52 protein-coding genes and 2 pseudogenes (2 of these 54 cut by a window edge) are annotated in these 57,671 nt (G+C 28.6%); 46 read left to right on the forward strand and 8 right to left on the reverse strand.

Translation table 11 applies throughout. From position 1 onward, the window contains the following. The 6 genes from ASHG_RS00880 to ASHG_RS00905 form a co-directional block, all read left to right on the forward strand. Window positions 1-1,553 carry the 3' portion of a sulfatase-like hydrolase/transferase gene (locus tag ASHG_RS00880; RefSeq protein ID WP_244264216.1) on the forward strand. The gene continues 943 nt to the left of window position 1, outside the view, so only the last 1,553 of its 2,496 coding nucleotides appear in the window; its start codon lies beyond the left edge, outside the window; it ends in the stop codon at window positions 1,551-1,553. Between the two features lie 95 nt (window positions 1,554-1,648). Then, window positions 1,649-2,122, forward strand: a complete 474-nt coding sequence (locus ASHG_RS00885) for a COG2426 family protein (protein WP_040396885.1) — start codon at window positions 1,649-1,651, stop codon at window positions 2,120-2,122. A 9-nt stretch (window positions 2,123-2,131) separates the two neighbouring features. Next, the gene (locus ASHG_RS00890; RefSeq protein WP_040396887.1) at window positions 2,132-3,037 is read left to right on the forward strand and encodes an LCP family protein; all 906 of its coding nucleotides are present in this window, start codon (window positions 2,132-2,134) and stop codon (window positions 3,035-3,037) included. Between the two features lie 10 nt (window positions 3,038-3,047). Next, window positions 3,048-3,566: an adenine phosphoribosyltransferase gene (locus ASHG_RS00895; protein WP_040396888.1), complete on the forward strand. Its 519-nt coding sequence runs from the start codon at window positions 3,048-3,050 to the stop codon at window positions 3,564-3,566. 66 nt (window positions 3,567-3,632) lie between these two features. Beyond that, a complete protein-coding gene (locus ASHG_RS00900) occupies window positions 3,633-5,153 on the forward strand; it encodes an oligosaccharide flippase family protein (RefSeq protein WP_040396889.1) in 1,521 nt (506 codons plus the stop codon). Beyond that, window positions 5,154-6,080, forward strand: coding sequence for a glycosyltransferase family 2 protein (locus ASHG_RS00905; RefSeq protein ID WP_040396891.1), 927 nt, complete (start codon window positions 5,154-5,156; stop codon window positions 6,078-6,080). A 38-nt stretch (window positions 6,081-6,118) separates the two neighbouring features. Here the strand turns inward: ASHG_RS00905 and ASHG_RS00910 are convergent, their stop codons facing one another. Further along, entirely contained in the window at window positions 6,119-7,207 is a 1,089-nt protein-coding gene (locus ASHG_RS00910) for a glycosyltransferase (protein WP_040396893.1), read from the reverse strand. A gap of 144 nt (window positions 7,208-7,351) precedes the next feature. On the opposite strand from ASHG_RS00910, the gene ASHG_RS00915 reads away from it, so the two are divergent. The 16 genes and pseudogenes from ASHG_RS00915 to ASHG_RS00985 all read left to right on the forward strand — a co-directional run bounded on the left by ASHG_RS00915 (window position 7,352) and on the right by ASHG_RS00985 (window position 25,925). Next, complete coding sequence (locus ASHG_RS00915; protein ID WP_040396895.1) at window positions 7,352-8,305, forward strand: DnaJ C-terminal domain-containing protein; 954 nt, start codon at window positions 7,352-7,354, stop codon at window positions 8,303-8,305. A 12-nt stretch (window positions 8,306-8,317) separates the two neighbouring features. Continuing rightward, a complete protein-coding gene (gene clpB / locus ASHG_RS00920; protein ID WP_040396896.1) occupies window positions 8,318-10,897 on the forward strand; it encodes an ATP-dependent chaperone ClpB in 2,580 nt (859 codons plus the stop codon). A 247-nt stretch (window positions 10,898-11,144) separates the two neighbouring features. Next, the gene (gene nrdD, locus ASHG_RS00925) at window positions 11,145-13,265 is read left to right on the forward strand and encodes an anaerobic ribonucleoside-triphosphate reductase (protein WP_040396897.1); all 2,121 of its coding nucleotides are present in this window, start codon (window positions 11,145-11,147) and stop codon (window positions 13,263-13,265) included. Window positions 13,266-13,304: 39 nt separating this feature from the next. Next, window positions 13,305-13,805: an anaerobic ribonucleoside-triphosphate reductase activating protein gene (nrdG, locus tag ASHG_RS00930; protein ID WP_040396898.1), complete on the forward strand. Its 501-nt coding sequence runs from the start codon at window positions 13,305-13,307 to the stop codon at window positions 13,803-13,805. Window positions 13,806-13,831: 26 nt separating this feature from the next. After that, window positions 13,832-14,419 (forward strand): LemA family protein, encoded by a 588-nt coding sequence (locus tag ASHG_RS00935; RefSeq protein ID WP_040396899.1) that lies wholly within the window; start codon window positions 13,832-13,834, stop codon window positions 14,417-14,419. Between the two features lie 7 nt (window positions 14,420-14,426). Next, window positions 14,427-15,230, forward strand: coding sequence for a TPM domain-containing protein (locus ASHG_RS00940; RefSeq protein WP_040396900.1), 804 nt, complete (start codon window positions 14,427-14,429; stop codon window positions 15,228-15,230). A gap of 178 nt (window positions 15,231-15,408) precedes the next feature. Continuing rightward, window positions 15,409-16,746, forward strand: a complete 1,338-nt coding sequence (locus tag ASHG_RS00945) for an albumin-binding GA domain-containing protein (protein WP_040396901.1) — start codon at window positions 15,409-15,411, stop codon at window positions 16,744-16,746. A 150-nt stretch (window positions 16,747-16,896) separates the two neighbouring features. Beyond that, a complete protein-coding gene (locus ASHG_RS00950) occupies window positions 16,897-19,227 on the forward strand; it encodes an ATP-dependent DNA helicase (RefSeq protein WP_040396902.1) in 2,331 nt (776 codons plus the stop codon). Further along, a complete protein-coding gene (gene rlmD, locus ASHG_RS00955; protein ID WP_040396903.1) occupies window positions 19,228-20,595 on the forward strand; it encodes a 23S rRNA (uracil(1939)-C(5))-methyltransferase RlmD in 1,368 nt (455 codons plus the stop codon). 315 nt (window positions 20,596-20,910) lie between these two features. Next, window positions 20,911-21,498: a type IV toxin-antitoxin system AbiEi family antitoxin domain-containing protein gene (locus ASHG_RS00960; protein WP_040396904.1), complete on the forward strand. Its 588-nt coding sequence runs from the start codon at window positions 20,911-20,913 to the stop codon at window positions 21,496-21,498. Beyond that, a complete protein-coding gene (locus tag ASHG_RS00965; protein WP_040396905.1) occupies window positions 21,495-22,337 on the forward strand; it encodes a nucleotidyl transferase AbiEii/AbiGii toxin family protein in 843 nt (280 codons plus the stop codon). The genes ASHG_RS00960 and ASHG_RS00965 overlap by 4 nt, the downstream gene beginning before the upstream one ends. A 105-nt stretch (window positions 22,338-22,442) precedes the next feature. After that, window positions 22,443-22,697: pseudogene (locus ASHG_RS09250) on the forward strand (DNA-binding protein); the annotation flags it as partial. A 135-nt stretch (window positions 22,698-22,832) separates the two neighbouring features. Continuing rightward, entirely contained in the window at window positions 22,833-23,042 is a 210-nt protein-coding gene (locus ASHG_RS00970; RefSeq protein ID WP_036739084.1) for a helix-turn-helix domain-containing protein, read from the forward strand. Further along, entirely contained in the window at window positions 23,039-24,502 is a 1,464-nt protein-coding gene (locus ASHG_RS00975; RefSeq protein ID WP_040396907.1) for an SIR2 family protein, read from the forward strand. The genes ASHG_RS00970 and ASHG_RS00975 overlap by 4 nt, the downstream gene beginning before the upstream one ends. Window position 24,503: 1 nt before the next feature. Then, complete coding sequence (locus ASHG_RS00980; RefSeq protein ID WP_040396909.1) at window positions 24,504-24,995, forward strand: TIR domain-containing protein; 492 nt, start codon at window positions 24,504-24,506, stop codon at window positions 24,993-24,995. Between the two features lie 195 nt (window positions 24,996-25,190). Next, window positions 25,191-25,925: a hypothetical protein gene (locus ASHG_RS00985; protein ID WP_051145856.1), complete on the forward strand. Its 735-nt coding sequence runs from the start codon at window positions 25,191-25,193 to the stop codon at window positions 25,923-25,925. Window positions 25,926-26,467: 542 nt separating this feature from the next. Here ASHG_RS00985 and ASHG_RS00990 read toward each other — a convergent pair. Both ASHG_RS00990 and ASHG_RS00995 read right to left on the reverse strand, forming a co-directional pair. Further along, window positions 26,468-27,799 carry a relaxase/mobilization nuclease domain-containing protein gene (locus tag ASHG_RS00990; RefSeq protein ID WP_040396910.1) on the reverse strand — a complete coding sequence of 444 codons (1,332 nt, stop codon included), beginning with the start codon at window positions 27,797-27,799 and terminating at the stop codon, window positions 26,468-26,470. Between the two features lies 1 nt (window position 27,800). After that, the gene (locus ASHG_RS00995; RefSeq protein ID WP_036755837.1) at window positions 27,801-28,157 is read right to left on the reverse strand and encodes a plasmid mobilization protein; all 357 of its coding nucleotides are present in this window, start codon (window positions 28,155-28,157) and stop codon (window positions 27,801-27,803) included. 292 nt (window positions 28,158-28,449) lie between these two features. Here ASHG_RS00995 and ASHG_RS01000 point away from each other — a divergent pair, with 292 nt between their 5' ends. The 10 genes from ASHG_RS01000 (at window position 28,450) to ASHG_RS01040 (ending at window position 40,063) form a co-directional block, all read left to right on the forward strand. After that, window positions 28,450-29,046: a TetR/AcrR family transcriptional regulator gene (locus ASHG_RS01000; RefSeq protein WP_040396911.1), complete on the forward strand. Its 597-nt coding sequence runs from the start codon at window positions 28,450-28,452 to the stop codon at window positions 29,044-29,046. Window positions 29,047-29,050: 4 nt separating this feature from the next. After that, complete coding sequence (locus tag ASHG_RS01005; RefSeq protein WP_005399329.1) at window positions 29,051-30,769, forward strand: ABC transporter ATP-binding protein; 1,719 nt, start codon at window positions 29,051-29,053, stop codon at window positions 30,767-30,769. After that, a complete protein-coding gene (locus ASHG_RS01010) occupies window positions 30,762-32,498 on the forward strand; it encodes an ABC transporter ATP-binding protein (protein WP_040396913.1) in 1,737 nt (578 codons plus the stop codon). The genes ASHG_RS01005 and ASHG_RS01010 overlap by 8 nt, the downstream gene beginning before the upstream one ends. Before the next feature lie 307 nt (window positions 32,499-32,805). Further along, window positions 32,806-32,943 (forward strand): hypothetical protein, encoded by a 138-nt coding sequence (locus ASHG_RS09095; protein WP_004822239.1) that lies wholly within the window; start codon window positions 32,806-32,808, stop codon window positions 32,941-32,943. Window positions 32,944-32,998: 55 nt separating this feature from the next. Continuing rightward, window positions 32,999-34,753: a recombinase family protein gene (locus ASHG_RS01015; protein WP_040396915.1), complete on the forward strand. Its 1,755-nt coding sequence runs from the start codon at window positions 32,999-33,001 to the stop codon at window positions 34,751-34,753. 235 nt (window positions 34,754-34,988) lie between these two features. After that, window positions 34,989-35,456: a GNAT family N-acetyltransferase gene (locus ASHG_RS01020; RefSeq protein WP_040396917.1), complete on the forward strand. Its 468-nt coding sequence runs from the start codon at window positions 34,989-34,991 to the stop codon at window positions 35,454-35,456. 505 nt (window positions 35,457-35,961) lie between these two features. Continuing rightward, window positions 35,962-37,446: a hypothetical protein gene (locus tag ASHG_RS01025; RefSeq protein ID WP_040396919.1), complete on the forward strand. Its 1,485-nt coding sequence runs from the start codon at window positions 35,962-35,964 to the stop codon at window positions 37,444-37,446. Then, window positions 37,421-38,527, forward strand: coding sequence for a hypothetical protein (locus tag ASHG_RS01030; protein WP_040396921.1), 1,107 nt, complete (start codon window positions 37,421-37,423; stop codon window positions 38,525-38,527). The genes ASHG_RS01025 and ASHG_RS01030 overlap by 26 nt, the downstream gene beginning before the upstream one ends. A 184-nt stretch (window positions 38,528-38,711) precedes the next feature. Next, window positions 38,712-38,939, forward strand: coding sequence for a hypothetical protein (locus ASHG_RS01035; RefSeq protein WP_040396923.1), 228 nt, complete (start codon window positions 38,712-38,714; stop codon window positions 38,937-38,939). Window positions 38,940-39,457: 518 nt separating this feature from the next. Further along, entirely contained in the window at window positions 39,458-40,063 is a 606-nt protein-coding gene (locus ASHG_RS01040; RefSeq protein WP_040396925.1) for a CPBP family intramembrane glutamic endopeptidase, read from the forward strand. A 49-nt stretch (window positions 40,064-40,112) separates the two neighbouring features. Here ASHG_RS01040 and ASHG_RS01045 read toward each other — a convergent pair whose 3' ends face one another. Further along, window positions 40,113-40,865: a nitroreductase family protein gene (locus ASHG_RS01045; protein ID WP_040396926.1), complete on the reverse strand. Its 753-nt coding sequence runs from the start codon at window positions 40,863-40,865 to the stop codon at window positions 40,113-40,115. 376 nt (window positions 40,866-41,241) lie between these two features. On the opposite strand from ASHG_RS01045, the gene ASHG_RS09180 reads away from it, so the two are divergent. From ASHG_RS09180 to ASHG_RS01070, 6 genes and pseudogenes are all read left to right on the forward strand, one after another. Beyond that, complete coding sequence (locus ASHG_RS09180; RefSeq protein ID WP_208853621.1) at window positions 41,242-41,646, forward strand: TetR/AcrR family transcriptional regulator; 405 nt, start codon at window positions 41,242-41,244, stop codon at window positions 41,644-41,646. Window positions 41,647-41,707: 61 nt separating this feature from the next. Next, a complete protein-coding gene (locus ASHG_RS09185; RefSeq protein WP_208853622.1) occupies window positions 41,708-41,872 on the forward strand; it encodes a hypothetical protein in 165 nt (54 codons plus the stop codon). Then, complete coding sequence (locus ASHG_RS01055) at window positions 41,873-42,877, forward strand: MFS transporter (RefSeq protein ID WP_051145857.1); 1,005 nt, start codon at window positions 41,873-41,875, stop codon at window positions 42,875-42,877. 284 nt (window positions 42,878-43,161) lie between these two features. Beyond that, on the forward strand, window positions 43,162-44,223 hold the full coding sequence (locus ASHG_RS01060; RefSeq protein ID WP_040398337.1) for an ABC transporter permease family protein: 1,062 nt from the start codon (window positions 43,162-43,164) through the stop codon (window positions 44,221-44,223). A gap of 534 nt (window positions 44,224-44,757) precedes the next feature. Beyond that, on the forward strand, window positions 44,758-44,922 hold the full coding sequence (locus ASHG_RS01065) for a cobalt ABC transporter (protein WP_425277223.1): 165 nt from the start codon (window positions 44,758-44,760) through the stop codon (window positions 44,920-44,922). Window positions 44,923-45,009: 87 nt separating this feature from the next. Beyond that, a pseudogene (locus tag ASHG_RS01070) lies at window positions 45,010-46,680 on the forward strand (recombinase family protein). A 204-nt stretch (window positions 46,681-46,884) separates the two neighbouring features. On the opposite strand, the gene ASHG_RS01075 reads toward ASHG_RS01070, so the two are convergent. After that, window positions 46,885-48,987, reverse strand: coding sequence for a heavy metal translocating P-type ATPase (locus tag ASHG_RS01075; protein WP_040396928.1), 2,103 nt, complete (start codon window positions 48,985-48,987; stop codon window positions 46,885-46,887). A gap of 19 nt (window positions 48,988-49,006) precedes the next feature. After that, window positions 49,007-49,456, reverse strand: coding sequence for a CopY/TcrY family copper transport repressor (locus ASHG_RS01080; protein ID WP_040396929.1), 450 nt, complete (start codon window positions 49,454-49,456; stop codon window positions 49,007-49,009). An 836-nt stretch (window positions 49,457-50,292) separates the two neighbouring features. Between ASHG_RS01080 and ASHG_RS01090 the strand changes: the two genes are divergently transcribed. Then, on the forward strand, window positions 50,293-50,607 hold the full coding sequence (locus ASHG_RS01090; RefSeq protein ID WP_040396931.1) for a DEAD/DEAH box helicase family protein: 315 nt from the start codon (window positions 50,293-50,295) through the stop codon (window positions 50,605-50,607). Window positions 50,608-50,721: 114 nt separating this feature from the next. Here ASHG_RS01090 and ASHG_RS01095 read toward each other — a convergent pair whose 3' ends face one another. Next, entirely contained in the window at window positions 50,722-51,729 is a 1,008-nt protein-coding gene (locus ASHG_RS01095) for a potassium channel family protein (protein WP_040396933.1), read from the reverse strand. 179 nt (window positions 51,730-51,908) lie between these two features. Between ASHG_RS01095 and ASHG_RS09255 the strand changes: the two genes are divergently transcribed. The 3 genes from ASHG_RS09255 (at window position 51,909) to ASHG_RS01105 (ending at window position 54,012) form a co-directional block, all read left to right on the forward strand. Next, on the forward strand, window positions 51,909-52,181 hold the full coding sequence (locus ASHG_RS09255; protein ID WP_244264217.1) for a hypothetical protein: 273 nt from the start codon (window positions 51,909-51,911) through the stop codon (window positions 52,179-52,181). After that, window positions 52,147-52,947 (forward strand): serine hydrolase, encoded by an 801-nt coding sequence (locus tag ASHG_RS01100; RefSeq protein ID WP_244264218.1) that lies wholly within the window; start codon window positions 52,147-52,149, stop codon window positions 52,945-52,947. Before ASHG_RS09255 ends, ASHG_RS01100 begins: the two co-directional genes overlap by 35 nt. Before the next feature lie 75 nt (window positions 52,948-53,022). After that, window positions 53,023-54,012: a serine hydrolase gene (locus tag ASHG_RS01105; RefSeq protein ID WP_084689268.1), complete on the forward strand. Its 990-nt coding sequence runs from the start codon at window positions 53,023-53,025 to the stop codon at window positions 54,010-54,012. Between the two features lie 46 nt (window positions 54,013-54,058). Here the strand turns inward: ASHG_RS01105 and ASHG_RS01110 are convergent, their stop codons facing one another. Next, window positions 54,059-54,616 carry a hypothetical protein gene (locus tag ASHG_RS01110; protein WP_040396934.1) on the reverse strand — a complete coding sequence of 186 codons (558 nt, stop codon included), beginning with the start codon at window positions 54,614-54,616 and terminating at the stop codon, window positions 54,059-54,061. 129 nt (window positions 54,617-54,745) lie between these two features. Here ASHG_RS01110 and ASHG_RS01115 point away from each other — a divergent pair, with 129 nt between their 5' ends. From ASHG_RS01115 to gloB, 4 genes are all read left to right on the forward strand, one after another. Continuing rightward, window positions 54,746-55,477: a YwaF family protein gene (locus ASHG_RS01115; RefSeq protein ID WP_040396935.1), complete on the forward strand. Its 732-nt coding sequence runs from the start codon at window positions 54,746-54,748 to the stop codon at window positions 55,475-55,477. A gap of 136 nt (window positions 55,478-55,613) precedes the next feature. Then, window positions 55,614-56,279: an L-serine ammonia-lyase, iron-sulfur-dependent subunit beta gene (gene sdaAB, locus ASHG_RS01120; RefSeq protein ID WP_040396936.1), complete on the forward strand. Its 666-nt coding sequence runs from the start codon at window positions 55,614-55,616 to the stop codon at window positions 56,277-56,279. Then, entirely contained in the window at window positions 56,279-57,178 is a 900-nt protein-coding gene (gene sdaAA, locus ASHG_RS01125; protein WP_040396938.1) for an L-serine ammonia-lyase, iron-sulfur-dependent, subunit alpha, read from the forward strand. The genes sdaAB and sdaAA overlap by 1 nt, the downstream gene beginning before the upstream one ends. Before the next feature lie 66 nt (window positions 57,179-57,244). Continuing rightward, a protein-coding gene (gene gloB / locus ASHG_RS01130; protein ID WP_040396940.1) for a hydroxyacylglutathione hydrolase crosses the window boundary here: on the forward strand, window positions 57,245-57,671 show its 5' portion. Its footprint extends 260 nt past the window's final position; the window shows 427 of its 687 coding nt (coding positions 1-427); it begins with the start codon at window positions 57,245-57,247; the stop codon falls past the right edge of the window.

Here is a 57,671-nt window from a genome sequence, read left to right on the forward strand (position 1 = left end):
TTGCTAATGATGCTTTATATATTTTGAGAGATTCTCCACTAATTCCTGCATTTTTAGGATCATTAGGAGTTGCGGCAGACGTAGCTAAAGATACTGTTATTCAATTAAATGGTCAATCAATGATGGCATTTTCTTTGGCAAGCTTGTGGTTATTGGTAATCTCATCAATAAATGAAGGAAAAATAAAAATTTCTAAAAAATCTTACGCGAAACAATTAGTAGGTTATGCAAGTTTATTCGCTCTAATAACTGTTGTTAGTGTAAATTATTTTATAAAACAAAATGGTGTTGGAGTAAATTTATGGAGACCATCAAGAACATATTATGTAGAAGGTTCACCTTATAGTTTTTATAGAATTTTTGCAAACCAAATTCTTACAGCACCAAAAGGCTATGATGAAAAAGAAGTAGAAGATACTCTAGAAGAATATTACAACAAAGATATAGGAACCAAAGAAAACAAAAAACCAAATATAGTAATAATTCAATCAGAAGCATTAGCAGATTATTACGGACAAGGAAATTTAAAATTAAGTGAAAATCCTATTGCTTTCCAAAGGTCTTTAGATGAAAATGCAATCCAAGGTCGTTCATATGTTTCAGTTTTGGGTGGAGGAACAGTAAATTCAGAATATGAAGCGCTAACATCAGTTCCTTTAACATTTTTCCCATTAGGAGCATATCCTTTCCAACAATATGTAAAAGAAGGACACACATCAGTAGCTAGAGTTTTAGAAAATCAAGGCTACAAAACATTTATAACCCATCCTAATAAACCAACAAATTATTCTAGACAAGAAGTTTGGCCAAATTTAGGATTTAAAAATATTGCCTTTTTGGGTGATTATGATAATAATCCAGATAATTTTGAACCAACAAATAGTTTTATGAAAGATTCAGTTGCTTTTGATAAAATTAAAGAACAATTTGAAAAAAAATCATCTGATAAACCATTATTCACATATCTTGTAACTATGCAAAACCATGGTGGATATACTTCAAATATTCCTGGAGATATAAAAGTATTAAATGAAAATAACGGTGATGATCAAGGTACAAGTCATTATGTTAATTTATTAAAAAAATCAGATGAAGATTTGAAAAATCTTGTAGAATATTTTAAATCTTACGATGAACCAACAATAATTTGTATATTTGGTGACCATCAACCACAAAATTATGATGTATTTATGAAACTTATAAAATCTAGTGATAATTACACAAATAAAGATGTATTCTATACACCATTTACTATTTGGGCAAATTATGATATAGAAGAAGAAAAAGATGTAAATATGTCATTGAATTATCTAACACCTTATTTATTAGAAAAAGCTGGTGGAGTAAAATTATCAGCTTATGAAAAATACATGTTAGATATGAGAAAAGATTATCCAATACTTACAACAAAACAAATTTTTGATAAAAATAATGAGGAAGTAAGCAAGGATGAAGAGTTCCAAAAAAGAAATAATAAATTAAATTCATTAATTTATTATGAAATGAAGCAAGATACAAAATCAGATAAATATTTTAATAAAGCTTCAAAATAAATTTTTCCGAAACCAAGTAAAACTTGGTTTCGGTTTTTTAATGTTTAAAATAATATGATATAATAGTTAAGATAAAAGAATTACAAGGAGAAAAAATGCAAAGTCTAATAGAATTAATTAGATCTAATTTTTCAAATAATATAGCTCTAATTATCATTAGTATGTTTCCTTTAATAGAATTAAAAGGTTCTATTCCAGTTGGTCTTGCTATGGGATTTAAACCAATGCATGCTTATTTATATTCGTTACTAGGATCAACAATTCCTGCAATTTTTATTTTGTTATGGATTATGCCAATTTTTGATTATATGAAAAAAAAAGATTCGTTAAAAAAATTAGTTGTATGGGCTGAGAGTAAAGCTAAAAAGAAAGAAGGAAATATAAAAAAATATGAATATATTGGCTTATTTTTATTTGTAGCTATTCCTTTACCAGGTACAGGCGTTTGGATGGGTTCTTTGATAGCATCAATTCTTGGTTTAAAGAAATTAAAATCATTTGTTACTATTGCTATAGGAAATATAATAGCTGGTATAATTATATATACATTTTCAAGTTTTTTCTTTTAAGGGGTTTATATGAAAATAAAAAAAATAGTAATAAAAGCTATACTAATTATACTTATGATTATTACGGTAGCTTTTGCTTTTGTATTTATAAAAGGATTTATTTCATCTACAATAGTTAAAGATGAAAATAAATTTACTGGAAAAGATTTAGGAAGTGGAAATAAGATTGAGCAAAAAAATGAAGATGAATTATTATTTTTATTTGCAGGTGTTGATTCTACTGGAGAAAAATATAATACTAGAACTGACACTTTAATGTTAGTTTTGATGAATAAAGATACTAAAAGTATAGAGATATTATCTATTCCTAGGGATACAAGAGTATATGTACAAGGTAATTTAGATAAAATAAATGCAGCACATTCTTATGGTGGTATGGATGAAACAATAAAAACAATTAGAAACTTTTTAGAAATTGACCTAGATTATTATGCAGAAGTTAGTTTTCAAGCTGTAGAAGATGGTGTAAATGCTTTGGGAGGAGTAGATATTGAAGTCCCAGAACAAATTGCGAGTGCTCAAGAAATTGAGCCAGGACTACATCATTTTGATGGAAAACAAGCCCTTGATTATTGTAGATTTAGAAAAGGCTATGCCAATGCAGATTTGGGAAGGATAGATTGTCAGCAGGATTTTGTAATACAATTTATAAAAAATATGACAAAACCAAAAAATATATTAAAAATTCCAGGAGTTATTTCTAAAGTAAATTCAAATATGGATTCGAATATAAAAATGTCAACAATTTTATCATTTGCCTGGGCGTTTAGAAATATCGAAGATGCAGAAATTAACACGCAAACTATACCAGGTCATCCTGATATGATAGATGGAATTTCTTATTATGTTCCTGATAATGAAGCATCAATAGATATTAGAAATAAAATATTATATAATTATTTATTAGAAGAATAAAGGAGAAAATATGGACATTAAGTCAAAAATTAGAGTTATTAAAGATTATCCTCAAGAAGGAATATCATTTAAAGATATTACAACCCTTCTAAAAGACAATAAAGCTTATGAGGAAACATTGGATCTTATGGCTGAAAAATTAAATCAATTAGATTTTGATTATATTATAGGAATAGAATCAAGGGGATTTATTTTTGGAGCTGCCCTTGCTGATAGATTAAATGTAGGTTTTATTCCAGTAAGAAAACCAGGTAAACTTCCTGGAGAAATAAAATCTATATCTTATGATTTAGAATACGGACAAAGCAAAATAGAAATCCACGAAGATTCTCTAAATAAAGGTGACAAAGTAGTAATCGTTGATGATTTAATAGCAACAGGAGGATCTGCAAAAGCTTGTGCATCTTTAGTAGAATCATTAGGTGGAGAAGTTGTTTGTTTAGAGTTTTTGATAGAATTAACAGATCTTAAAGGACGCGATGAATTAAAAGATTACGAAGTTATATCTTTAATTGAATATGATCATTAAAAAATAAGCCTCCAGCAATGGAGGTTTTGATTATGTTTAAAGATATTAATTTAAAATAGGTGAAATATGAATTTGAATCAGAGAAAAACAGGTGCCTTATTATCTTATGTATCAATAATATTGAATACATTACTTACACTTTTTTATACGCCAATTATTTTAAGATATTTGGGTGACGCTGAGTATGGAGTATATGAACTCACAGCATCACTTGTTGCTTATTTGGGATTATTATCATTAGGTTTTGGATCAGCCTACGTTAGATTTTATTACAGATATAAAATTAAAAATGATGATTTAGGAATAAGTAAACTTAATGGTTTGTTTATGATAGTATTTCTAACTATGTCGATAATATCAATAATTTTAGGATTTATTTTAATAATAAACTTAGATGTAATTTTAAGAGGGAAATTGACCAGTAATGAGATTGAACTTTCAAAAAAATTAATGTCGATTTTAGTAATTAATGTAGCTCTAACTTTTCCAACTAGTGTTTTTGAATCATTTATTTCAGCAAATGAAAAATTCATTTTCCAAAGAATATTAATGTTGATTAGATTAATTCTATCACCAGTTTTGGGTATTCCATTGTTGATGGTTGGATTTAAGTCAGTAGGTCTTGTAATTGTTACAACTTTTATAAGCTTATTTGCTTTTATATCTAATGGTTATTTTGCTATAAAAAAACTATCAATGAAATTTGATTTTTTAAATTTAGACAAAAAATTATTAAAAGCAATAAGTGTATTTTCAGGATTTATTTTTTTATCAATGATAACAGAACAAATAAATTGGTCTGTAGATAAATTTGTTTTGGGTAAATTTGTAGGAAGTGTTTCAGTTACTATATATGCTATGGGATCAATTATTTATAGAGCTTATCAGCAACTTGCATCTTCTGTAGTTACAGTTTTTGTACCACAAGTAAATAAAATGGTCGCTCAAGGTTATAATGATTTTGAAATTACTAAACTTTTTGCAAAAATATCTAGAATTCAGTTATATATATTAATGCTTATTTTACTAGGATTTTTTGCTTTTGGTAAGTACTTTGTTTCTAAAATTTGGCTTGATGATACATACATAGAAAGTTATTATGTTGCAATAATATTAATGGCATCATCTCTATTATCATTAATACAAGCAATAGGGGTTGACATACAAAGAGCAAAAAATTTACACAAATTTATGTCTGTAGTATTTTTTATTGTGGCTTTATCAAATTTTTTCATATCAATCCCATTAGCAATAAAATTTGGACCAATAGGTTCTGCATTAGGAACAGCTTTTACTGTGACCATTGGAAACGGAATCATCATGAACATATATTATCATAAAAAGATTGGAATAGATATAAGATATTATTTTAAGGAAATTTTTAATGTTATAAAAGGAATGTTACCTTCAATGATATTAGCATATATACTTTTTAAGATAGAAATTTCTAGTATATTTTATTTTATAATCTTAATAATTATTTTTGTGATATTTTATGGAGTAAGTTTGTGGATATTTTCGATGAATGATTTTGAGAAAAATTTATTTTTAAAACCAATAAATAAGATAATAAGAGGGAGTAATTAAATGAGTATAGGTGTTATAATACCTGTTTATAATAATGAGAAATTTATTAAGCAATGTATTGAGTCAGTTTTAAATCAGTCATACATTGATATAAATATTTATGTTGTAGACGATGGATCTAAAGATAATAGTAAAAATATTATTAAAAACTTAGAAGAAAAAAATAAAAATATAAAATATATATATCAAGAAAATTCAGGAGTATCTGCTGCTAGAAATAATGGTTTAGATTATTCAAATGATGATTATATATGTTTTTTAGATTCTGATGATTTTTTAGACAAAGATTATTCCATAAAAATGTTGCAAAAAGCAAAAAAAGAAAATTCAGATATAGTATCTTGCGGTACTAAGGTTGTTTCAGGCAAAAATATTTCTCAACTTGAAACAGCTTTTAGTGAAAAAAATTTCTTATATAATTACTTAATAGGTCGTAATAAAGGACAAATTGCATCTTTTTTAATTAAAAAATCTTTAATAGAAGAACATAAATTGAGATTCGAATTGGGTAGAAATTGGTCAGAAGATACAGATTTTTTAGTAAAAGCTTTTTCTAAAGCTAATAAAATATGCGTATTGGAAGAATATTTAACAAATTATAGGGTATTTCATAAAGATAGTAATTTATCTAGTTTTAATATAAATCAAATTGAAAAAGATTTGTCATCTTCAATAGGACTTTTAAATGATAAAAGTATAGAACTAAGTGATTTAGAAATTAGAGCTATAAAGGAATATAGAATACCATCAACTATAGTTTTTAGGCTTGTTATAGCATTTAAAAAAGGTATAGAAAAAAAAGAAATAGAAAAATTATACGAAAAATACAAAGAGTATATTGATCAATTTAAATTAAGACATGGGAAGCGAAGCCTTTTACTACTTGTACAAATAATAAAATTAAAATATTTATTAAGATTTAAATAAATAAAAATGGTTTAGAATGAAAATATTCTAAACCATTTTTATATTAGATTTTTATAAAATTCTTCTAAGAATTTGGATGTACTTAAAATATTAAAACCTTGTTCATCAATAATTTTATAAAGATTTTCTCTTTCGTATTCAAAATTATTAATAATGGATTTTATCCATTCATTTTTATCATCGAGGGATATAAATTTAACATTTTTTGTAATTTTTGCATCCTTAGGAATATTATTTGAAAGAAGGCATTTTAAACCTGAACTTTGAGCTTCGACGGCAGATAGAGGTAATCCCTCATTTAAAGAAGGTAATAAAAATATATCGGATGCCTGTAAAATTTCATTAACGTTTGTAACTGATCCCATAAAAATAATATTTGAATCTAAGCTTAATTTATTTACCAAATTTTCCATCTCTTTTCTAAGTTCACCATCTCCTAAAAGTAATAATTTTATTTTATTATCAATTTTAACTAAATCTTTCATTAAAAATATTAAAAATTCCTGATTTTTAACCTTTAAAAAACTTCCCACATGAACTAATACTTTATTTTCTCTTAAATTAAGTTGATTTTTAATTTTATTTCTTATTTCTTGATTAAAGATATATTTTTCTAGATCAATTCCATTTTTAATTAGGGTAAAATCATTGTTACCAAATAAAAATTCACCAGCTGCAATTGAACAAGCAAACTTATAATCGGAATATTTAATTACATCTTTTTTTAAATAATCTCTAAGAATTTTTCTAAAACCATGACCATAATTTATTCCGTGGCTATGAGATATTGTTGTAAGACCATATTTTTTTGCAGCTTTAAGTATAGTAGATTCTGTACCCCTAAAATGGCAATGTAATATCTTGTATTCACTATGATTTGATAAAAATTTTTCCAAATCTCTTTTGTATTTTAGTGGTTTTTTTGGATTGAATTTTTCAATAGTATAAATATTTCCACCTAAATTTTTAATTTTATTATAATTTTCACAACTTCCAATCTTATGAACCAAAAAATCAAATTCGAATTTTCTTCTATCTATATTATTAAATATTGAAATTAAGAGACTCTCTATTCCACCAACATTTAAATCACCTAATACATGTAGTATTTTAATTTTATCTTGCAAATTTAACTCCTTAAATTAATTAAAGTATTATATTTATTATAACATACTAAAATATATCATAAATTATGAAAAAACTTGATAATTAATATAAACTTAGTATAGTTAAATTAAGGTCAAAGATGGTCAGAGAATGATGGAGGTTTTATGAAATATCAAGATTATTATGAAATTTTAGGTGTAGATAAAAAAGCAAATGATAGTGAAATAAAAAAAGCTTATAGGAAGCTTGCGAAAAAATACCACCCTGACCTTCATCCTGATGATAAAGAAGCCAGTGAAAAATTTGCAAAAATAAATGAAGCTTATGAAGTATTATCTGATGAAAATAAGAGAAAACAATATGATATGTTTGGAAAAAGTGGAAACTTCAGTCAAGGTCAAAATTTCGACCCATCTCAATATGGTTTCTCAGATTTATTTTCAAATTTTGGAGCTGGAAACGGATCTTATACCTACACAAGTAGTACAGGAGGATCCTCTGGATTTTCAGATTTTTTTGAAACCTTGTTTGGAGGAGGAAGAACTTCATCAAGGTCTTCATCCACAAATTTTGGAGGATTCGGATCAAGTTTTAAAAATGGATTTACAAAATCTAAAAAATCAAAAATTAAAGCTAAGGTTAATATATCACTAGATGAAGCAATGAGTGGCGTATCTAGAACGCTAAAAATAAAAGATAAAGAAACAAATTCTATAAAAGAAATTAATATAAATATTCCAAGTGGAATGACAAGTGGGAAAAATTTAAAAATTGATGGTTCAAAATATAATTTGAATGCAGATATTTATGTAAAAGTTCAAATCAAGGAAGACTCAACTTATAGGTTAGATGGGTTGGATATTATTAAAAAAGAAAGAGTAAGTCCTTGGGATGCATACTTTGGTGAAAAAATCACAGTCGACAGTCCAAATGGAAAGTTTAAAATAAATATTCCTGAAAAAATTGAAGCAGGAAACAAAATAAGGATTAAAGGTAAGGGATATAAGGATTTGAAAGGAAAAGTTGGAGATTTTTATATAGAAATTCTTATCGATAATCCAAAAGATTTAAGTAAAGATCAAATTGACCTATATAAAAAATTAAAGGAATTAAATTAGGGGGATATGATTATGGATTTTAACAAATTTACTCAAAAATCAACAGAAGCTATTAATGAAGCAAGTCAACTAGCAATAAAAAATGCCAACCCAGAAGTTGGCATAATCCACCTAGCTTACGCTTTGGTTGAAGATTCAAATTCATTCGTAAGCCAAGTTTTAGCTAATATGGGCTTGTACAAAAAAGTACTTAACAAAATGGAAGAAAAAATGGAAAGTTTGCCAAGCCAATCTGGTTCAGCAAATATTTATCCAAATACAATTTTTCAAAGAATTTTATTAAAAAGTGAAGATTGTGCAAAGAAAATGGGCGATTCATTTATATCAACTGAACACATTTTTTTAACTATTTTAAATGAAGAAACAGAATTAAGTGATTACTTTAAGGAAATTGGCTTAAATGCTAAAAATTTCTCAAATGAGCTTAAAAAGGTTAGAAATGGTCAAAAAGTTACTAGCGATAATCCAGAAGAAACTAATAATCCATTGGAAAAATACGGTAGAAATTTGACCAAAGAAGCAAGAGAAGGAAAAATAGATCCAGTTATTGGACGTGATACAGAAATTAGAAATTGTCAAAGGATTCTTTCAAGAAGAAAGAAAAATAATCCAGTTTTAATTGGTAAACCTGGAGTTGGTAAAACGGCAATTGTTGAAGGTCTTGCACAAAGAATTGTTAATAAAGATGTACCAGAACCACTTCAAGGAAGAACAATTTTTGCCCTTGATATGGCAAGCTTAGTTGCAGGAGCAAAATACAGGGGACAATTTGAAGAAAGATTAAAGTCAGTTATTGATGAAGTAAAAAAATCTGAAGGACAAATAATTATGTTTATAGATGAGCTTCACACAATTGTTGGAGCTGGAAAAACAGAAGGTTCAATGGATGCTTCAAATATAATGAAACCAATGCTTGCCCGTGGGGAAATTAAAGTAATTGGCGCAACAACTTTAAATGAATATAGAGAAAATATTGAAAAAGATGGAGCTCTTGAAAGAAGATTCCAAAAAGTTTTGGTTGATGAGCCAAGTGTGGAAGATACAATTTCAATTTTAAGGGGAATCAAGGATAAATATGAAATTTATCATGGAATAAGAATCCAAGACCAAGCAGTAATTGCGGCAGCAGAGCTTTCAAACCGTTATATTACTGATAGATTTTTACCAGATAAGGCAATTGATTTGATGGATGAGGCTTGTGCAACTGTAAGAACTGAAATTGATACAATGCCAGAATATTTGGATGAGGAAAAAAGAAGAATTTTACAAGTTCAAATTGAAATTGCAGCCTTAAAAAAGGAAGATGACGAAAAAAGTAAGAAAAGACTTGAAATGCTAGAAAAAGAATTAGCAAATGCAAATGAACGATTTAATGCTGATTTCAATAAATGGAAGAGCCAAAAAGATTCAATTAATTCTGTAAAAGATATTAAAGAAGAAATTGACAAAGTAAAAGTTGAAATTGAAAAAGCCCAAAGAAATTACGATTTTGAAAAATTATCAGAATTAAAATATGGAAAATTAAATGAGCTTGAAAAGAAATTAGATGAAAAAGAAAAAGAACAAGAAAATGATTCTTCTATAAAAGAAGAAGTTACTGATGAAGACATAGCAGATGTTGTTTCAAATTGGACCAATATTCCTGTAAATAAATTAGTAGAAAGCGAAAGAAGTAAAATTTTAGGACTTTCTGATAAATTACATGAAAGAGTTATTGGTCAAGATGAAGCAGTTGATAAAGTTTCAGATGCAATAATTAGGGCAAGATCTGGACTTAAAGATATAAATAAACCAATTGGATCATTTATTTTCTTAGGACCAACAGGAGTTGGTAAAACAGAACTTGCAAAATCACTTGCAGAAGCAATGTTTGATAGCGAAAAAAATATGATAAGAATTGATATGTCAGAATATATGGAAAAATATTCTGTATCAAGACTAATTGGAGCTGCACCAGGTTATGTTGGATACGAAGAAGGTGGTCAATTAACTGAAGCTGTAAGACGTAATCCTTATTCAGTAATTTTATTTGACGAAATTGAAAAAGCTCACCCAGATGTTTTCAATATTTTACTACAAGTTCTAGATGATGGAAGACTAACAGACAGCCAAGGAAGAACTGTAAACTTTAAAAATACAATTATAATTATGACTTCAAATATTGGATCATCTTATTTAATAGATGGATTAAAAGAAGATGGAACAATTGACGAAGAAAATAGGAAACTTGTTGATGGGGCATTAAAAGCATCATTCAAACCAGAATTTTTAAACAGAATTGATGACATAGTTATGTTTAAACCATTAACAAGTGATCAAGTTTATAAAATTATTGACCTTCAAATTGAAGATATATCAAAAAGACTTGAAGATCGTGATATTACAATCGAGCTTAGCAAAGCTGCTCACGAATATATCTTAGAAAAATCTTATGATGTAGAATATGGAGCAAGACCAATAAAAAGATACTTGCAAGCAAATATTGAAACAAACTTGGGAAGAAAAATTATAGAAGGAAATATTATGGAAGGCGATCATGTCATTATAGATTTAGATAAAAATAATGAATTAGCCTACCAAGTTAAAAATTAAAGAATAAATATAAAAAGAGAAAATTTCTTTTTGAGATTTTCTCTTTTTCTTTTGTCTAAAAAATGGGATAAATTTATTTTTTAAATTATTTTTTAAATCATATTTATACAAAGACTTAAAGAAAATCCCAAAGATTGGAAAGAAATATACATACAAAAAAACTAAAAAAACACAAGATATGGTATTTGTTGTTTTATTATATCAATATATGGTATACTTAAGTAGTATTAATAAAGGAGTTGAGAAAATGCCTAAAGTTGTAAAGAGAAATGGTCAAAAGGTAGATTTTTATAAAAATAAAATAAAAATAGCCATAGAAAAGGCTATGAATTCACCAAATGGTGTTTTTATAGAAAAGCAAGCAGAAGAAATTGCAAATGAAATTGAAAAAAGTGTTGTAAATAAAAGAGAAATTTCAATTTATCAAATTGAAGATATGGTTTATTACAAATTAATTGATAAGAAAAATCCTGCAACAGCGAAATCATATGAAGCTTATAGGTCTGTTCAAGCCTATAAAAGAGAAGCAAATACGACAGATGATGATATAATCGGCTTACTTGAAAGAACAAATATTGATGTAATGGATGAAAATTCCAACAAAAATCCATTAATTGCATCAACTCAAAGAGATTTGATAGCAGGAGAAGTTTCAAAAGATTTAGCAAAAAGAAAATTAATAGATGCTGATCTAGTTGAAGCTCACGAAAATGGAGCAATACATATTCATGATCTTGATTACTTAATCCAACCAATTTTTAATTGCTGTTTGGTAAATATGAAAGATATGCTTGATAAGGGGACAGTTATAAATGGAAAAACAATCGAAACACCAAAATCTTTCCAAGTAGCTTGTAATGTAATGACCCAAATTATTGCCCAAATTGCATCAAACCAATATGGTGGTCAATCTATAAATATTTCATGCCTTTCAAAATATTTGCAAGTTTCTTACAAGAAAAATTACAAATTGGCAAAAGAAATTTTATCAAATGAAAAAGAAATAAAGGCTATGGCTGAAAAATTGACCCAAAGAGATTTAGAATCTGGAATTCAAACCATCCAATACCAAATAAATACTCTTATGACATCAAATGGTCAAGCACCTTTTGTAACCTTATTTATGCATACAGATGAAAATGATCCATATTTGAATCAAACTGTAAAAATTATAGAAGAAATTTTAAAACAAAGAATCCAAGGAATAAAAAATGAAGCAGGAGTTTATGTAACTCCAGCCTTTCCAAAATTAATTTATGTTTTGGATGAAAATAACATAAAAGAGGAAAGTAAATATCACTATCTTACAGAATTGTCCATAAAATGTACAGCAAAAAGAATGTATCCTGATTATATATCTGCTAAAAAAATGAGAGAAAATTATGAAGGAAATGTATTTTCTCCAATGGGTTGCAGGGCATTTTTGCCACCATATAAGGATGAAAATGGAAATTACAAATTTGATGGAAGATTTAATATAGGAGTCTGCACAATAAACCTCCCACAAATTGGAATACTAGCAGGCAGTGATGAAGAAAAATTCTTCGATATTTTAAATAAAAGAATGGATCTTGTAAAAAGAGTTGGAATCTTAAGATATGAACATTTAAAAGATGTAACAAGCGATTCATCACCAATTCATTTCCAACATGGAGCAATAGCAAGACTCAAACCTCACGAAAAAATAAATCCACTTCTAAAAAATGGATATGCAACAGTAACAATAGGCTACATTGGAATATATGAAGCATGTAAACTTGTAAAAGGAGTAAGTCATACAAATAAAGATGGGGAAAAATTTGCTATAAAAATAATGGATTTTTTAAATAATAAAAAGAAAGAATGGATAGAAGAAACTGGCCTTCAATTTGCAGTTTATGGAACTCCAGCAGAAAATCTTACAAATAGGTTTGCCTCAATTGATAGAAAAAGATTTGGAGATATTGAAGATATAACCGACAAAGGTTATTACACAAATTCTTTTCATGTTGACGTAAGAGAAGAAATTTCTGCCTTTGAAAAATTTGATTTTGAATCAAAATTCCAAGATATGTCATCAGGTGGTTGTATTTCTTATGTAGAAATTCCAAATATGACAAATAATTTGAAGGCTCTTGGCACAATTGTCGAATATATTTATGACCATATCCAATATGCAGAATTTAATACAAAATCAGATTATTGTGTAGAATGTAATTATGATGGCGAAATGCTTTTAGATGATAATAACGAATGGTATTGTCCACAATGTGGAAATAAAGACAGGTCAAAACTAACAGTAGTAAGAAGAACATGCGGATATTTGGGAGAAAATTTCTGGAATGAAGGAAGAACTAAAGAAATAAAGGCAAGAGTTTTGCATATATAATAAAAGTCTACATTAGTAGACTTTTTTTATGGAGGATTTATGAGATATGGACAAATAAGAAAGTATGATGTGGCAAATGGACCTGGTATTAGAACTTCGTTTTTTGTCACAGGCTGTCATGCAAATTGCAAAAATTGTTTTAACAAGAAATATATGAATCCAAATTTTGGAGATTTGTGGACAGAAAAACAAACTCAAGAGATAATTTCTTACTTAAATAGAGATGAAATAGAAGGGCTTACAATTCTTGGAGGAGAGCCTTTTGAATCTACAGAAGATTTGATTGAGATTGTAAAAAAGATTAGAGAAGAAACAGATAAATCAATTTGGATTTTTTCAGGATTTTTGTATGAAGTTTTGGTAAATATTGAAAACGCAAAAAAACTTTTATCCATGTGTGATGTCTTGGTTGATGGACTTTTTGTAGAAAAATTAAAAGATTTAAGATTGAAATTTAAGGGATCATCAAACCAAAGAACAATTGATATACAAAAATCTTTAGAAAATAAAAAAGTAATCCTTTTAGATGGGTATAATTAAAATAGAAATAAAATTAGGAGGAAAAAATGGAAATTAATAAAAAAAGAAGAGGGGTAGGAGGAATTGTTATAGCTATAATTGCAATTATTGCTCTTGCTATAATTGTTTTAATACCTTCATATAATGGACTTGTAAAACAAAAAGAACAATTAGATGAATCATATGCTCAAGTTCAAAATGTTGTGCAAAGAAGGGCGGATTTAATTCCTAATCTTGTTAACACTGTAAAAGGATATTCAAAACACGAAAAAGATACTTTGACAGAAGTTACTGAGGCAAGGGCAGGAATAAAAGATGCTAAGGGACCAAAAGAATTAGCTGAAGCTAACGAACAAATGAATCAAGCAATTAGAAATATAAATGTAGTTGCTGAGGATTATCCAGAGTTAAAAGCTGATAAACAATTTACTCAACTTATGGATGAACTTGCTGGAACAGAAAATAGAATTTCTGTTGAAAGAAAAAATTATAACGGAGAAGTTAAGTCTTATAATACAAAAGTTAAATCTTTCCCAACAAGCATTTTTGCATCAATGATGGGATTTGATAAGGCAGAATATTTTGAAGCTGATGCATCAGCCCAAGATGCACCAAAAGTAAATTTTGGAAGTTAGGTAATTTATGAGAAAAAGGAAGAATATAATAGTAACTATTTTATTTGCCTTTATTCTTCTTTTTCTACCTAATAAGTCTTTTGCAGAAAATTTACCAGAATCACCGAGAACTTACTATTATGATGAACTTAATTTAATTGACCAAGAAACTAAAGACCATTTGACAAAAGTAAACAAAGAACTTGAACAAAAAACTGGATCTCAAGTAATTTATGTTTCTCTTAAAGATATAGAAGACCAACCAATGCAAGTTGGAACAGATCTTTTAAACAAATGGAAAATTGGTGATAAGGAAAAAAATAATGGAGTTTTGATTTTAATTTCCCAAAGAAAGGGCCAAGATAAAAAAGATATTTCAATTATAACAGGCTATGGAATTGAGGGAAGATTAAATGATGGTAAGGTCGGAAGAATAATTGATGAATTTATGCTTGATTATATGAGGGCGGGTGATTTTTCCAAAGGAATTACAGAAGGCTTCAACGCTATTGTTTCTCAAATTCTAGAAGAATATCAAGTAGAATTGACTGGTGATTATGACGAATATGCTGATAGGCTAAGAGAAGATGAAGACGACGAAATAGATTTAAGAACATTAATAATAATATTTATAATTTTTATCATATTCTCAAGACTTTTTACAGGCCGAGGAGGTTTTAGAAGTGGAGGATATGGAGGCTTCGGTGGATTCGGGGGCTTTGGAGGAGGATCTTTTGGAGGATTTTCCGGAGGCTCGGGCGGATTTTCTGGAGGAGGATTTTCCGGTGGAGGAGGATCATCCGGAGGTGGCGGAGCCAGCAGAGGAATATAAAAATTTATATTAATTGGTAAATTTAGTAAATAAGCAAAATAATATAAAAATATAATGAAAATTATGTTGAAAATTTATTAAATATATTTTAAAACATCATATTTTAAACATAATTATTTGACTTTAACACGAAAACTATATATAATGAAAATATAAAAATAATATTAAGGAGTAAATTATGAAAAATAATAAGAAATTGGTATTGGGTTCAGTTGTAGCCCTAGCACTATCAGTTGGTGTACTTGCACCTAATTCTACAAAAGCTGAAGAAGTAGCACCAGTAAATCAAGCTACTCAATCAGTTGGAACAAACGATGCAGCTGGAAAAACAGATGCACAAAAAATAACTGAGGCACAAGCTAAAGCTAAAAAACAATTGGATGATGCTGGCGTACCATTTGAAAATCAAAAAGACGTTCTTGCTTACCCAAATAATGTTTATAATATTGAACAAAAAACTAATGAAATTTTATCAATTCAAAATAAGAAAAATCAAGAATTAGCTAAAACACCTTTAGGAAAAGCAAAATTAGCAGCAAAAGCTGAACTTAAAGCATCTGGACTTCAATTAGATGCTTATAATAGTCAAATAGATAATGCTGCAGATTTATATTCAGTAGAACAAGCTAAAGAAGCTGCGCTTAAATCTGCAAAAGATAATGGTCTAATAAACATAGATGATTACAATAAAAAAGAAGCAGATGCAAAAGCAAAAGAAGAAGCTGCAAAAAAACCTTTGGCAGATGCAAAAGCTTCAGCATTAGCTGAACTTAAAGAAGCTGGACTTGGTAGCGATAAAAATGAGTATGTTAAAAGAGTAAAGGAAGCTACAACAGTTTATGATGTAGAACAAGCTAAAGATGCTGGAATTGCATGGGCTAAAGAAAATCTAACTACACTCGATAAATGGAATGAAAAAGAAGCAGCAAAAACAAATAGATTAACAATCGATCAATGGTTAGCTTTACAAGCTAAAAAAGAAGGCAAAAAACCTGAAGAAGGTAAAAAACCTGAAGAAGGCAAAAAACCTGAAGAAGGTAAAAAACCTGAAGAAGGCAAAAAACCTGAAGAAGGTAAAAAACCTGAAGAAGGCAAAAAATCATCACTTGATGATTTACTTGATATTGAAAAAATTAAAGATTTAGCTAATAAAGACGATGATAAAGATATAAGTGATTTATTTGACTTTAGTAAAATCAAAGAAGAAGCTGAAAAAGATCCTGAAAATAAAGAAATTTGGGATGAATTTATTAAACTTATTAAAGATGATAAATCTTCAAAAGAATTTTTAGCAGCTTTAGAAAAAGATCAAGACAAATTTGCAAAACTATTTGATTTCTCAAAAGTTGATAAAAATGGAAAAATTAAAGAAGTAAATGAAGTAAAAGAAGTAAAAGAAGCTAAAAAAGAAAATAAAAAAGTTAACAATGTAAACACTGGTGTAGCAGGACTTACAGGCGTTGTAGCAACACTTGCAGCAGCATCAGCAGCACTTTTCAAATCAAAAAGAAAATAATTTATTAAAATAAATTAAAAGCAAAATATCTCTCTCAAGAATATCCTGAGAGGGATATTTTTTTGTGAATTATAATAAGTTTTATTTTACTGATAGTTTCAAAATTCTAAATATTTAAGGAAAAATGTTATAATAAATTAAGGTGATTTGATGTATATAAAAACTTCTGTTAGAAAACTTATTGAATTTGTTATGAGAAGTGGGGATATTGATAATTCTTTTAGGGATAATAATAGGATGGTTCAAGGAATCAAGGCTCATCAAAAAATTCAAAAATCTTATGATAAAAATTATAAGGCCGAGTACTATCTAACAAATATTACTAAAATTGATGATATGGAATTTCATGTTGAGGGTAGGGCTGATGGCCTTTTGAAAAAAAAGGGTCAAATAATAATAGATGAGATAAAATCTACCACAAGAAATTTGGAAAAACTGGATGATTCTAATAAATTACACTGGGCTCAGGCTTTTTGCTATGGGTATTTTTATGGTGTAAAAAAAGATTTAAAAAAACTTACCATAAGGTTAACCTATGTTTCACTTGACGATTATAAGACAAAAACTTTTGAAAAAGAAAAAAGCCTTGATGAGCTTTATGAGTTTTACATAAATTTACTAAAAGAATATATTAATTTCTCAAAAATTTTATCCATAAATCTTGAAAAAAGAAATAAGAGCGCAAAAGAATTGACCTTTCCCTATAGTGGCTATAGACAGGGACAAAGAAAGATGTCAGTTGCAGTCTACAGGGCGATTCTTGATAAGAAAAAATTATTTGTTGATGCTCCAACTGGAACTGGAAAAACAATTTCTACTATTTTTCCTGCTGTAAAATCTTTGGGAGAGGGGCTATCTGATAAGATTTTTTATTTGACTGCCAAAAATACTACTGCAAAAGAAGCCTTAAAATCTTTGTATCTTTTAAAGGAGAAAAACTTATCAATAAAGGCTGTTTCTTTAACAAGCAAAGAAAAAATTTGCCTTAATGATGAAATTTCATGCAATCCTGAGGATTGTCCTTTTGCGAGAGGACATTTTGATAGGGTAAATGATGGCTTAAAAGATATTTTGGAAAATGAAGATATAATGGATTTTGATATAATTACATCTTATGCAGAAAAACACAGACTTTGCCCTCTAGAATTTGAACTAGACCTGGCCCTTTATTCTGACCTTATTATTTGTGATTATAATTATGTTTTTGATCCAAATGTTTATTTGAGAAGATTTTTTGATGAGAGTGTGGATGAATATATCTTTTTAATTGATGAGGCCCACAATCTTTTAGAAAGATCAAGAAAAATGTTCTCTCATGATTTTGTTGATACAAGCTTTAAAGAATTAAGAGAGGGCATGAATCTCAAAAAGGATTTGAAAATCATAAAATCAATTGATTCTATCTTGGATGAATTTGAAAAGATGTACAAAAACTATGGTAAAAAATTATTCTATTATACTACTGATAATAATGATGATTTTGACAAAAAACTAATGGGCCTTTCAAAAAAATTAGAAAAAGTTTTGATAAAGGATAAAAAAAGAGATGATTATGATAAAATAGAAGGTATGTTTTTTGAAATAAACCACCACCTTAAAATTTCTGATAATTTTAGGGAGGGTTTTTATCAAACTTTGACCTATGATGAAAATTCTATGGAAAAAATATATGAAATAAAATGTATAGATCCATCAGATGTTTTAGGTGAAAAATACAAATTGGCAAGATCAACGGTATTTTTTTCTGCAACCTTATCTCCTATGAAGTTTTATATTAAAATGTTGGGTGCAGAAGATTCGCTAAAAGTTCACTTAGATCTACCATTTGACAAGAAGAATTTTTCTCTTTTAGCAAGTCCAATTTCTACAAGATATAAGGATAGAAATAATAACTTGATGGATATAGCTGATTTAATTCACGAATTTATAAATGCGAAAAAAGGAAATTATTTTATATTTTTCCCTTCATTTTCTTACCTAACCGATGTTTATGAATATTATAAGGGAAATTATAATGATGATATTTTAGTCCAAGAAAGGTCCATGTCTCCGATTGAAAGGCACAAATTTCTACAAAATTTTACATACGATAGTGAAAAAACTGCTTTTTTAGTTCTTGGAGGAATTTTTTCTGAAGGAGTAGACTTAAAAGGAGACAGACTAATTGGATCTATGGTTATTTCTGTAGGTATGCCTGGTGTAAGTGATGAGAGAAATCTAATAAAAACCCATTTTGACCAAATATCTCACAATGGATTTGATTATTCTTATACCTATCCAGGTTTAAACAAAATTTTTCAAGCTGCAGGAAGGTTAATTAGGGGAGAAAAAGATAAGGGAATAATTTATTTAATTGACGATAGGTTTTTGTGGGATAAATATAGGAGATTATATCCAAGACATTGGTCAAATATAAAAGAAGTAAAAAATAAAAAAGAATTAAAAATCTTAGTTGAAAGATTTTGGAATAGAGGAGAATAAATGAGACAAAAAGCTATAAAAGATGTAGAAATAATTGATATGTCTTATCCAAACATATCTATTGGAAAAATAAATGAAGAAAAAACAGTCCAATTTAAGGGTGGAGTTTTAGGACAAAAAGTAAGAGTAAAAATCACCAAAAATAGGGGAAATAATAAAAAGGGAAAATTCATGGAAGTTTTGGAAGATTCTAAAATTGAAAATGCCAAAGAATTTTGCCCTAATGCTGGAATTTGTGGAGGATGTTCCTACCAAAAAATGGGATATGAAACCGAACTTTTACTAAAGCATAATATGATGCAAAAACTTTTAAAAAATCATAATATAGATATCAAAGAACTTTCTATTGTAAGAAGTCCAAAAGTAAAAGGATATAGAAACAAAATGGAATATACTTTTGGAGATGCTTACAAGGACGGTCCCTTAGTTTTGGGTCTTCATAGACAAAATAGATTCTATGAAATTGTAGATACAGAAGGTTGTAATATTGTAGATAGTGATTTTGAATCGATTAGAGAACATGTACAAAATTATTTTAGAGAAAAAAATACAAGTTTTTACCACAAAAAAGCTCACACAGGCTTGCTTCGTAATCTAATAATAAGAAAAGGAATACATACAGGAGAAATTATGGTCATCCTTGTAACAAGCTCTGACAAATCTTTTGATCCTATGAGGAAAGACCTATTTGCTCACAATCTTTTAAATGCAAAAACAAAGGGGAGAATTGTTTCAATTTATCATGTAATAAATGATAGTCTATCAGATGCTGTAAAAGTAGATTCAATGGAACTTTTATTTGGGAAAAAATATATAGAAGAAAAAATGAATGATTTAAAATTTCAAATTTCCCCATTTTCATTTTTTCAACCAAATGTATTTACAGCAGAAAAAATTTACCAAAAAGCTATAGAATTAGCAAATGTGGATAAAACTAAAAATGTCCTGGACCTTTATTCAGGAACAGGAACCATAACTCAATTATTTGCAAAAGCCGCAAATAAGGCAGTAGGAATAGAAATAGTAGAAGAAGCCGTAGAAAAAGCCTTCGACAATGCAAAAGAAAACCAAATCGAAAATATAGACTTTATAGCTGGAGATGTTTTAGAAAAAATTGACCTAGTAAAAGGAAAATACGACATAGTAGTCCTAGATCCTCCAAGAGAAGGAATAAATCCAAAAGCAATCAAAAAAATAATGGACATAGATCCAAAAGAATTCGTCTACATCTCCTGCAATCCAAAAACTCAAGTAAGAGATATAGAAATATTTATGGAAAATGGATATAAAGTAGAAAAATACCAAGCCTTTGACCAATTTCCTAGGTCAAGGCACGTGGAGGCTATAGCGTTGATACAAAAGATATAAATTTAGAAATCCTGCATTTTAAGCAGTTTTATAGGCATTTTGTCTTCGATAAAGATGAAGAAGGATACGTCAAAAAGACTCAAAAAAACTACATGGACGTAAGAGTAGTTCTGCAACTGGTATGAGGAAACACAAAAAATATAATTAACTCATTTTGTACTTTCTACAAGAGTGGCTTAAAAGGCTGCTCTTTTTTTATTAAAGGGAGTAAGGATTCGTTACATCCTTTTCAAAATATAAAACAATCACAAGCCAACTTTACATATTCGCTTTTATAACATATAATAAAAGCGTAAACGAGAGGGGGGGCGGACTATGAATACACTCAAAGAATATATACAAGAAAATTTAGTAATCACCAACAAAGAAGCAGAAGAACTTGGATATACTAGGCATAATTTATCAGAATTAACAAAAAGTGGACAGTTAGAAAGATTAAGACCAGGTCTATATCAATTAAAAGGAAAAGTAATAGACGATTTTGTTTTAATATCATCTAATAGTAATCGAATAATATTTTCCCATCAAACAGCCCTATACCTCCACGACCTATCCGATAGAACTCCAAATGTATTTCATATATCTGTCCCCCAAGGGTACAATGCAAGCCATATAAAAAAAAGATATAAAGATTTACAAGTTCATTATGTAAAAAAAGATTTATACAAACTTGGAAAGACAGAAATAAAATCACCACAAGGCAACCTTATTCCAGTTTACGATATTGATCGAACAATTTGCGATATCACAATCGATAGAGAAAAAATAGATAAGCAGATTTTTACAGATGCCATAAAAAGATATTTTAAGTCATCAAATAAAAATCTAAGACGACTCATAAAATACAGTAGATTATTTAAAATAGAAGATGAGGTTAGAAAATATATGGAGGTATTATCATGATTAATATCGAGAGTATAAAGGGCAAGATAAGAAGCATGGCAGAGAAGAAAAATCTAAAGTCACAAGAAGTTCTGCAAATATATTTTTTCGAAAGATTTTTAGAAAGGCTATCCAAATCAAATTACAAAAATAATTTTGTAATAAAAGGAGGATTCCTAATATCTTCCTTAATTGGAATTGAAAATAGAACAACTATGGACATGGACACAACCATAAAAGGCATAGCCCTAAAAGAAGAGAAAATAAAAGACATCGTAGAAGAGATTATAGATATCAATGTAGAAGATGGAATAAAATTTGAAATAAAAGACATCATTTATATTAGGGAAGAGGATGAGTACGAGAACTTTAGAATTTCACTAATAGCAAAAGTAGGTAAGACTAAGAACCCTATGAAACTAGACCTAACAACAGGAGATGCAATAACACCAAAAGAAATAGAATACACCTATCCATGTATCTTTAGCAAAGAAGCTATAAAAATAATGGCATATCCATTAGAAACAATTTTAGCAGAAAAATACGAAACCATAATTAGAAGAAATATAACAACAACACGAATGAGAGACTTCTACGATCTATACACCCTCTACAAACTAAAAAAAGATGAGATAGACTATGAAGTTTTAAAAGAAGCAATAGAGAGAACATCAAACAGAAGAGGAAGTCAGGAGATAATGGAAGACTATGAGGAAATAATCGAGGACATAAAAAAAGAATCATACCTAAGATTCTTGTGGGAAGTACATCTCAGTGAAAATAAGTACATTGGAGATTTGACATTTGATAAAGTTGTTGGTGTAGTGACAATTTTATCAAATAGGATTAATGAGCTGTAATATTCCAGACACTGTCTGGAAATTTATAGACAAAAAAATATTAGGTAAAAGAGAAGTGGAATTATTTTACTTCTTTTTTATTTTGCATTATAGGATTTAAAATTAAATAAATTTTATGCCAATTGCTTAGCCTTGTAGATGAGGCAAGAGATTTATATAGCTTAAAGACAAGAGAATTTAATAAAATCTTTTGACTTGTAAAAAACAAAAATTGATAACAAAGTAATAGAACATAAGAATGTTCGTATTTTGTTTTCTAAACTTTTAAAATCAAAAGAACAAGTAAAGAGTCAAGATAAAGATTAAAAGACCATATTAGAGCAAATAAAAAGCTTTAAGACAGATAAAAAAACTAAGTAAATTAAGAAATATTATAGCGAATGTACAGAGAGATAAAATCGGCCGTCTTTAGACTGCACTGATTTTTTATTTAATAAAACTATGGTATAATATATGAAGGAAAAATTCAATTATATGAATATTAAGGATGATATTATGAAAATAAACTATAATGGATTATGGAAACTTTTGATAGATAAAAATATGAACAAAAAAGATTTGCAGGAGAAGGTTGGTATTGCTCCAGCGACGATAGCAAAGATGGGAAAAGGCGAATTTGTTAGTATGGAAATTTTATACAGAATATGTATTTCTCTAGATACTGATTTTGGGGAACTAATTTCTATTGCGGAGGAGAATAATTGAACAATATAATTAAGAAAAAAGAATTGATTGAAATTGTTGAACAGGCATTGTATAGTGATGAATTAGCGATTTTTGCTGGCGCAGGACTTTCTATAAATGCTGGATACTATAATTGGGAAAAGTTATTAGAAAAACCTGCAAAGGAGTTGGAATTAGATATATCAAAAGAAAAGCATGATTTGATTTCTTTGGCTCAGTTTTATTGTAATAAAAAGAAAAGAAGTGCTATTAATGAACTTTTATCAGCTTCATTTCCCTCTAATAAAAAACCTACGGAAAACCATAATATATTATCACAGCTTCCAATTTCTACATATTGGACAACAAATTTTGATACGTTAATTGAAGACGCCTTGAAAGAAAATAATAAAAATGTTTCTGTCAGAAAGGATGATAAGGATTTACAGCTTTCATATAAAAATTATGATGCAGTTGTATATAAAATGCATGGAGATATTCAAAGTCCATCTGATGCAGTAATAACTAGAGATGATTACGAAGAATATGGAATTAATAGTAGAAAATTATTTAGAGATGTTTTAGAAGGAACATTGCTGACAAAGACTTTTTTATTTTTAGGATTCAGTTTTAGTGATCCTAATTTTAATTTTGTACTTAGTAAAATGAGAGTTTTGCTGGGAGATGATAACAGACCACATTATTATATATTAAAAAAAATTGCTGAACCTAATAGGAACAAGTTTGAAGACGAAAAAGAATATAAAAAGGCAATGGACGAATACAAATATGATTTAATTAAACAAAGCCTACAGATTGCTGATTTAGACAGATATGGAATAAAAATATGCTTAATTGATAGTTATGAAGAAATCACGGAGATATTAAAAATCATATTAAATAGGTATAAAAGAAAAACTGTGTTTATTTCTGGAAGTGCAGAAACTTATACTCCATTAGATGAAGAAGTAGCTAAGGATTTTATCAGGAAACTATCTTTTGAACTTGTTAAGAACGGATATAAAGTTGTTAATGGATATGGATTAGGTGTAGGGACTTATGTAATAAATGGAATCACTGAATATTGTTATGATCACAGGAATATTAAAATTGAAGATAGCTTAAAACTGATGCCTTTCCCATTAAGTGCAATAAATAGTGAGCAACTTAGGAAAACTTGGGAAAAATATAGAGATGAAATGATTTCTCAATGTGGTATAGCAATTTATATGTTTGGTAATAAACAAAAGGATGGAGAAATTATTAACGCTGATGGTGTAAAAAAAGAATTTAATATTGCTGAATCATATCAATTAGTGAATATACCTTTAGCATTTACTGGATTTACATCTAATGAATTATATTCTGAAAATGGTGACATGATCAAAAATGCTTTAAATAATGAAGAAATACAGTATATAACTAAATTTTTTGATATAGACACTAATGTTGATGCAATAATTAAAATAATAAATAGACTTAACAGTAAGGAGGAATGTTAATATGGCAAGAAGAGTATTTTTTAGCTTTCATTATGATGAGGATATCAATAGATCGATGATAGTAAGAAATAGTTGGGTTACTCAAGGCAAAGAAGCTGCAGGTTTTATTGATAAGGCGGAATTTGAAAAAATTAAAAGGAATGGTGAAAATGCTGTTTGCAAATGGATAGATAAGCAACTAGAAGGAACTTCAGTTACTGTAGTCCTAATTGGCAAAGAAACATTAAACCGTCCATTTGTCCAATATGAAATAAGAAAAAGCATCGAAAGAGGAAATGCAATAATTGGGGTTCATATACATAATCTTAGAGATATGATAACTCAAAGGACAGCAGTAAAGGGTAATCCGCATACTATTATTGGATATTATAATTATGATACACCTCCGTATTTTGACTATATTTGTGATGATTTGTATGACTATTTGGAAGACAATGGATATTATAATTTGGGAAGTTGGATTGAAAAAGCAGCACGAAAAAAAGGGAAATAACTATAGTAAGTTGATAAAAATAACATAAAGGATAAGATTGATTTAATTTTAGTATTTAACTATATAGGTTTGGCTTAGTATGGTTAATACATTAAACTATTTACAAGTAATGCAAAATTGCGGATGAAATTTAATATATGTTTTTTGCTTAATAAAAAGTATTTATAAAATATATTAATTGGAGGTAGATATATAATGTTAAAAAGTATTGTTTCACAGGTTATTAATGGTGTTGTTGGTAAAATTAGCGATGATTTGGAAGATAAATTTGAAAAATTTAAAGAACAACGCAATCGAAGTAATAATTGGTGTAAAGTTGTTGAAGATGCAGTTACTGCTACTGAAGGTATTGATAAAGAAATAGGAAACTATGTTTTTAAACAATTGCCTATCATAACTTTTAGAAGACAATTGTTTGAAAATACAGATAGTGATATTATAACAAATTTTGTATTAACTTTAGCAATTGAATTATGCAGGTTTAATAAAGAAGAATTCTCTATTCCTTTAGGAATAGCGGTAGCAGAAAATTGTATAAAAATGAGTAAAAATCAAAAAGACTTTCAAAAATTAGATATTCATAAATCTGAACTAAAAGATATTATAGATAATCGTGAGAAATTATACAAAGCTTATTTTAAATTATTTGATGATATAAACGGAATTCAAAAATTAAGAGTTTTTTATCCTAAAAATGGAGAAAGTTGGCTAAGATGGGAGAAGGATTATTCGGTTGACATTAATGTTAACTTATCAAAGGGACTACCATTTGGGTTCTGTAGAGAAGGTTTTGATTATCAAAAAATACTGGATAATGATAATAATGGGGAATTTCTCAAATGTGCATATATTAGAAATGAAAAAGAAATACTCAGATTTAAAGACAGTTTTTCTTACAATAAAGATAACATAATTGTCTGGTTAAGGTGATAGATTACATCATGTAATCATTTATTCATATATTGATTAACTAATTATAGTTTTTGATTTTATATGCTATCATTTTGTAGAATTTAGTTTTAACACTACCATAAAAATAAATGTCAAGCGAAGAATTGTCAAATTATGATAAAAATATAAGATATTACTGGAGTCTTTTAAAAATTTGTGTTAACAACATAAATATTGATTTAATGGCATGATTGATACATTTTTTTATGTTCCACTAGTTGTCTATTTCTTTTGGAATGGATCTTAACTTATTTTTATACGATTTTAATGGGCTGTCAAATATCTATGGAAATTTACAGCTTATTTTTTTCATATGTTATTCTTAGATTTATTACTTCGCTATCAAAAAGCTTATATCTGGCAATTGTAGATGCTTCAATCAGGTGGATATCAGAAATGTTAAGATGGGCTTAGTTGTTGTCGCAACTAACAATAAACTTTGAAGGAAAAATCTGCCACATCCTATCAGAATTGGCTGATATACAAAACTTTTCACTTATGTATTCATTCAAATAAATTTTTCATCTCTCCACTTCTTTTCCGCAATAATTTTCATAATTCTTCCTATACTGAACAAGGTCAGAAAATTGTTCTTTATTCAAAGAATACTCTTGCATAAGGGTGTTCTTTTTTTCTTGCAATTTATCCAGGCTTGATAGTATTTCTTTTGTATTGGGTAGTTTTTTATAGTTCTTCAAGATTTCTTTAGCAGCTATTTTATAGACGGAAAGTTCACTATAATATTCTTCTGCAAATTGCTTATTTTCAGGATTTTTCTTGTGGTATTTGTAGATTTCACGATACTTATTTATAGTATTTATATTTTCCATATCTTGTGATAAACTCTTCATTTCAGTTTCAATTTTCTTTATTTTATCTAGCAGATCTTGTCTGTCATCAGCAGATTTTTTGATGAGGTCATCGAGCTGTGTAATTGAATTAATTCCTTGTTCTCTTAATTTTATTATTGAATCAGCCATTGTTTTGATATTATGTTTTCTTGCCCAAACTTCATAACCTTTAGAGAATTGTGCTTTTTCATTAGTAGATATATCAATAACATTTCCCACTCGTTTTTTAATAGGATTAGCTTTATTTTTAATGGCTAAATCTATTCTTTCTTTGATTTTTTCCTCAGTATAATCTTCTCCGATAGTCTTTGATCTTGTAAATCTTTTCTTATCTTTATGACGAAAAGCAATATGTTTACCAAACTTAATATCATAATCAAGAGCTTTCATATTTTCTAAAAATTCTTCCCACGAGTTAGACTTATTAATCGTTCGATCTATGTCAAATTGCAGTTTAGACTTCCAAGAATTTCCTTTCTTACTTTGGTCAAACTCATACCAAGATTTACCAGCAGTTTTATATTTTCTTTTGTAAGCTTCATAATATTTATCAATGACTGAAAGCTTATTTTCTTTACACAATTCATCACTTTGATACCTGATTTTATGGTAAGTTTTTTTGTTAGATTGGTAGCATTTACCAGTCTTATAATTAACATTATTAAAAATAATATGGTTATGGATATGCCCTCTATCTATATGAGTTGCAAGAACAAATTCATAATCTTCTTTTAAAATTTTCTTGCATAATTCCATTCCAATTTCGTGAGCTTTTATAGGATCAACCTCTCCTGGTAGAAAAGATTGGATTAAATGTCTAGCCAAAACTGTACCTTTAGTATCATTATTTTTTCGTGTTTTCATAAATTGAATATGGGCAGTAGATGGGTGACATTTAAATGAAGATACCAAGATTTTTTCATCAGTTTTTTCACTCTTAGTTATATAATCTATTGCCAAATTTAGGGTTGATTTTATAGGATGTATTTTTGTAATTGCCATACTAATCACCAGAACCTTCTTTTGATTTATTAAGAAGTAGGGAATGGATCTGCCATATTTCTCTTGATAATTTTTCTATCTGCTTATTCATAGATTCAATTTCATTCTTGTAAATAACACCAGTTGTATTAGTAGCTTTTGCAATCTGGTTTATATTATTTGTTGCATTTGAAAGTAGCCATTGTAGGTTTCTGAATGGTTCTAAATCTACAACATAAATTTCTTTTTCTAAGACACATTTTCTAAGAAAGTGGGACATAGTTTTGCAATTAGCAAGTTTCATTTTTTTTTCAAAAACTTCTTTTTCTTCTTTGGTTAGTTTTATTTCTATTCTTTCATTTCTAAATCTATTTGCCATTTTATTCTCCTTTATAAAATATATTTCGGGGTCTTAGGGCTCTCCCTAACAAGGTAAAAATTAAAAAAATGGAGCATTCCGTAAAGGTTTGCTCCATTAATTTTTTCGTAAGTGTCCGTACACTTACTGTGCTTGCTATTAAAGTTATAAGCGTTAAGCGTTTATTCAGTTTTATTAATTATACCGCATTTAAAGAAATTAATAAAGAAGTATAAGCGAAGCTATTGACAATGATTATCAGAGTTGATACAATAATACCGACAAGAGTGTCGGTTTGGAGGTTATTTATGAAATGAAAATGGAAGCTGATGAAAGAAAAAAGCAGATTAGACAAGCAGCTATTAAAGTCTTTTTGGATAAGGGATTTAGAAATACAGTTATGAATGACATTATGGAAGCTACTGGGCTTTCTAGAGGTGGCTTGTATCATCATTATGGTTCTACGCATGAAATCTTATACGACATTATGATGGAAGGTAATTTAAATAGAAAAGATATTATTCAAAAATCAATTTATGATGAAGGATTAATATTAAGTCCACAGTTGTTTTCAAGAATGATTATAGACAAGATACTTGCAGATAATGATTATGTAAAGCTTTATGTTATGTTTTTATGTGAGTTAAAAGAAAATGATGATCTGAAAGAATTATATGTGAAAATAAAAAAAGAGTCCATACAAGTATTTAAAGAATTGTTTTCTACTTTGTTTAACGTGTTACCTTCTGATGAAACATTTGAATTTATGATTAATATTATGAATTCTGGATTGATGGCTTGCGAAATTTTGAATGCACGTGAGAATTTTGTAAAAAATAAGAAATATCTAACTGAAATGATAGAGACTTATTTTACAAATGTTATGAAAAAAGATGACGAAAGGAGTTAAATTTATGGATCTATTAAAAAAATACATTAAGAGAAATAAAGCACCATATTTTATTTCTGTCTTGTTTGCAATACTTGGAGTAATTTCAAATCTTTTTATATATATTATTCTAAGTAAGATGATTATATCATTAATTGATGGTAGCCAAGATTTTTATTACTATATAAATAAAATTTTCTTGATACTTTCATGTCTTATAATCAAAGAAGTGTTTATGTTTTTGTCAACAATGATTTCTCATAAAACAGCCTATCAAATAATACGAGATATAAGAAAAAGCCTTATGGAAAAATTATTTAATATGCCATTAGGAGATATATTGAATGAGTCCACTGGTAAGTTAAAAGACATAATTGTAAATCAAGTTGATAATACTGAAACAACATTGGCTCATATGATACCTGAGATGACAGCTAATTTAGTAGGACCTATAATATTATTTGTTTACATGTTAATTTTAGATTATAGACTAAGTTTAATATCTTTAATTCCATTAGTTATTGGTGGATTTTTTATGGCAGGGCCGATGAAAAGAATGAAGGTAAAGTTTCCACAAGCAGTTAAAATTGGCCAAGATATGAATAATTCCGTGGTTGAATATATAAATGGAATAGAGGTTATTAAAACATTTAATCAAGGCGAAAAATCTTATAGAAAATACAGGGACAATGTGTATAAAAAGGCAAATTACTATTATGATTGGATGGGAGAAAATACAAGAGACTATGCGATAAGTATGTCTATTGCTCCAGTTGGTATTTTGACAATTATACCATTTGGTTTATATTTCTGTATGAATGGTTCACTAGATGGTGGTGTATTTTTAACATTGATAATCCTTTCTTTTGGGACTATACAAAATATTATGAGAGTAATGACTTTTGAAGATGATATTGGAAGAATGTCAACTATTTTCGAAGAGATTAAAAATATACTTTCTGCGAGAGAATTATCTCATAAAAATGAAAATTTGGATATAAAAAATTATAATATAGAGATAAAAAACGTAGATTTTTCTTATGAAAAAGATAAGCAAGTCCTAAACAATATAAATATAAATATAGAAGAAGGAAGTGTGAATGCTTTAGTAGGCGAATCGGGTTCGGGAAAGTCGACTATTGCAAAACTAATTTCAGGATTTTGGGACGTAGATAGTGGTTCTATAAGTATAGGAAATGTAAATATTAAAGATATGTCCCTTGAAAAGTTATCTACTGTTATTTCCTATGTAGCACAGGATAATTTTCTTTTTGATATGTCAATTAAAGATAACATCAGAATAGGAAATAAAAATGCTAGTGATGAGGAAATAATTGAAGTATGTAAGAAAGCAGCCTGCCATGATTTTATAATGAAGTTGTCAGATGGATATGATACAAGAGTAGGAGAAGCTGGTAAACATTTGTCTGGAGGAGAAAGGCAAAGAATATCAATTGCAAGAGCTATGATAAAGAATGCTCCAATAGTTATTTTAGACGAGGCTACCTCTTATATAGATCCTGAAAATGAAGCCTTGATTCAAGATGCAATATCAGAGCTTGTCAAAGGGAAAACTCTAATTATAATTGCCCATCGTTTAAAGACAATAACAGATGTAGATAATATATTTGTAATTAAAAATGGAGAACTTGCATGTAAAGGAAGTCATGAAGAGCTTTTGAAGGAATCAAAAGATTATCACAATCTTTGGGAAACTGCCTTGAAAGGAGAAGAAAATGCTTAGTGTTTTTAAAAAAATATGGAATTTTTCTATTGAAGAACAAGTGTATCTAAAAAAATCAATCTTTGCTAATTTTTTCGGTTCTATTTTTAATGCTCTACAATTTGCAGCCATTTATTATGCGATTTTTGGGATAGTAAACAATGATATAAGCTTTAAAACAATAGGAATATCGAGTTTATTTTTATTAATTAGTATAGTCGGAGTAATTATTTCAAAAAATTCCTCTATGCTCAAACAAACACATGCCGGATATTTTATGGCTGGACACAAGAGAATTGAATTAGGTGAAAAAATAAAAAAAGTTCCCATGGGATTCTTCTCAAGTTTAAGTTTAGGAAATTTAACAACTATTGCGACTACTAACTTAGATAATGTAGAGACTTGGGTTCCAACTTTGTGTATTATGGTTTTCGGTGGCATGCTTAATGCTATTGTTTTTATCTTATCCTTATTTTTGTTTTCTTATAAGGTAGGTATTGTAGCAATAGTTGGTTCTATTGTATTTTTAATGATCATTGCTCGTATGCAAAAAAGGTCAAGTAAAAATGCAGATAAGATTCATGAGATTCAGGTATCACTTACCAAAGAAGTCTTATCAACATTGCAAGGAATGCAAATTATAAAATCATATAATCTACGAGGAAGTAATAATAAAAAACTTGACAAGAGCTTTGATAGTGCTAGTGAATATTCTTTTGATTTAGAAAAAACTATAATGCCATATAGTTTATTAGCTAAAATCATAATAGCTATAACAATTTGTTTGATGTTGTTTATTTCAATAAAATTATATTTTGTTGAAAATGGTCAAATAGTCAATACTATTATGATACTTATAGCAAGTTTTGTAATATTTGACGGACTTATTACATCTGGATCTGCTATTGCAATGCTAAGAATGGTTGAGAATGCAATAGATTCTTATTCTTATGTAAATGATATGGAAGATATGAAAGAAGGAAGTATTACAGAGCTAATAAAAAATCACAACATAGTCTTTAAAAATGTATCATTTTCCTATGATGACAGACCCATTTTAAAAAATGTCTCAGCAGAGATAAAAGAAAATACCATGACTGCCATAGTTGGTCCATCTGGATCTGGTAAAACAACATTTTGTAATCTAATAGCGAGATTTTGGGATGTAAATTCTGGTGAAATATTAATAGGTGGAAAAAATATAAAAGACTATAAGATAGAAAACCTTATGAATTCAATTTCCATGGTATTTCAAGATGTATATCTATTTGAGGATACAATTGAAAACAATATAAAATTTGGAAAACAAAATGCAAGCCATGAAGAAGTAGTTCAAGCTGCAAAAAAAGCAAGATGTCATGAATTTATAGAAGCTTTACCAGAAGGATATGACACTATTATTGGGGAAGGTGGAGCAAGCCTATCTGGTGGAGAAAAACAAAGAATCTCCATAGCCAGAGCCATGCTAAAAGATGCGGACATCATAATCTTTGATGAAGCCACAGCAAGTATAGATCCAGAAAATGAAGATAAACTTAAAGAAGCAATAGAATCATTAACAAAAAACAAAACAGTAATTATGATTGCCCACAGGCTAAAGACAATTAGAAATGCTGACCAGATTTTAGTCTTAAAAGATGGAGAAATAGTAGAACGTGGAAATCATGAAGAACTGATTAAAAATAATGGACTTTATTCTGACCTTATCAATGCAAAAGCTAAGGCGGAATCATGGAAATTAAATAATTGATAGAAAGAAATATTTAAAGTCTTTAAACAGTAAAATTTAGATTAGAGGATTTATGCCTATGTGCATAAGTCCTCATTTTTTATGTTCAAGTTAATCATTAAAACTCAAAAATACTATTAAAAAATAAAAACTTTGGTTACCAAAAAGGGCAAATTTCACTTTATAAAGTGAGGGGTATTTTTTCATCTTTCTATAAAAATCCAAATACTTTGAAGTGTGAAGATTCTTGAAATTGATTATGTGAGATTAGTATATTTTAAATTTAATCCACTTATCAAGGTAAAAAAAACTTACATAGGAGGTTAAAATGCAAGCAATAAAGATTTATAGTATGAGAGTTGCTATGTTATGTAGGCTTTATGATCTTAGATTAATTAATGAGAAGGAATATACAAAAATTAAGAACAGGTTAGAAAATGATTATAAAAAGATGAATAGAAAGTAATTAAGCTTGTGATAAAATAATACTGTAGAAAGACACAAAATGGGAAGGAGGTAAAATGAATACTAAAGTAAAATTAATAAAAGCTTCAAATACAGGAGCAAGAAATAGAAATGCACTACATTTAGATTTAAAACGAGTTGCAGCATATTGTCGAGTAAGTACAGATAGTAAAGACCAACTTGAATCATATAAATCGCAAGTTGATTATTACACAAATCTAATAAAAAATAATAAGAACTGGACTTTGGCTGGTATATATGCAGATGAAGCGACAACAGGAACAACTGCTACTAAAAGAGCAGACTTCATGAGACTAATAAGTGATTGCCAAAATGGAGATATAGACATGATAATTACTAAATCTATATCAAGATTTGCTAGAAATACATTAGATACCTTAAAGTATGTAAGACTATTAAAGGAAAACAATGTTGGTGTAGTATTTGAAGAAGAAAATATAGACACTTTGACAATGGATGGAGAGTTACTATTAACAATATTAAGTTCAGTAGCTCAACAAGAAGTAGAAAATACCTCAGCCCATGTAAAAAAAGGACTGAAAATGAAAATGGAAAAAGGGGAACTTATTGGTTTTCAAGGTTGTCTTGGATATGATTATGACCCTATAACAAAAAGCATCTCTATAAATGAAGAAGAAGCTAAAATTGTCAGATACATCTTTAAAAGATATTTAGAGGGCAATGGTGGCTCAGTCATTGGCAGGGAACTAGAAGAGCAAGGATATTTCACCCCGAGAGGTAAAACAAAATGGTCTGATACTACAGTGTTAGGAATAATTAAAAATGAAAAGTATATTGGCGATATACTAATGGGAAAGACCTTTACAGTTGATCCCATAACAAAAAGAAGATTAGCTAATTTTGGGGAATCTGATAAATATCACATTGAAAATCATCATGAGCCAATTATATCAAAAGAAGATTTCGAGATGGCGCAGGAGATTAGACTCAGGAGAGCACAAAATAGAAACACCATCGCTAACAAGGATAGGAAGAGAGAAAAACTATCAAGGCAATATGCTTTTTCAAGTATGCTGGAATGTGGATTTTGTGGTGAAATACTTTCAAGAAGAACATGGCACACAAGTTCAATTTATAAAAAAATTAACTGGCAATGTGTAAAGTCAACAAAAAAAGGTAAAAAATATTGCCCTCATTCAAAAGGAATACAAGAAGCAGCAATAGAAAAAGCATTTGTTGAAAGCTATAGGCAATTATGCCATGCAGATTCAACAATAATAGATGACTTTTTAAAAATTGTTGAAGAAGAAATAAATGATAATACTTTAGTCAAGGATCTGAAAAAGATAGAAAACCAATTAAATAGAATCATTAGTCAAGAAAGAAAGTTAGTTGATCTTCATTTAGAAGATAGTATAGACGAAGAAGTTTATGCTAAAAAGTATAAAAAACTTACAAAGCAAAAAGAAGAATTACTTGATGAAAAGAAAGCACTGGAGCTAACTATCAAAGATGAAGACTCTATTAAAGAAAGATTAAAGCAATTTAAAAAGGTCTTAGAAAACAAAGAAATTATAGAAGAATTTAACAGAACAGTATTTGAAAGCATAGTTGATAAAGTCGTGGTGGGAAGAATTGACAAAGACGGAACAGTTCATCCATATGATTTAACATTCTATTTCAAAACAGGAGTTAAAGATAGTCAAGATTCTAATAACTTTAAAGATAAAAGAAAAAATGCTAAAGATAATGACATTAATAAATTGTGCTCCTACAAGAATGACGAGGATAATAAATTATGTTCCCAAGCAAAAGACAACGCATTGTGAATCAATAGCTTCTATCAAAAAAATAAATAAATCATAAGAATTTTGAAGTCTTTTATGTTAAAATTATCATTCCTTAATATAAAATTTAATTTTATTTCATAAGAGCTTATTATTCCTACTTTTTATTTTTCCCGATAAGATGGTATATTGTGAGAGATTTAAAGGATTTGTTATACCCAATTTAATTAATTATTGAATACGTTTTAAATGAATTTTTATTTTGAAGGAGCAAAAAATGATTAAGATTTATATTCCAAAATATAAAGACCTATGGTTTAGAGAAAGGTTACTATCAGATTCAGACACTATGTCTTATAATAATGCATGGGGAGGAACTATTGATTTTTCAGAATCTAAGAGGCAAAGATGGTATAATTGTTGGATTGAAAAGCCAGATGGAAAAAGGTTTTATAGATATTTGGTTAATGAAAATAATGAATTTGTTGGAGAGATAGCTTATCATTTGGATGATGTAGAGAATAAATATTTAGCAAGTGTAATTATCTATTCAAAATATCGTGGGATTGGTTATGGACGTGAAGGTTTGAAACTATTATGCTCTTCAGCAAAAAATAATGGATTAAGAAGTTTATATGATAATATAGCTTCGGAAAGTAGTGCTATAAATCTTTTTTTAGAATGTGGATTTACTGAAGAGTATAGAACTAAAGATATAGTTATGCTTAAAAAAGATTTAGAGTAAATACCTAAGTATTACTGGGTTTTATGTATAAATATTATAAGACTATTTTATTTAAGGGTAACTTTCTTTAGAAGACAGATTTGTTAGGAATATCTATATCGAATCGTATTAAAACGAAATAATGAATTAAAATAGTTAAAAAGAACTTATGGTTGATACTATCAATAATTGCATTTATAACACTTATAATATCAATATACATTTCATAGAAAACATTCATAACTGAGTATGAATGGATAAATGGCTCGATACTCTTTGGTATAGGTTGTGGAAGTAAATATAATAATAATAATAAGAAAGAAAAAAAATTAAAAGAAGTTATGTGGTTGTTTTTTATTGTTGCCATAATATTTGCAATATTAAATGTGGTGGCAACAATAAAAAACAAAAATACAGAATAATTTTTAAATGACATACAAACAGTATTAAAGGTTATATTGAATAAGTTCTATATTATTAAAACAAAGCTTTAGGATGATGAAAATAAAAAAATGGAGAAAAGTTAATGGATGTTATGAGCGTAAAAAATAAAGATGCGGTTTTATTATTTGATCTTGGCATAAGTGAAGAGGGATATGAATTTTCTTCTGATATACAAACGGCAATGAAGTTTGCAGAGTGTGAGATTGATGAGATTAATATAAAACTTTCTGAAAATGAGAATATACTTAAAAAGCTTACTCCAGAATGTAATAAAACAGACTATATACTTGCTGTTGCTAGTGGGGCAACATGTGGACTTCTGGATATTTTCCTTGTGGGGAAATCTCCTGAGTCAGCAATTGGAAATATTACGGACAAATGGTTTGCAAATCGAACTATGGATTTTGCTAAGATATGTGGCTGGGATGGGAATAGCAATGATTCTCTTTCATCTGCAATAAAATATTTAGAGAAGAAATTTAAGATTCCATATGACCAGACTGGTGTGGGTGATGCTGCAAGACAGGTATTTAATCTCAATCCAAGGAACCATCATTTTAAATCTTTAGGCCATAATCCAAGCCTGATAGGATTATTCTTTTCAATTCTAGATCAGTTTGCAAATACATCTCATTTTGTTTCTGAAGGAGAATTAATTTCTTTACAGGAAGCTGATAATAAGTTTGTACTCCAAGGAGGCAATATATCTGCCAAATTATTCTGTGGATTTGTAAATTGGCTGGGTCATTTAATTTCAGATATGTCTGGGTCTTCATCTAGTAAGGGTCGAGGTATGGGGATTCCATCACCTTTATGGACTTGGACAAATGATATTATTGCTATTAAGAAAAAGTTACATATTACGAACTTAGAGTTTGATAAGACTATCAATAAATTTGCTCTTGAAATATATAAGCAAGGATATGATCTAAGATTTGAAGTGGCTAAAGCTATACCGGTATTTGTTAATGAATTAGTGGTTAGGATGGTATATTCCATTAGACGACTGGTTCGATTTTATTTGAATAATCAAAATAGATATAGGTCTTTTGAATTGGTTTGGGAATTATGTGAGCCTTTTTCCAATGCTAGTGTGAAAAGAATGCTTACCGTCGCTCATGGAACATTTTGTTTACTTGATGTAGGGAATGCTCTTGCCCAGGGATTTATTCACGGTAATGGAATTTTTAGAATAGATCAATTCATTATCAGATTAAATATTGTAGGCTTAGGTAGATTTACAATTTCCTTATATGGTGAAGGCAATAGAGGAATAAAACTTTATCAAGCACAAAAGAAGAATTCTTCTTTAAGACAAGAAAAAATAATTATTTCTGATTATATTGATGGATTAAAAATCCTGTCAGAAGTATACGATGATAAAGACCTCCTTTTGTTTACTCAGGAATTAAAGGAAAGTGATATGTATATAGAAGCCTTTGAAAAATCTGTTCTTTTGGCAGAGAAAAGAAATGTTCCAAAGAGTCAAATATTGCGAAATAAAGCGGATATTGACTCTTATTTCAAGGAGGGAAATAATTATGAAAACAAGCAAAAAAAGAAGTAAACTCCAACAAGCACAGGATAATGTACAAGCAGCAATAAATCTTACTAATATTACTATTGAAGATCTTGGTAATCATACAAAGAAACTTTATGAGTCATTAACAAAAATCCAAGACTCATTTGATAATATCCGTAATGTTCCTAGTGATATACTTAAATATAAGAACTTTAAAAAAGAAAAATCTAATTGGAAAAAACAAGCTGAAAATATAGAAAAAGAATATAACGAAGCACTTGTTAAAAATACCCGTGCTGGTGCTGCCGGTGCTGGTCTTGGTTTTGCTGTTGTAACATTTGGCCCAACAGCGGCCATGGGAGTTGCAACTACATTTGGCCTTGCATCAACAGGGACAGCTATCTCTGCTTTGTGTGGCGCTGCGGCAACAAATGCGGCCTTAGCTTGGCTTGGGGGTGGGGCTCTAGTTGCTGGTGGAGGAGGAATGGCTGCAGGTCAAGCTTTTCTTACTATGGCTGGTCCTGTAGGATGGTCTATTGCAGCAATTTCTCTTGCGGCAAGCAGTTTAATTTACTGGAAGACTAGCGGAGATAAAAAGCGTTTGGAGAATCTATTTGAAGCAATAAGTCATAGAGATATTAAATCATATGAACTTGCAATTGTAGAAATATTAGAACGTATAAAACGAATTGATGATGAGAGTGAAAAGTTAGATGAGGCAATAGAAAACATTCAGACCTTTGGACTTGATTATGATTTGATGACTGAAAAACAGCAGTACGCACTAGGTTCCTATATCAACTTAATGCATTCATCAATACAGCTTTTAATAAATCCAATCAAGGGATTAGAAACAAAATTTTCGATAGAGGATTTTGACTCTTTTATGCATATGAAAAGTAAAAATACAAATATTAGCGTATACAAGGATAGCAAAGACTTAATTATATTGCTTGCCAATATACTTTATAAGATCGATATAGATGGGGAAACTAAAATTTCATTGTGGAAATCACTTAGGAAAAATAAAGATCTGCTTAAGTCAAAGGGAATTTCAAAGAAGGAGTTTGGAATTGATACTATGGATATAGTCTTGGAGGCTTTGGAATTTAAGTATAAAAATTAATGATAAATTTTCAACTATTTAAATATCATCATAGATTATTGAAGGAATTAGGTGGGATTGCTTTAGATTGTGCTAGTTATTTTACTAAAGGAACTTTTCTTTGCAAATTAAACCATTTTTCTTTCTTCAAGTAACTTTCAGTGATAAGTTCTATAGATAGAAATCTTTGGAGTAATTCTACTATTTGAATAGAAAGAAGTACGTATGGAATTTAAAGAATAATTGGCATAATATAAATGAATATAAAAAATGTATTTGTGCAAAGTATTACGAATTTCCCTCAATAAAAATCGGGGAATTTGTTGAAGAATATGAAAATGCATTAGTCCTCAATAAAATGTTAGAAGAATTTAGAATAAATGTATTCCCATATACGAAGATTTTGAAAAATACTAGATTTTATCCATACTGACCACTCAAGCCATGTGGCTACGGTGGTGTTGACATCAATAAAAAAAGATAAAAAATTATAAGACTCTCAATGATGTGTTTGAATTGATCGAAATAAAAAGCGTGGACTGCAGGGGTGGAATACCCATGAAAATATCTGATGAGAAAGTACAGAAACGTTTTCGAGTATACGCACATATTGGAAGGGTAAAAATATTATTAAATTTGCTTCGTCAAAAAATCATATAGGAGTATATCTAGGATGAATATTTTAGGGACAAACTAACAGATTATAATGTAACTAAAGCTACGTAAGGCTGCTATATTCTAGGCCATTGCCTAAAGATCTGTTAGATGAGATATCAAAAGGGTGTTATGAAAAATATTCAAAAGGCTATTAACTTAGGAGATTTAATCAAATATTATAATTTATATATAAGGTTTATATAGGTGAAGAAAATATTTTACATTTTTCAAGTTTTAAATATGCATATATGGGCATAATATAAATGTATTTTTATATTATATTAAGGAGGGATTATGAGTTTAGCAATTAACAAACTTATTAGTAGTTTAATACAAATCGTTTTGTTTTCACTTATACCATTTGTTTATTGGTATTTTAAAGTTAGAAAAAATCAGAAATTTACAGAGTGGATAGGGCTTAAAAGAATTAAAAGGGTAGACAAGTCTTTGATATTATCAATATTGATAGTAACCATTACATATCTAATAATAGGCATAATTCTTCTAAATAGTCTGAGTGGAGTTAATAATGCAACTAGCGAGTTTTCGGGGCTTAGATTCAAGGCTATTTTGCCTATTATAATTTATGCAGCCCTTAACACTGCTTTACCTGAGGAGATTTTGTTTAGGGGATTTGCACTTAAAAGGCTAGTTAGTAAAATAGGATTTAATAATGGAAATCTTATACAATCAATATTGTTTGGACTGGTTCACGGAGTGATGTTTTTTCCTATTGTAGGTGTATTAAAATCTCTTTTAATTATTTTTGTTACAGGGTGTATAGCCTATGCTATGGGATATATCAACGAGAAGTTATCAGAGGGATCAATTATTCCGAGTTTTATCATACATACAGTGTCTAATTTAGTAGCTGGTTTATATGTTGCATTTTTTCTTTAAATTTAGTAAGACATAGGCTTAGAGTTTTCTCAAGCCTATGTCTTTTTGTTTAATCTTTATTTATTATAAATCCTTGATCTAGCAGTGTTTTAAACATTTTTGATCTATTTTCCATGTCTATTCCTGATTTTTTTATTATTTGGGTAGAGAATTTATCAGATCTTCTATTTTTATCTCTTAGATCATAATATGTCTGCATTTCTTTATCATATTCAGAGATAACTTCGCTATAATTATCAAATACCTCATATTTATCTTTGAAGCTTTTTATATCCATAGACATTTTAGGTTTAATCTGTGGATCCTGGTTAGGGATTCCAAATCCTAGTCCTACAGCGGGGTAGGTAAGTTTTGGTAGATTTAATAACTCTATGATATGAGCTGTGTCGTTGTGTATATTTCCAAAATAATTAGTCCCAAGTCCCATACTCTCAGCGGCGTTTACTACATTTTGAGCTGAGATTATAGCATCTGTAAATGCCTGTATAAATTTATCAAATCCTATCATAATTTCGTTTTCTTCATTATTTTCACAAGCTATTCTGTAGTTTCTATTTATATCTGCTATGAAAATCCATAAATGTGGTGCTCGAGCCATATATTCTTGGTTGCCATTTTGTGCTAGAGCGTCTTTTATATTCTGATCCTCTATTCTAATTATTGAGAATGTCTGCATTCCGTTACTAGTTGCACTAGATTTTGCCACTTCTAAAAGGATCTGTATCGTCCTATCGTCTAGTTTTTCATCTTTATATTCTCTTATAGTCTTATGATTAAGTTGATGTTTTATCGTTTCGTTCATAATTTACTCCTTTCTATATTATTAATTATTATACCCATATTAATATAATTATTTCACTATTATTTATGATAAATGCTTATACACAATTATAAAGCTTCACTAAATTTCCACATATTCTATTTATTTATAATTTTATCCTTTAAGCTAATATTAATAATGGTCTGCGTTACAAGAATTTAATCATATGTATGCAAATAAAAATAATATATAAAACATAATACTACACCTATAGAAAGAATAAAAATTCTATAATCTAAAAATACATCTACATCAGATTTTGAAAGTTGTTTTTTATGAGCATTCTTTTGACATATTAGATTTAAGGGTTTCTACTAATTATAGACTGATGGTCGGTTAGCATGGGGAGGATGGTTTAATGGATAATAAAAAAAGACGTGGGAGAATGGATTATTTCGATAGAAAGTCTGAGATATTAGATATGGCTAGAGCAATGTTTATTTCTATTGGATATGAAGATACTAGTATTAATGATCTGATAAAAAAACTTGGTATAGCTAAGGGGACTTTCTACCACTATTTTAAATCAAAAGAAGAGCTACTAGATCAGGTAATTAATGAAGTAAATAAAGAGATTGTAAATAATATTTGTGAGATTTCATCATTAGATAAATCACCGGATGAGAAGTTATTTATGGCTATATCAAGTCTTAAAGTAGAAAATCATAACATGATAACGGATCATATGCATAAGCCTGAAAATGCTCTGCTCCATCAAAAGACACTAAATAGTATTTTAAAAGATGTGACACCATATTTTTAAAAAAATCATAGAAGAGGGCAACAAGTCTAATGTTTTTTCTTGTAAATATCCAAAAGAGAATATGTACATAATTTTATGCTCTGCTATTAATCTATTAGATGATGGTGTTATTGATTTTAATAATGATGAAAAAGAATCTATATTTATGGTACTTATAGAGCTTTTAGCTAATATGTTAGGCATAGATGTAGATACGATTTATAGTTTTATGAATAGGAATGCTTAAATGAAAAGATTTATTCTTTTATGGATAGGCGAAATGATTGCAAATATAGGAAGCGGAATGACAGCTTTTGCCCTGTCGCTCTATATATATAATTTCACTCATAAAGTATCTGATATTGCTATGTTAAGTCTTATATCATTTTTGTCAGCTATATTGATAAACCCTATAAGTGGGATATTAGCAGATAGATATGATAGAAGGATTTTAATGATTATGGGTGATGTATTATCTGGATTGTGTCTACTTTATATTTTATATATTATTAGAACTAGTGTTAATATTTCTGATACTATAGCCCCAATATTTATAGCTATCGGTGTCAGCTTAATATTCTTAGGGATATTAGAACCTGCATATAAATCGACTGTTACAGAGCTTATATCATCTGATAACTATGATAAGGCTAGTGGGCTTTTGCAACTGGCGGCTAGTTCTAAATTATTGATATCGCCTGCTTTAGCTGGTATTATCCTAGCTAAATCGAATATAGATCTAATTCTAATTATAGATATATCCTCAGTATTATTTACTATTATTATACTTACAATAATCAGAAACTCTCTAAAAAATGATAAAAATATAATAGAAAAAGACATAGATAAACCCACAACTAAAAAGAATATAATAAAAGAATTAAGAGAGGGTCTAAAAATAATAGGTGACAATAAAGGTGTTCGTAATCTAGTTTTTCTTATGTTTTTAGCTTGTTTTTTGATGGCTCTTATTCAAGTTTTAGTAAGACCTATGATATTAAATATCGTTAATGAGAAGATGCTTGGGATAGCTGAATCTATTTGTGCTTTTGGGATTTTAGTAGAAAGTGGTTTTATAGGAATAAGAGGTATAAAGCTAAGCTATTCTAGAACTCTTGGAATAGCAGGTATAATTTCTGGTATTTTTATTTCTTTAGCTGGATTTTTTAATTTACTAATATTTATTGTTATATTTATATTTATTTTTTTATTACTCTCCCATTTATCAATGCAAGTGCTGATGCGCTTGTAAGAAACGCTATTCCTAATAGCATTCAAGGTAGAGCGTGGGGGATTATTGGCTTTCTAACTCAGATAGGAATTGTGGCTGCCTTTCTAATATCAGGACCTCTGGTAGATAATATTTTTGAACCTATGATGAGAGAGGGTGGTATATTATCTAACACTTTTTAAAAGTTATAGGTGTAGGTGCAGGTAGAGGCATAGGTCTATTTTTAATAATAGTTGGTATACTATTTTCTATTGTTTTTTTGTTTACATTAAATAACAAAAACATAAATCAAATGGAGGAAAAAGATGGAATATAGATTTTTAAAAAATGAACTAAAAAAGAATTTAAAAAATAATATCATAATATCATTGTTTATATCGCTTTCAGTAACGATTATTATATCTGTGTTTTTGACTTGTTTTAATTTATTTAGCTCTATTTTTTCACTTTATGGAGTAGCTAATCCTCCACATTTTTTACAGCTTCACAAGGGTGAAATAAATATAAATGAGATAGAAAAGTTTAATAAAAATATAGATTATGTAGAAGACTCCCAAGTTATAACTTTGATAAATGCCTACGGAAGTGATTTTAATGTAATTAAGAAAGATAAAAGCATAGGTAATATAAGCCTTGAAAATTTTAAATTAGATATATCCATCGTTAAGCAAAGTGAAAAGTTTGATTATTTACTAGATAAGGATAAAAGTATACTAGAGCTAAAAGATGGAGAGATAGTTGTTCCTAGAATTCTTTTAGAAGATTATGACATAGAGATTGGAGATATATTAAGATATAAAACAGATGATGGATATAGAAAATATAAAGTATCTAATATTATGTATGATGCTCAGATGAATACGAGCATGGCGGGATCTGTAAGATTTTTATTATCTGATAGCGATTATAATGATCTTTTAAAAAACTCAAAAGATATTGAGTATATGATAGAATCGATTTTTAAAGATACCGACTATGCAAATAAATACCAAGTAAGCTATGAAGAATCGGGACTTCCTAAAAATGGTCAAGCGGTAACTTATAATCTAATAGTGGCCATAAGTGCGATCACAGATATATTAAATTCTCTGATGTTTTTAATAGCAGGTATTATATTTATGATCATATCATTAGTCTCTCTTAGATATGTGATTATGATGGAGATAATAGAGGAAGATAGACTTGTAATAGGTAATATGAAGGCTATGGGTATATCATATAGTGATATTAGAAATCTATATCTAAATAAGTTTAGGTTGCTCTCATTTGTGGGTGTAGTATTTGGATACATAATATCTAATATATTTACACGATTTATGACTGGTAGAATTGAGAGGATATTTGGTCATATTTTAAATCGATTCTAGAGCCTTATTTTAAGACTAAGCTTTTTATACTACCGAGTCCGTAGAAGCTTATAAGTTGTCTTATCTAAGACAAAACACATTTTTTAAAGAGCCTGGCTTGCTCTAAAGTACACATTTTTAGATTGATAGCTTGGCTTGCTATTTAATACTTTTGTAAGTGCATTCCTACACAAGACATTTTCTTACTTATTAAAATTTTGCTCTATAAATCTTTTTTATTTTTCCTTACCCCATATTTTGCAACTTCCTTTCTTTGTTTCCTCATTTTTGATCACTTATCTTTTTTATTTTCTCCATGCCATCAATCTTCTATCTATAATTTGTCAGAAAGGATTCTTAATAACAAAAGAGTTTAAAAACTTATCCTTGATAAATACCCCAAATCTGTTTATACGTCCATAAATGGAGCGTATAAACAGATTTTTTGTGAGAAAAATAAATTAATAGTATTTTTTGTAAATTAGATCATTAGGTAAGTTCTAAAAAATTTTCTGACATATACAAGTTGAAATTAAAATATCGGAGGATTTTAACTTGGATAATATGTCAAATAAAAATAATCAATTAGATTCCTTGGCTGTGCTTATACAAGAATTAATAGAAAAATATGCAGATCTAATAGACTTTAAAAAATTGGAAGTACCGTCAAGACTTTCAGAAAAAGATAAAAATGAGGATAATATTAATTCATCGGATTAGGTTACTGCATTGAATTTTATATTATGATTTATGTAAAATATAAGTACTAACAGGCGTGAAAATATGTCCAAACTAAAGGTGGAAAAAATGAAAAAGAAAACAGCGTATGTATATACAAGAGTGTCAACATCTATGCAAATTGACTGCTACTCACTCGATGCCCAGGAAGAGTGAATAAAGCAGTATACAAAAGCTTATGATATAGAAATACAAACCTATAAAGATGCTGGAAAATCAGGAATATCTATTTCAGGTAGAAATGAATTCATAGCTATGCTTAATGATATAGAAGCTGAAAAAGATAAAGTTGATTATGTAATGGTTTTTAAATTATCTAGATTTGGAAGAAATGCAGCGGATGTATTGCAGTAATTGCAAGTCATGGAAAATCATAATGTAAATCTGATTTGTGTTGATGATAGTTTAGATAGTTCTAAAGATTCTGGAAAACTTGTTATTACAATTCTTTCAGCAGTAGCAGAAATGGAACGTGAAAATATACTTTCTCAAACTATGGAAGGTCGAAAACAAAAGACTAGAGAAGGTAAATGGAATGGTGGTTTTGTTCCAATTAGCTATTCCTTAGATAATGGAGAATTAGTTGTTAATGGAGATGAAGCTAAAGCAATAAGAATGATTTTTAATTTATATGCTAATTCAGACATGGGAGCCAATGGAGTATCTAAATATTTAGTTTCTTTGGGTATTAATAAACCAGTAAGACAAAATGGTAAGAATCCATATTTTTCAGCTAGTTTAATAAGACAAATATTGGATAATCCTGTATATAATGGGAAAATTGCATATGGAAGAAGAAAAACAATTAAAGATAAAACTACTGGTAAAATTAAATTAGAAAAATCTGATCATTATATTATAGCTCAAGGAAATCATGAAGCTTTAATTGATGATGAGTTGTGGAATACAGTACAGGAAAAAAGAAAATCTCAAGCTAAAAAGTATGAGAAGATAAATAGAGGAAAAGATGAGAGAGTTCATATCTTATCAAATCTAATAAAATGTCCATATTGTAGTGCTGGTTTATATGGAAATAAAAGCCGTAAACGTAATAAAAACAAAGAAGGAGAGCGTTACAAAGATTATTACTATTACGGTTGTAAACATAGACAAATGATGAATGGACATAAATGTACTTTTAATAAACAAATTAGAGCTGAATTAATTGAAAAAGAAGTTGAAACAATAATTACTCAAGTAGTTAGTAATCCTACTTTTGCCAAAAAAATTGAAGAAAAAATCAATATTCAAATAGACACAAAAGAAATTGATGAAGTTATTAATAAACACTTAGCGAAGATTAGGCAATTAACAGGTACAAAAGCATCACTAATTAATCAAATAGACTCTTTAAATTTTGAAGATAAACATTATGATAGAAAATACACTGATTTAAATCTTAGACTCGATGCTATATATGACCAGTTAGAATATGCAGAAATGCAGTTAAATGATAGTGGAAAAAGGAAAGAGGCGATCCTTGAAGAAAAAATAACCTCTGATAATATTTATAAAATTCTTGTTAATTTTAATAGCCTTTATACAGTCCTTTCAGATATCGACAAAAAGAGATTACTTAATGAATTGATAGAAGAAATTCAAATCTATGACGAAAAAACAGAAAAAGACACTTGGATAAAATCGGTTGTTTTCAAGCTTCCGCTCATAGATTATGACATTGACTTTAGTTTGGACAATAAAGACAATGTCGAGAGTGTAGTATTGATGTCAAGAAAATAGAATAACAAGCTATAAAAGTGTTGAAATAGGTGGATTTTAGGATTTTAAAAGAAATCAGTTCTATAATAAATTAAAAATCGTGTTGGTAAAAAAATCGTCTACTTCTACCAACACGATTTTACAAAGAGCCAGTACTTACATCTCTTTTTCTCCTTTAAAACTATTGTATCTTGATACTTTAAGGAGTTTCAATTATTCTATATGTTAATTGTCATTTTTTGGATCTAATCTTAATAAAATAGCATTAATTGCAACTAAGACTGTTGACACAGACATTAGAATTGCTCCTAATGCAGGGCTTAATGTGATACCAATAGGAGCCAAAATTCCTGCAGCTAGAGGAATAGCTATAAAGTTATAGCCGGCTCCCCAAAAGAGATTTTGTTTCATTTTACGAGTTGTTTTGTGTGCTAATTCAATGAATGATTCAATATCTCCTGGATCAGATTGAGTCAAGATGACATCAGCTGAATCCAATGCCACTTGGGTTCCAGCGCCTATAGCTATACCAACGTCTGCTAAGGCAAGAGAAGGGGCATCATTAACACCGTCACCTACCATGATAACTTTTTTTCCTTCTTCTTTAAGTGTTTTTACTAACTCATATTTGTCTTGTGGAGATTGATTTGATCTATATTCAATCTCTAAATCTTCTGCCGCGCCTTGAGCTGCTTTTTCATTATCACCTGTTGCCATAATTGGCTCTATATTGTTATTTTTAAGAGCTTCTATTAACCCTTTACTGGTTGCTTTTAATTCATCCCCCAAAGCTACAGCACCAATAGCATCATCGTTTTCTACTAAGACACTGAGGGTTGCTCCTTTTGGAATATCAATATCCAAATTACGTCCATATGATTTTTGGCTGATTAATTGGTAACTATGGCCCTTGGCTTTACCTTCTACGCCAGCACCGGAAATCACATCAATCGAATCAAAAGATGCTGGACGTATATCTTGCTTCTCGGCGAAACTTATAATTGATTGAGCAATCGGGTGGCTAGATCCTCCTTCAATACCTGCCAGTAAGGCAGTGATTTCCTCTTTTGTATATTTGTCATTAAGAAGTTTTACATCTAACACTTTAAACTCACCAGTTGTTAAAGTACCTGTCTTATCTAAAATCATCACATCCGCATCTTGAGCTATTTCTAAGGCTTGGCGGTCTTTTACTAGTAAGCCACGGCTAGCTCCTAAGCTTGTGCTACGGGCGGTTACCAATGGAATAGCAAGACCCAATGCGTGTGGACAAGCTATAACTAATGTTGTGATAGCAAATTTTACTGCCGTTGGAATATCCGCTATAAGCATCCATACTACAAAAGCTATTAGTGCGGCAGTTACCGCAATATAGAAGAGCCACCCTGCAACTTTTTGAGCAATATTTTCTGCACGAGAAGGTTGACTTTGAGCTTGGCTGATTAAATCCTGTACTTGAGAGATAAAGGATTTATCACCTGTCTCATTCACTTTAATATAAAGAACCCCTTCTCCATTTGTTGAGCCTCCGATTACTTCATCGCCAGGACCTTTTTTAATTGATTTAGATTCCCCAGTCAAAAGAGCTTCATTTAGACGTGATTCTCCACGCTCGATAGTTCCATCTGCTGGCACATTTTCTCCAGCTTGAACTCGAATTAAATCACCTACCTTTAAGTCAGCAACTGGTCGCGTTTCTATTGAATCGTCATCTAATACTACATGAGCATCTTTCGGCACTAACTTAGCCAATTCTGCTTGTGCGTCTCCTGCTTCTCCAATAGCTTTCATCTCAATCCAGTGACCTAATAACATGATTAATAGTAATGAAGCAAATTCAAAGAAAAAGTCCATAATTTGTTCACCTGTTACGTAGCTTGCTATTACAGTATAAATACTATATAAATATGAAACACTTAAACCTAAAGAAACGAGAGCCATCATTCCAGGTTCTTTTTGTTTAAATTCGTCAACTGCCCCTTGATAGAATGGACGTCCACCATAAATAATTAATATAGTAGATAAAATAGCTACTACAATATCAGAATATGGAAAAGTAAACTGGAATGGTAGGTCAAACCCAGCCATAGGGGATAAGAGTATAATAATGATTCCTAGCGGCAATGATTTTAAGAAAAGTTCCTTAAAGTTTCCGTGATGATGGTGGTCATGCCCTCCGTGCCCACTGTGGTCATGACCAGCATGATTGTCGTGATGTTGATTCTTATGGTCTCCATGTTCTTCCGTGCTTACGTGCTCATGTTTTGAATGATCCATTTCGCCATGATTATGGTGACTGTGGGATGAATGTTTGTTGTTATTGTTCATTTTAAATTCCTCCTTATGCTTAATGATGATGTAAATGACATTCGCATTGTCCCTCTGGACAATTGCAATCCACTTCTTCTACTGCGAAAGATTTTTTTATCTCTAATATTTTTTCTAGTCGATCTATATCATCGAAGCTTAAAACATGATCTTCAATGATGTTTCCTATTACATTTCCGACTTTCTTTCGGCAAATACGGTTAAAAATATCTTCTGCATAATCTCTTACGGCTTCTTTCTCTTCAATATTGGCAGTGTAAATAAACTTTCTACCTTCTTGCTCTGTATTTAGCAAGCCTTTTTCAACTAATCGACCTAAGATCGTTTTGATAGTGGATTGTGTCCAGTCCATTTTTTCTTGCAATATCGAGATGACTTTTTTACTAGTTACTCGATCATTTGCCCAAACTACACGCATGACTTCCCATTCAGCATCTGTGATATGAGTATTATTTACTATTGCATCCATTTTCTTTCCCTCCTTTCCGTTTACAATTGTAGATTTGATGCTTAAGATAAGTTTACTCTTGTAAACTTATCTTGTCAAGTATTTTTAATAATATGATAAATATGATGACGCCTTTTCCGAATTTATTGTTTGGCTAAATATATAGCCATAAATTTCACAAATTCTACCCTTTCATTTTTTATGGTAGTTTGGTTTAATTCACTTCAGGAACTTTACTCAAAATTTGTAGATTTATTTAAATGAAAGTTGTGCAATTGATTCATCTTATTAAGAAAAATCTGGAGAAGTTTTTCAAAGAATATAGGACCTATTGTTTAAAAATTAGTGACTATGTAAGGTTTAAACCGATTTTTATTCTGTACTTTTATCCAATGGATTTAATGGGCTAAAACTTTGAGATGGTGTTAAGAATCAAGGACAAGATTAAAAAGTGATTTTATGTAAACTGGTTATTGTGCAAGTTTCGAAGGTTATATAGTAATAAACTTAAAATTTGTCTTTATATAAAGGTTATAGGAGAAATCTTCACACAATAACTATAAAGCTTGAAATATCAATGTAAGAAAAGGTTATAGAATCAAGTTTAGTTGATAAGATAAAAGCGAATAGAGGGCTTTGTCTTAAATTTACATCCCCATAAATGATATGAATACCAGATAGGATAATACTTTTTCCAAAAGGAAAGATTGAAATTATTGAAACAAAAAGACCTGGAGGAGAAGTAAAACCAATCCAGAAAAAAAATAAGGAAATTTAAAAAATTAAATTTTAAGGTTTATGTTCTTGATTTTAAAGAAAATATTGATGAAATAATAAAGAGAGTCTAAGATGACAACTTGGAATACACTATACGTAAATATCAAAACTATCCTACTGAATTTATAAAAGAAAATGAAAAATTGTCATTTTTACTAGATATGGGTTTAGACAATATGGTTATTGGCGTAATGGCTATAAAAGATTTATTCTTAGATGCTTTTGCAATTTCTAAAGTTTTAATCATAGTACCATTAAGAGTTGCTAGATATACTTGGAAAGAAGAGATAGAAGAGTGGTCCAACCCTGATATCTTAAAATATTCAATATTAATAGGTAGTGAAGAAGAAAGAATAAAAGGAGTAGATATATTCCCAAAAACGAGGCTTTCCTAAAAATTAAAATTTTATCCATACTGACCACTCAAGCCATGCAGAAGCAGTATCTTTGATAAAAAAGATGTAGAATTATAAAAATATTAAAAAATAAGGCTATTTTGATTAATAGCCTTATTTTATCTCATCTCCTAAATGTCTTAATTTATCAACTTGTTCTTCTTTTCCAAGTACTATTAGTATATCTCCAATTTTAAATTGATAATCTACAGGTGGGTTGAATATCATTTTTCCGTCTTCAATTTTTTTTATTGCTAGTACTATTAATCCTGTTTTTTTATGAATTTGTGCTTGGATTAAATTTTTATTTTCAAGATATGAATCTTTTTTAACTACAACTTCTTCTAGGTCAAGTTCCACATGTCCTATTTTTGTCGCAACATCTAAAAATGAGATTATATTTGGTTTAATCATTAAGTATGCCATTCTTTTTCCACTTATTTCAACAGCTGATAGGGTTTTATTTGCACCAACTTTTAATAGTTTTTTGCTGCCTGATTTTGTAATTGAATTTGCAATTATATATATTTTTTTATTGAGATTTCTTGCAGTAAGAACTGTTACAATGTTATCAACTTCAGAATCTAATGTTGAAATAAGACCTTTTGCTTTTGTGATTCCTGCAAGTTCTAAAATCTCTTCTTCAGTAGAATGACCTTCAACAACCAAAATATTATGATGGCTATAATCGTCAAGGTCATCACGTTTATCTGTAATAACTACAAAATTTAAATTTTCATCTAGAAATTTATTTATAATAATTTCCGCAAGCTCTCCTGATCCGCAAATAATATAGTGATCATTTAGAGCAGAAATTTTTCTTTCCATCTTTTTCCCTTTCCACAAATCTAAAAATTTACCTTCTACAAGCATTGCAACAATTGTTGTAAATGCATAACCAACTATACCAACCCCCAAAAATATCATTATTACTGAAAAAATTTCAGATTGATTGCTTGTTTTTCCAATTTCAGTATAACCTACAGTTGATATAGTGATTACTGTCATATACAAGGCATCAACAAAATCTACTTGAAGTAATTTCATATATCCAATAACGCCAATAATTAATAAAAGTATAAAGGCATATAAAATAAATTTAAGTTTTCTTTTATCTTCCATAAATTCTCCCCTTATTTATTTAATTATAATATAATTTTTAATAAAATACTAGATTACAAAATCAAGCTATTTTATCATGATAAAGATTAATTTCTAATAATTTTTATATTTGTAAGAAAATTTGACACTTACTTGTTTATTGTCTAGCATTAAATTAATAAGACATTTGGGAGGAGGCTATGAATAAAAATAGAAAAATCTTATCTAGTTTTATATTTATTTTATTTCTTTTTACTTTAGTTTATAACATTTCTAAGGCAGATAATGATATTAAAAATAACATATCTAGAAATTCTTTTGGAAAAATTAGTATAATTGGATTTAAATCAGACAGTTATTTAAATGAAATTGAGATGATTTATGATTCAGATAAATTTAAAGTTAAAGAAAAAGATTCTAAATTAAATAGAGTAAAAAATGACAATTCAAATAAGAAAAATGATAACCTTTAATAAAGAAATTAATAAAATAATTTCTGAAGAAACTAAAAATTTAGATGGTAATTGGCAAGTAGCAGTTGATAGTATTAGAGGAAAATCTAATATTTCTATTGAAAGAAAATCTTCTCCAAAAAATATTAATCAAACATCAGCTTCAACTATAAAAATTTTTATAGGTATTGAGGCTTATAGGCAAGTTGAAGAAGGGATTTTATCTGAAAATGATGTGGAAGAAGATATTTATTTGATGCTTAGAAATTCTGATAATGAAGCAACTGATAGATTAATTGATTTAATTGGTGACAATAATATAGATAAGTCTAGTAAAAATGTCGGTAGGACTATTTATAAAATTACTGGAAAAAACAGAACTGTTCTTTATACTAAAATGAATCAAATAGGTAAAACCAATCTTACTAATGCTAAAGATTTAAATGAGGGATTGATTGCAATATATGATGGGGAAATTGTTAATGAAGATCATTCTAAAAAAATGATAAAAGCAATGGCAAATAATACTACTACATCTAAATTTAAATTATTGGGAAAATTACCAAAAGGAGCAATCGGATTAAATAAATCCGGTGAGTACCCTGATGGGGGTATAGAAAATGATTCTGCTATAATTGATGTTGGAGATAGCGTATTTGCAATTTCTTTTTTAAATGAACACCCTGGTCCTGTTAGCCATAAATATGGTGATCAAGCTATAGCAATGCAAAACTTAGGAAAAAGAATATCTGAAGCTTATATGAAATTTGACAAAGATAATAAATAATTTAAAAGTTTTTATTAAATTTATAGTTAATATATTTTTGGGCTTATATTTAATAAAAATATAAATGGATAGATTATGAATAAAAATATAAAAATTTTGATAGGTCTTACTGTAATTTTTATTTTAACTTTTGCTTTTATTTTCAAAGTTTCTAATTTTGGTATAATTTCTAAAGATAAGAAAGTAATATCAAATTCTAACAAAAATACAAACGAGAGTGAAAAAAATTATAAGTCTGATGAAAAAAGTAAAAAGAAAATTAAAGAAAATAAAATTAAAGAAGATAAGACTATAAAAAAGGATGAAATTTCTAAAGAAATCGAAAAAATCATCGACGAAGAATGTGGAAATTTGGAGGGAGATTGGCAGGTTGCTGTTGACTCTTTGATTGGAAATTCTAAAGTTTCTATTTTTAAAAATTCTAATTCCCAAATAGAAAGTATTCCTTCAGCATCAACAATTAAAATTTTTATAGGTCTTGAAGCTTATAAGCAGGTTGAAGATGGGACTTTGGATGAAAAAAACGTAGAAAATGATATTTATTTGATGTTAAAAGATTCCAATAATGAGTCGGCAAATAGATTGATTGATTTGATTGGAAATTATGACATGGAAGTTTCTAGTCAAAAAATTAATGATACAATTAAAAAAATTACTGGAGAAAATAAAACAGGACTATATAGGAAGATGCTCCATGAAGGAAGGGAAAATATGGCAAGTGCTAGAGATTTAAATATGGCACTTAGAGATATTTATTTTGGAAAATTTGTAAATAAAGATCATTCTAATAAAATGATGGAGGCTATGGGAGAAAATAATACCACATCAAAATTTAAATTATTAGGAAATTTACCCAAAGATGCTAAAGGCATTTCAAAATCTGGAGAACTACCAAATTTAGGTGTTGAAAATGATATAGCGCTTATAAGTATTGATGATGAAGTTTTTGCTATTTCTTTCTTAAGCAAGTATCCATATCCTGTTAGCCATGGCCAAGGTCCACAATTTACTTCTATGCAAAATCTTGGAAAGAGAATAACCGAGTCATTTATGAATCATAAATAATAAAAGCTCTTGAAATTGTTTTAAATAATTTTAAGAGCTTTATTATTTATTTTCTTATAAATCTTTTTATCATTAATATAATTGAGATAGCCATCATAATTATTGCAAGAATTGTAAAAATTGTAAAAAATATTTTTATAGGCCCGTCAACTTTATCTACCAAAAAATTAGCCTTAGAAAGATATTTTTTGATATAGGAAAAATATTCAAAAGTATCTAAGCCCTTAAAACCTCTAACTATGTTTTTTATTAAAGATAGGACAGGTTTAATTAAAACAAAAGAAATGATATAAAAAACTAGAGATAGAACATTAGCTCCAATTTCAATCATGTCAAAAGATCTAAAATTTTTATTAAAAATTAAGCTTATAGCAAATAGTATAAGACTTAAAGCTAAAAACAATAAAATCAAATAATATACATTTACAATTGATGATAATTCATTGGGTAAATATTTTAAATCTATTTTTCCTAAGTCAGAAAAAGATTTAATTAAATTAGAAAATCTACTTAAAAAAATAAAAGATAAACCTAAAACTATAAATTTAAATATTAGGCATAGAATAATGCTTATATTTCTTCCTTTAAAATTTGTTTTTTTCATTTTTTCTCCTTATAAATTTATAATAACTCCCTTTTATATTATATTTTACCTAAATATAAGTTTTTTAAACATTGTAATATAGACTAAAATAAAAAAATATTATATAATAACAAAAAATTAGGAGTTTTGATGAAAGAATTTATAGAAGTATTTTTTAGAAAAAATGAAGATGGATTTATTTTTAATTCATATAGTTTACTTCACCTTGTTTTATTTTTAATATTTATTTGTGTTGGTGTAATGATTTATGGATTTAGAAAGCAAATTAGACAAAATAAAATTTTATATAAAATCATTAAATATATGCTCGCATTTCTCTTATTTTTTCAGCAAATAAGTTTTTTATATTTTATTTTTTTTGTAAGAAAAGACGGAATTAGCGAAGGATTGCCTTTATATACTTGTAGAATAAGTATAATTAGTGGGATTTTTGCTATTTTATTTAATTTAGATAATTTAAAGATTTTGACTATTTTTTGGGGATTAATTGGTGGTGTAATAGGATTAATATATCCAGATTTAATGGAGTATTCATGGCCACATATTATGTATGTAAATTTCTTTTTAACCCATTATTTGGTATTTTGGACATCTATTTTCTTTTTATTTGTTGATAGGGTAGAAATAAAGAAAGAAAATTTAAAATTCATGTTTTATTTTGTAAATATATTTTTGTTAGTGACAGAAATTGTAAACTTAAGATTTAATTTAAATTATGCCTATTTGTCTTATAGTCCAATTTTTAGGAGTAGACTAGAAAATTTACCAGGATCTATTTACTTTATATTACTTACGATTTTATATAATTTTTCTATAATATTTAATTATTATATATTTAAGAAATTTAAATTAGCCAGTTGATTTATTTTACTATTTTTTGTAAAATAAAATCGATTGGCTTTTATTTAGCTTATAAAAAGAGTAATATAATATTAAGAAGTTATTAATTTTTTAATTAGTGCAAAGGTTTTTATATATAAAATAAATAGGAGGTATTATGAAAGAATACGGTGTTTTTGATATAATTGGACCGATTATGATTGGCCCTTCTTCATCTCATACTGCAGGTGCTGCAAGAATTGGACAAGTTGCAATTTCTATTGTAAAAGATGGTTTTACTAGGGTAGATTTTCATTTGCATGGATCATTTGCCCAAACTTATAAAGGACATGGAACTGACAAGGCTTTACTTGCAGGAGTTTTAGGATTTAGACCAAATGATAAAAGATTAAGAGATTCATTTCAAATTGCGGGCGAAAGAGGTCTTGAATATCACTTTATAAAAGATGATTTAGGACCTGTTCATCCAAATACAGCAAAAATTATTTTTTATTATCCAGATGGTACAACTTCATCTGTTACTGGATCTTCAATTGGTGGTGGAAATATAGAAATAATTGAGATAAATGATGTAACAATTTCATATAATGGAAAATTCCCAACAATTATATTAAGATACAGAGAACAAAAAGGTGTAATATATCAAGTAAGTAAATTATTAGCAACAAATGATTATAATATTGAAAGTATGAAAACTGTAAAATCTGATGATGAAGTTACATTAATTGTTGAATTAAATGAAAAACTTGAAAAAAGTATAATTGAACAAATCATTAATGATGATAGATATGACTATGCGAATTATATAGAAGGGGTAAGATAATGTTTAGAAAAGCAGGAGAAGTAATAGATGAATGTAAAAGAAGAAATCTTCATATCAAAGATTTGGTTCTTGAAGAAGAATTAAAATCTTCTCAAATTAATAAAGACGATATTTTATTTAATTTAAGGCAAATGTTTAAGGTAATGGAAGAGTCTGCAACTGGAAATTTAAATCATGAAACAAAAACTGCTATGGGAATGATTGATGGTTTTGCAAAGAAAATGAATGCCTATTCGAAGGAAGGAAAATCAATCACGGGATCTTTTGTAACTGAGGCTATGGCTATGGCATTTTCAACTCTTGAAATCAGTGCTGCCATGGGCGAAATTGTTGCAAGTCCTACAGCAGGTTCTTCTGGAATTTTGCCAGCAATTTTATATTCTCTTAAAAAAAGAGAAGGATTTTCTGATGAAAAAATGGTAGATGCTATGCTTACTGCTATTGGTGTCGGAAAAATAATTGGTTATTATGGTTCTTTTGCAGGTGCTGAAGGTGGTTGTCAAGCTGAAACTGGGTCTGGAGCTGCTATGGGAGCAGCAGCAGCATGTTTTCTATATGATCAAAGTCCAGAAGTTTGCTTTCATGCAGCAAGTTTTGCCTTCTTACATGTCTTAGGTTTAGTCTGTGATCCTATTGCAGGACTTGTAGAATATCCTTGTACATTTAGAAATGCATCTGGAGTTGTAAATGCATTTATTTCTGCAGATATGGCAATGGCAGGAATAACAAGTATTGTTCCATTTGATGAAGTTTGTAAAGCAGCAGGAGAAGTTGGAGCAACTTTACCAGAAGCCTTGAGAGAAACAGGAATCGGTGGAATAGCAGGTACAGAAACAGGAAGAAAAATTAGAAAGAAATTTTTTGCCCTAGGAAATGACGCTACAAAAGAAGATAAATAAATTAAGAAAGTAGGCTTTTGCCTACTTTTTTATTTTTTGGGTATAAATTCTTTGAGAGGTGTTTATATGAAAATTAATTTTATAAGAGCTTTTGAAGATAATTATATTTGGACAATTGAAAAAGGTGATAAGGTAATTTTAATAGATCCAGGCGAGGCTCGTCCTTGTTTAAATTATTTAGAAGATAAAAATTTATATGCAATTTTACTAACTCACAAGCATATGGACCATGTTGGTGGGGTAAAAGAATTGAAAGAAAAATTTAAAGATGCTACAGTTTATGGACCTATTGAAACTGAAAATTTAAATGATAAAACTTTAAAAGAAAATGATGAAATTGAAATTTTAGGATATATTTTTACAGTTTTAAAAACAAATGGCCATACCGAAGAACATATCTCATATTTAGTTGAAAATAACCTATTTTGTGGAGATACAATATTTTCTTCAGGATGTGGAAGAGTATTTACAGGTGATTATCAAAGTTCATTTG

This window comes from Anaerococcus senegalensis JC48 (genome assembly GCF_000321005.1).
Taxonomy (GTDB): Bacteria; Bacillota; Clostridia; order Tissierellales; family Peptoniphilaceae; genus Anaerococcus; species Anaerococcus senegalensis.

Excerpts from the sequence above, each read along its gene's own strand:
- ASHG_RS01095 (WP_040396933.1), bottom strand. The coding sequence starts at position 51,729 with ATGGAAGATAAAAGAAAACTTAAATTTATTTTATATGCCTTTATACTT.
- ASHG_RS09255 (WP_244264217.1), top strand. The coding sequence starts at position 51,909 with ATGAATAAAAATAGAAAAATCTTATCTAGTTTTATATTTATTTTATTT.
- ASHG_RS00980 (WP_040396909.1), top strand. The coding sequence starts at position 24,504 with ATGGCAAGAAGAGTATTTTTTAGCTTTCATTATGATGAGGATATCAAT.
- ASHG_RS00985 (WP_051145856.1), top strand. The coding sequence starts at position 25,191 with ATGTTAAAAAGTATTGTTTCACAGGTTATTAATGGTGTTGTTGGTAAA.
- ASHG_RS01115 (WP_040396935.1), top strand. The coding sequence starts at position 54,746 with ATGAAAGAATTTATAGAAGTATTTTTTAGAAAAAATGAAGATGGATTT.
- ASHG_RS00890 (WP_040396887.1), top strand. The coding sequence starts at position 2,132 with ATGAAAATAAAAAAAATAGTAATAAAAGCTATACTAATTATACTTATG.
- ASHG_RS00970 (WP_036739084.1), top strand. The coding sequence starts at position 22,833 with ATGAAAATAAACTATAATGGATTATGGAAACTTTTGATAGATAAAAAT.
- ASHG_RS00960 (WP_040396904.1), top strand. The coding sequence starts at position 20,911 with ATGAATACACTCAAAGAATATATACAAGAAAATTTAGTAATCACCAAC.
- ASHG_RS00885 (WP_040396885.1), top strand. The coding sequence starts at position 1,649 with ATGCAAAGTCTAATAGAATTAATTAGATCTAATTTTTCAAATAATATA.
- ASHG_RS00950 (WP_040396902.1), top strand. The coding sequence starts at position 16,897 with ATGTATATAAAAACTTCTGTTAGAAAACTTATTGAATTTGTTATGAGA.
- ASHG_RS01045 (WP_040396926.1), bottom strand. The coding sequence starts at position 40,865 with ATGAACGAAACGATAAAACATCAACTTAATCATAAGACTATAAGAGAA.
- ASHG_RS00900 (WP_040396889.1), top strand. The coding sequence starts at position 3,633 with ATGAATTTGAATCAGAGAAAAACAGGTGCCTTATTATCTTATGTATCA.
- ASHG_RS01025 (WP_040396919.1), top strand. The coding sequence starts at position 35,962 with ATGGATGTTATGAGCGTAAAAAATAAAGATGCGGTTTTATTATTTGAT.
- ASHG_RS00905 (WP_040396891.1), top strand. The coding sequence starts at position 5,154 with ATGAGTATAGGTGTTATAATACCTGTTTATAATAATGAGAAATTTATT.
- ASHG_RS01030 (WP_040396921.1), top strand. The coding sequence starts at position 37,421 with ATGAAAACAAGCAAAAAAAGAAGTAAACTCCAACAAGCACAGGATAAT.
- ASHG_RS00940 (WP_040396900.1), top strand. The coding sequence starts at position 14,427 with ATGAGAAAAAGGAAGAATATAATAGTAACTATTTTATTTGCCTTTATT.
- ASHG_RS09180 (WP_208853621.1), top strand. The coding sequence starts at position 41,242 with ATGGATAATAAAAAAAGACGTGGGAGAATGGATTATTTCGATAGAAAG.
- ASHG_RS09185 (WP_208853622.1), top strand. The coding sequence starts at position 41,708 with ATGTACATAATTTTATGCTCTGCTATTAATCTATTAGATGATGGTGTT.
- ASHG_RS00990 (WP_040396910.1), bottom strand. The coding sequence starts at position 27,799 with ATGGCAATTACAAAAATACATCCTATAAAATCAACCCTAAATTTGGCA.
- ASHG_RS01005 (WP_005399329.1), top strand. The coding sequence starts at position 29,051 with ATGGATCTATTAAAAAAATACATTAAGAGAAATAAAGCACCATATTTT.
- ASHG_RS00945 (WP_040396901.1), top strand. The coding sequence starts at position 15,409 with ATGAAAAATAATAAGAAATTGGTATTGGGTTCAGTTGTAGCCCTAGCA.
- nrdD (WP_040396897.1), top strand. The coding sequence starts at position 11,145 with ATGCCTAAAGTTGTAAAGAGAAATGGTCAAAAGGTAGATTTTTATAAA.
- ASHG_RS01100 (WP_244264218.1), top strand. The coding sequence starts at position 52,147 with ATGACAATTCAAATAAGAAAAATGATAACCTTTAATAAAGAAATTAAT.
- ASHG_RS00915 (WP_040396895.1), top strand. The coding sequence starts at position 7,352 with ATGAAATATCAAGATTATTATGAAATTTTAGGTGTAGATAAAAAAGCA.
- ASHG_RS01060 (WP_040398337.1), top strand. The coding sequence starts at position 43,162 with ATGGAATATAGATTTTTAAAAAATGAACTAAAAAAGAATTTAAAAAAT.
- ASHG_RS01105 (WP_084689268.1), top strand. The coding sequence starts at position 53,023 with ATGAATAAAAATATAAAAATTTTGATAGGTCTTACTGTAATTTTTATT.
- ASHG_RS01075 (WP_040396928.1), bottom strand. The coding sequence starts at position 48,987 with ATGAACAATAACAACAAACATTCATCCCACAGTCACCATAATCATGGC.
- ASHG_RS00965 (WP_040396905.1), top strand. The coding sequence starts at position 21,495 with ATGATTAATATCGAGAGTATAAAGGGCAAGATAAGAAGCATGGCAGAG.
- ASHG_RS01015 (WP_040396915.1), top strand. The coding sequence starts at position 32,999 with ATGAATACTAAAGTAAAATTAATAAAAGCTTCAAATACAGGAGCAAGA.
- ASHG_RS01020 (WP_040396917.1), top strand. The coding sequence starts at position 34,989 with ATGATTAAGATTTATATTCCAAAATATAAAGACCTATGGTTTAGAGAA.
- ASHG_RS00995 (WP_036755837.1), bottom strand. The coding sequence starts at position 28,157 with ATGGCAAATAGATTTAGAAATGAAAGAATAGAAATAAAACTAACCAAA.
- ASHG_RS01000 (WP_040396911.1), top strand. The coding sequence starts at position 28,450 with ATGAAAATGGAAGCTGATGAAAGAAAAAAGCAGATTAGACAAGCAGCT.
- ASHG_RS01040 (WP_040396925.1), top strand. The coding sequence starts at position 39,458 with ATGAGTTTAGCAATTAACAAACTTATTAGTAGTTTAATACAAATCGTT.
- nrdG (WP_040396898.1), top strand. The coding sequence starts at position 13,305 with ATGAGATATGGACAAATAAGAAAGTATGATGTGGCAAATGGACCTGGT.
- ASHG_RS00935 (WP_040396899.1), top strand. The coding sequence starts at position 13,832 with ATGGAAATTAATAAAAAAAGAAGAGGGGTAGGAGGAATTGTTATAGCT.
- sdaAB (WP_040396936.1), top strand. The coding sequence starts at position 55,614 with ATGAAAGAATACGGTGTTTTTGATATAATTGGACCGATTATGATTGGC.
- ASHG_RS01055 (WP_051145857.1), top strand. The coding sequence starts at position 41,873 with ATGAAAAGATTTATTCTTTTATGGATAGGCGAAATGATTGCAAATATA.
- sdaAA (WP_040396938.1), top strand. The coding sequence starts at position 56,279 with ATGTTTAGAAAAGCAGGAGAAGTAATAGATGAATGTAAAAGAAGAAAT.
- rlmD (WP_040396903.1), top strand. The coding sequence starts at position 19,228 with ATGAGACAAAAAGCTATAAAAGATGTAGAAATAATTGATATGTCTTAT.
- ASHG_RS01110 (WP_040396934.1), bottom strand. The coding sequence starts at position 54,616 with ATGAAAAAAACAAATTTTAAAGGAAGAAATATAAGCATTATTCTATGC.
- ASHG_RS01080 (WP_040396929.1), bottom strand. The coding sequence starts at position 49,456 with ATGGATGCAATAGTAAATAATACTCATATCACAGATGCTGAATGGGAA.
- ASHG_RS00895 (WP_040396888.1), top strand. The coding sequence starts at position 3,048 with ATGGACATTAAGTCAAAAATTAGAGTTATTAAAGATTATCCTCAAGAA.
- ASHG_RS01010 (WP_040396913.1), top strand. The coding sequence starts at position 30,762 with ATGCTTAGTGTTTTTAAAAAAATATGGAATTTTTCTATTGAAGAACAA.
- clpB (WP_040396896.1), top strand. The coding sequence starts at position 8,318 with ATGGATTTTAACAAATTTACTCAAAAATCAACAGAAGCTATTAATGAA.
- ASHG_RS09095 (WP_004822239.1), top strand. The coding sequence starts at position 32,806 with ATGCAAGCAATAAAGATTTATAGTATGAGAGTTGCTATGTTATGTAGG.